Source organism: Streptomyces sp. NPDC055239, from assembly GCF_053606205.1.
In genome coordinates this window covers 553,003-610,673 of sequence record NZ_JBSGRD010000001.1, presented here as the reverse complement: position 1 = coordinate 610,673, position 57,671 = coordinate 553,003, and the positions used below count along the sequence as shown (strand labels likewise).

The following is a 57,671-nucleotide window of genomic DNA, read 5'->3' as shown; positions in this document are numbered from 1 at the left end:
AGCCGCTGACGCAGGGCTGGGAGATCAAGGAACGGCTCGACCACCAGGTGGACGCCGTGGTCGACTCGGGTGACTGCGGCACGAGCCCGACCACCGTCATCGACTTCTCCGGCGGCGAGGCCGAGATCGTGCGCCGAGGGGCGGGCGACACCTCGCGGTTCGAGTAGCCGTCAGCGTCACCCGGTCATGCCGGTGACCCGCATCGTGATGTTCAGGCGGCCCGAGGTCAGACCGGTCGCGGGGTCCGCGGTGCCCTCGTGGACCTTGGGCACGCCGTGGAAGATGTAGCGCGAGGGGCCACCGAAGACGAACAGGTCACCTGAGGCCAGTTCGATGTCGGTGTAGGGCTTGGTGCGGGTCTCGGTGTTGCCCACGCGGAACACGCAGGTGTCGCCGATGGACAGGGAGACCACCGGGGCCGACGACCGCTCGTCCTTGTCCTGGTGCATGCCCATCCTGGCCTGCCCGTCATAGAAGTTGATCAGCGCCGTGTCCGGTGTGTAGTCGGCCGCGGCCGACGCGTCGGCGTACGCCTCGGTCAGCGCCCGGCGGCCGAGATCGACCATCCAGTCCGGGAAGGCGGCCACCTGCCGGCCGTTCACGTCTCCGGCGGTGCGGGTGTACCGGTAAGGCTGCCAGTGCCAGCCGACACACACCGTCTGTACGGACATGATCCCGCCGCGCGGCAGCTCGGTGTGGCGGATCGGCACAGGACCGGTGGCCCAGCCACGGCACGCCGTGACGAGTTCGCGCTGCTCCTCCAGGCTGAGCCACTGCGGCACATGCACCGCGCCGGGGGCGATCTCCGTGGTGGGGCGGGGGATCAGGGCGCTCACGCGATCACCTCTGCGGACAGGTGGGTGGTGACCCAGCGGTGGCGTACGTCCCAGGTGGCGCCGTCGGCTGTCGCGCCGCGCAGGCCGTGGAGCACGTCGTCTCCGGCGAGGGCGGGAACGCGGGAGTCCTGGAGCGAGGCGAAGGCGTAGCTGCGGGCCGGGTCCCAGTGGGTGGAGTGGCGCAGGCGGCGGGCCAGCTGGGCGAGGCCGAGCGGCGCGGCGGCCATGACCCAGGCGTCCGGGAGCTCCGCGGTGAGGCGGTGCGCGGGGCGCAGCCAGGACGCGGCCGTCTCCGGCCAGCTCACCGTGGTGAGGATCGTGCCGCCGCGGTCCTTCCACGCGGCGGTGAAGGCTTCGGCGGCGGCTCGGGATGCGGTGTCACGGCTGTGGCCGACGGTGACGGTCTCGATTCGCGCCTTCGGCTGGGTCAACAGGCCGATCAGGGCGGCGAGTTCGGCTTCGGTGTGTGCGGCGGGGGCGGGCAGGTCGGCGTGGGCGGCGAGGTCGGCGGCGCCGATCAGGGGCGAGCGGGAGTTCTCCCGCTCCTTCAGGATGCTCATGGTGTGCCGGTGCTTTCTGGGTCTGCTTTCCATCGAGAGTACTGAGCGGGCAGGCAGACCGCACAGGGGCGGTATCCGGCCGCGGGCGACGCTTTCAGTCCGGGCCGCACAAGATGTACGTACGCGGGTTGTACGTACGCGGATAGGGGCGCCCGGCGGCTGTGAGTCTGGGTTCACGCCGCGTCGTGGAAGACCAGGCCGAGCGTGCGCCGCCGCCCGGAGCGGACGGTACTCACTCCGTGCCGCATCGGTGCGGTCGACCAGCCGCGCTTGGAGGCCACGGGCCGGTCCCGGGTCGTGAAGACGAGCCCGTGGCCCTGCGGCAGGGTCGTGGACGATCCGCGCGACTGGGCGCGGGGGCGCTGCTCGGTCATGAGGAACTCACCCCCGGTGAAGTCGGCCCCCGGGGCGTCGAGGCCGATGACGACCTGGAGCGGGAAGAGCATGTCGCCGAAGACGTCGCGGTGCAGGGCGTTCCAGTCGCCGGGCCCGTAGCGCAGGAGAATCTGCGCGGACTTGGCCTGCCCGGCCGCGTGGCACATCGCCACCCACTCCCCCAGGCTCTCGGGCCAGGGGGCGGGCTTGCCGAGCTTCTCGGCCCAGTCGCGGGCGATGGGCAGCAGACGAGGGTAGAACGCCTCACGCAACTCACTAACCACATCAGGGAGTTCGTGGGTGAAGTAGCGGTACTGGCCGGAGCCGAAGCGGTAGCGGCCCATGTCGATGGTCGCGCGGAAGCGGTCGGTCTCTTCGTACAGGGCGGCGATGTCGCGGCAGACGTCGGGGATCAGAAGTCGGCCGGTGAGGGCGTGGCCGTGCTCGTCGAGCTCGGCGGTCAGCGCGTCCCAGTTCGCGGCGGCGACACGTTCGCCGACGCGGGTGTCCGCCGGGTGCGGACACTCCGGGTGAGTGGTGTCGATCATGATCAGGATCCTTCGTGATCGCGTGGGTCAGGCGAGGTCCGGTCAGACCAGGGTGGGTTGCAGGGCGCCTTCGTGGGTGAGGAGTTGGACCTTGCGCTCCACTCCGCCCGCGTAGCCGCGCATGGAGCCGTCCGCGCCGATCACGCGGTGGCACGGGCGCACGAGGAGCAGCGGGTTCGCGCCGATCGCGGCACCCGGGGCCTGGACCCGCGCCCGGTCCACGCCGAGCCGCTCGGCGAGTGCGCCGTAGGTGGTCGTCGTGCCGTACGGAATCTCCTCCAGGGCCCTCCAGACGCGCTCCTGAAAGTCGGTTCCGCTCGGCGTGAACTCCATGTCGAAACGGGTGAGTTCACCGGCGAAGTAGGCGGCAAGCTGTCGGGCGACCTCCGAGAACCGGTCGGGATCGCGGACCCAACTACGCCGCGGAGCAGGTGCGTTCTTCTGTCCGGGCATGGACAGCGACGTCAGCGAGACGCCGTCCGGTGTGGGCTCTCCCACCAGAAGCAGCTCGCCGAGCGGGCTGGTGATGGTCGTGCAGGCGGTCATCGTGGTCTCCTCGTCCTGCCCCGGTCCTGTCTTGGTCCTGTCTTGTCCTGCTTTCCTTCCACTTCAACCATGGGGTGTCGCGATCACGCGCGCTGGCGGGATTCGGACGTCACGCTGCGCACGGCACACGGCGCGCGGCACACTGCCGTCAGCGGGCATTGTGGAAGATCACGCCGAGCGTGTTGCGGTGGCCGGATTCCACGGCGTTGGTGCCGTGCCGCATGGGATGAGGGCGGTAGCCGTTCCGGCCGCGGACGGGCCGGTGGCGGACGGGGAAGATCATGCCCTGGCCGAGCTGCGGCTTGACGACCATGGCGCGCGACTGGAAGCGCGGCCGCTGCTCCACGAAGACGTTCTCGCCGCCGGTGAAGTCCTCGCCGTTCTTGTTCAGCATGATGGCGATCTGCAGCGGGAAGACGATGTCTCCGTAGACGTCTTGATGCAGACAGGCGTAGTCGCCCTCGCCGTAGTTCAGGATCAGCGGGGTGGGGCGCCGCTGCCCGTTCTCCGCACACTCGGCGATCAGTTCGTCGAGCATGGGCGGGAAGGTGCGCTCGCCGAGCTGCTGGGCCCACTGGTTGGCCACCCATGCCATCGGCGGATAAAGCTTCTCGCGCAGTGTCCGCACGAGCGGGACGGAGGCCGGGTCGGCGAAGTACTTCAGCTCTCCGAGTGCGGGAATCGTCGGGTCGGAGGGACCGCGCGGCGGGGCGTCCGACCCGGGAGCGGGGCCGAAGAGGTCGGGGGTGACGGTGGTCTTGTGCATGATTCCGGGTCCTTCGTACGGTGGGGCGGGGCGGCCCCGGCGTACTCGATGTTCGCCGCCTGCGCATGCGCATGCTGGCGACATTCGGACCTGGCGTTCTGCCGACGGGTCATGCCGACTCCCACGAGTACGACCGCCATGCCCGCGGCCACGCGGAGACTGAAGGCCTCGTCGAGGACGATGGCGCCCAGGGCCACGGAGACCACCGGCAGCAGATAGCCGACCGTCGCCGCGTTGGTCGCGCCCTCGTCCGCGATGATCCGGTAGGTGAGGTGGAAGGTGACGCCGGTGGCGAAGATCCCCAGGATGGCGACGGCGATCAGCGCGGTGTGATCCACGTGGATCGTCTCCAGGCCGCCGACCGGCAGGGCGAGCGCCGTCAGGCCCGTGGCCGCCATGAGCTGGGCCGCGGAGAGGGAGAGGGTGGGCATGCCCTTCCCGACGAGGTGGTGCCCCATGTACGCGAAGCCGACGGCGTAGCTCGCCGCCGCGCCCACGATGGCGAGGGCACCCCAACTCGCCAGGCCTGACTGCTGCCATGGGGCGAAGATCAGCGACGTACCCGCGAAACCGATGAGGAGCCCGGCGAGGCGGACGGGGCGCAGTCCTCGTTCCGTGCCGATGGCGAGGCCGATCAGGACGGACCACAGCGGAGTCGTCGCGTTCAGGGCGCCCGCCACGCCGGAGTCGACGGTCTGCTGGCCGACGCTGAAGAGGCCGAAGGGCAGCGCGTTGCAGAAAAAGGCAGCGACGAAGATGTGCTTCCACGTCGCACGGCCCCGGGGAAGGCGGCCCCGCGTACTGAAGAGCAGGACCGTCAGGGTCGCCGCGCCGAGTGCGCAGCGCAGGAGGGTGACCTGCACGGGAGACAGGCCTTCCAGGGCCAGTTTGATCCAGAGGAAGGTCGATCCCCAGAGGAGGGCGAGTACGCCCACTCTTGCCGCTGCCCAGGTTCTTCCGGGGACGCCATTCACTGTTTCGCTCTCGCTCTCCTTGGCCGGGTCGTTGTCAGGGAACGATGCCGTCGCCGACATGAAAGAACAAGCAACAAGATTTGAACTTTCATTAAGCTCAGCTACATCCCGGCTACCCGTGCCCCGCGTCCCGCACCGTCCCTTAGGCTGAGAGGCGGGCCGTGACTGGCGCTGAGGTGGAATACCACCGGGGAGCGGCCTGACATCGTGTCGATGCCGCGCGCCTGGGCGACTCACCCTGAACTTCAGGAGTGGCACATGCCCCAGAGCCTGCCCCGGACGCAGACAGCTCGGCTGATGGACGGCACCGGCCTCGCCCGCCGCATCGTCGAATCCAGCTCCGCGACCGCCGCCGACATCCGCCGTCGCACCGGGACGTCCCCGTGCCTCGCGACCGTCCTCGTCGGTGAGGACCCCGCATCGGTCACCTACGTCCGTATGAAGCGCGCCCGCTGCGAGAAGGCGGGCATCGAGTCACGGCACGTCGCCCTGCCCGCCTCGATCGGCACCGCCGAACTGGTCGCGACGATCACCGCGCTCTCCCAGGACCCGACCGTCCACGGCATCCTCCTGCAGCACCCCGTGGGCCCCCACATCGACGAGCGCGCCGCCTTCGAGGCGATCGCTCCGGAGAAGGACGTCGACGGGGTGACCATGCACTCCTTCGCGGCGATGGGCTTCGGCCTGCCCGGCTTCGTGTCCTGCACCCCCGGCGGCATCATGCGCCTGCTCGACGAGTACGACGTCGACCTCACCGGCAAGCACGCCGTCGTCGTGGGACGCAGCGCCATCCTCGGCAAGCCCGCGGGCATGCTGCTCCTGGGCAGGGACGCCACGGTCACGTACTGCCACTCGCGCACCGCGGACCTGTCCGCGATCGTGCGGCAGGCCGATGTCCTGCTCGCCGCGGTCGGACGTCCGCGCTTCATCACCGGCGCGGACATCAAGCCCGGCGCCGTGGTGATCGACGCGGGCTACAACCCGGGGAACGTGGGCGACATCGACTTCGAGACCGCCCGCGACCGGGCGAGCCTGATCACTCCCGTACCGGGCGGCGTCGGGCCGATGACCATCGCCGTGCTCCTCGCGCAGACGGTCGAAGCGGCGACACGGCAGCTCGGCCTGGGCTGATCACGGTCGTCCCACAAGGGAGCGGCTCAGGAACGGCTCAGGACGCTGACCCCGTTCGCCGTCACGATCGCCGCGATGGCGAGGCACTCCACCCAGCCGAGGGCCTGCCCCAGGACGACCATGCCCACCAGCGCCGCGAGGACCGGGTTGACGCTCATGAAGATCCCGAAGAAGCGGGCGTCGACCCGGCGCAGGGCGAGCAGGTCGGCGAGGAACGGGACCGCGGAGGAGAGGATGCCCGCGGTGGCGGCGCAGGCGAGCGCGGCGGCCGTCGGCGGGTGGTGGGCAAGGACCACGATGCCGACCGGCAGGTAGAGGAGCCCGGAGATCCCCGCGGCTGCGGCCGAGCCCTCGACACCCGGGAGGCGGGCTCCGACCGTACGGTTGAGCAGGATGTACGAGGCCCAGCAGGCCGCGGCGAGCAGGCCGAGCGCGATACCGGCGTAATCCGTGCTGGGCTGCGGGCGGGCCAGGGCCACCACCGCGGCCCCCGCGACGACCGCGCAGCCGAGGTCCACCGCGCGGCGGGACGCGGCAAGGGCGACCGACAGCGGGCCAAGGAACTCAAGGGTCACCGCGAGGCCGAGGCCCACGCGGTCGATCGCGGTGTAGAGGGAGAGGTTCATGGTGGCGAAGACCGCCGCCAGACACAGCAGCGGCCACCACTGACGCCACGTGAAGGCGCGCACCTTGGGCCTGCCCACCGCCAGGAGCACGGCTCCCGCGACCCACTGCCGCACGGCCACGACACCGGCGGGACCGATGACGCCGAACGCCAGGGCGCCCGTGGCGGCGCCGACTTGATTGGACAGGCCGCTGCCGAACATCATCGCCATGCCCGCAAGACGGCCTCGTGAACTCTCGCCCTCACTGGCCGGACCGCCCTGACCGGCCGGAACGACAGCGGGCGCGGCTTGGCTCTGAGACGTTCGCATGCATCGCAGAATGCGTCACCCGCACGCATACGAAAAATGCATGCGCGCGCTCATCTATACGCTTTGGTTATCCATGCGCCCCGGTTGTCTCTACGCTGTGGTCATGGATCTGGAACTGCGGCATCTGCGCTGTCTGGTCGCCATCGTCGACATGGGCGGCTTCACCGATGCCGCCGCCGAGTTGGGGGTCTCCCAGGCCGCCGTCTCGCGTACTCTCGGCGGGCTCGAGGAGGTGCTCGGGGTGCGCCTCCTGCACCGCACGAGCCGGAGCGTCACGCCCACGACCGCGGGAGTGCAGGTTCTCGCCCGGGCCCGGCATCTGCTCGCGGAGGCCGACGACCTCATCCGGGAGGCGACCACCGGACACACACGCCTGCGCATCGGCCACGCCTGGTCGGCGATGGGCCGCCACACGGCGGAGTTCCAGCGCCGCTGGGCCGCCGGGCATCCCGACGTCGAGCTGTACTTGATCCGGACGAACTCCGCGACCGGCGGGCTCGCCGAGGGCCTGTGCGACCTCGCCGTCGTCCGCACCACTTTCAACGAGGCCCGCTTCGCCAGCGCCGTCGTCGGTCACGAGCGCCGCTTCTGCGCACTGGCGAGCGACGACCCGTGGGCCAGACGGCGTTCCGTTCCGCTGGCCGACATACGGGACCGTACGCTCCTCATCGACCGGCGCACCGGCACCACCACCGCCGAACTGTGGCCCGAAGAAGCCCGGCCCCCGGTGGAGTACACCCAGGACATCGACGACTGGCTCGCCGTCATCGCGTCGGGCCGCTGCGTCGGCCTCACCCCGGAGAGCACCGCCAATCAGTACCGCCGCGACGGCGTCGTGTTCCGCCCGCTGCGCGACGCCGACCCCATCGCCGTACATCTCATCTGGCGCCGCCACGACCCGCACCCCATGACACATGCCGCCGTGGCGCTCCTGACGGACCTCTACCGGAACTGAGGCGGCGGTTCACCCGTGCCGAGCTGCAGACCGGGCCGCCCCGCGGTCGCGCCCACCACATCGCCGCCGTGTCCCTTGGGCCCGGGGCCCGCAAGGATGCGCTTTCCCGCGGCTCCGTACACGTGCTTGACGTGCAGGCGGATCACCAGGCGACGCTCCCTCACCATCGCCGCGCGGAACCCCTCCCAGTCGGGGTGCTCGCCCTGGAACCCCTGGAATACCAGGGCCAGTTCGTCGGCCACCGCGTCATGCGGGTCGGTCGCGACCGGCGTCAGCTCGGCGTCGCCCTCGGCGATCATGTAGGAGAAGCCGGCGCCGTCGGTGACGAGGAAGCTCGCGCGCGGATCGCGGCGCAGATTGCGGGTCTTGGCGCGGCTGTCGGTGACCATGAGGCGGATGAGGCGGGCCTCGGGGTCGTAGGCATAGCCGACGTTGGAGAGTTGCGGGCGGCCGTCGCGTTTGAGGGTGACGAGCGTGCCGATGCGCTGTTCCTGGAGCAGGTCGAGCAGGCCGCTTTCGTCGACTTTCCCTAAGTGCTCAGTCATGCGGTGAGAATACGAGAGGCAGTGGCCGTCCAGACAGTTCGGCCGGGGTGGGCCGCACAGAGCGATGCCCTCGTCGCCCGCGGGGGATTTAGGCTGACGAAGGCACCGCGTCCGCTGGGGGCGAGTTCCTGCGAAGTCGCCCCCTATGGCAATGGGTTCACGTCCTAGGGCTATGGGTTCACGTCGTGGCGAGTGGCCATGGGTTCACGTCGTGGCGAGCGCCTCCGTGGGAGGCAGCCGCGCCGCGCGGACCGCGGGGTAGAAACCGGCGAGACCGCCGATGACCAAGGTCGCGCCGACACCGCCCGCCATCGCCCAGACCGGCACCACCGATGGCCAGCCCTGGTAGGTGGAGTAGCCGGAGGTGACGGCGATGCCGAGCAGAACCCCGCCCAGGCCGCCGAGCGCGGAAAGCAGCAGGGCCTCGCAGAGGAACTGCGTACGGATCTGGCCGCGGGTCGCGCCGAGCGAGCGGCGCAGACCTATCTCGGAGCGGCGTTCGAGGACCGAGATGACCATGGTGTTGGCGACACCGACCCCGCCGACGAGCAGGGCCACCGCGCCCAGGCCGAGGAGCAGACCGCTGAGGGTGTCGTCGGTGGCCTCCTTGGCCGCAAGGACGTCGGAGGGGCGGGAGACGTTGGCCTCGCTGGGGTTCTCCGGGTTGGCGGTGGCGCCGAGCACGGACTGGACGTCGCTCACGGCGGATTCCTCGGCGCGGGTGTAGACCGTCGTCGGGTGGCCGTCGAAGTCCAGCTCCTGCTCCGCGACGGGCCAGCCGACCAGCGCGGCCGAGTCCAGGTCGGGGACGAGCTCGTTGGGCGCGAGGAGCCCCACCACGGTGAACCACTGCCCGCCGAGCCACACCTTGGTGTCGGGTCCCGCCCTGAAGACGCCCAACTGCTCGGCGGCCTTGGGGCCGAGCACGACGGCCGGGTAGCCGCGGTTCGCGGCGTTGAGCCAGCGGCCGTCGACGATCTCCGCGCCCGCGGTCTTCGGCAGGTCGGTCCGGGACGCGTAGACGTTGAGTCCGCCGGTCTCCTCCTTCTTGATGTGGTCGTTGCGGTAGACCTTGGCGCTCGTCTTGCCGATGGCGGAGACCGAATCGACGTCCTTGATGTTGCCGATCATGTCGACGGAGGAGTCGGGCAGATGGGCCGCGTCACCGGCGAAGGACTGGCCCGGTGAGACGGTGAGCAGGTTGGTGCCGAGCGCCGCGAGACGCCGGTTGAGGTCCTCGCTGCTCGACGTGGAGATGCCCACCACGCCGACCATCGCCGCGATGCCGATGGCGATACCGAGCGCCGAGAGGAACACCCGCATGGGGCGCGAGCGCAGGCCCGAGCCGCCGACCCGCAGTACGTCGGCCGGGCCCATCCGGGCCGGCTTGGGGCGCGGCGGCGGGGCGGGGCGTGGCAGCCCGTGCGCCGTACCCCGCTCCCCCGTCGTGCTCAACTCCTTGGTGGCGCTCATCGCAGGGCCTCCTCAGGGAGCAGGTCGGGCGCGTCTTCTTCCGGGTGGGTCGCGTCTTCCTCGATGCGGCCGTCCTTGATCCGGACCTCGCGCGGCAGGGAGCCCGCGATGTCCCGGTCGTGGGTGATGACCACGACCGTGGTCCCCGCCCGGTGCAGTTCGTGCAGGAGCTCGATCACCACGGCGCCGGAACGGGAGTCGAGGGCGCCGGTCGGCTCGTCCGCGAGGAGCAGCGGCGGGTCGCCGAGTACCGCGCGCGCGATGGCGACGCGCTGCTTCTCGCCGCCGGAGAGCTGATGCGGCTCGTGGTGGAGCCGGTGGCCCAGGCCCACCCGGCGCAGCGCCCGCTCGGCGAGTCTGCGCCGCTCTCCCCGTGGCCTGCCGCTGTAGAGCAGCCCGTTCGCGACGCTGTCCAACGCCGGTACGCCGGGGGCGAGATGGAACTGCTGGAAGACGAAGCCGATCGTCCCGGCCCGCAGCGCGGAGAGCTCCCGGTCGCTGAGACGGTCGATGTCGTGCCCGTCGATGTGCACGGTGCCGGTGGTGGGACGGTCGAGGGTGCCCATGATGTTGAGCATGGTGGACTTGCCCGAGCCGGAGGGTCCGACGACGGCGAGCAGTTCCCCGCGCCGGATGACGAGATCGGCGCCCTTGAGCGCCGCGACCTCTCCGTACGTCTTGGAGACTCCGGCGAGTTCGACCACCGGGTGGGCGGCGGTGGTCACTTGGGGACCCCCACGACGGTGCCGTCGGTGATGCCGGTACCGGACACCTCGACCGTGCTGTCGGCGAACATGCCGACCTTGACCGTCCGCGTCCGCACGTCGCCGTTCGCCTCGACGACCTGCACGGCGTAGCCGCCTCCGCGCTGCGCCACCAGGGCGTTGACGGGGACGACGAGCACGTCCTTGCGAGTCTCCGCCTTCAGGGAGACCTGCACGGCTGCCGCCTGGTAGCGGCCGAGGCCCTTCTGGTTGTCGACCTTCATCTCGACCGGCAGGGTCGGCTTGTCGTCGCCGCCCGACTGGCCGCCGCCCGAGCCCCCGGATCCGCTGTCCTGGGACGGCGTGGAGGGGGTGCCGACGTCGGTCACCTCGGCCTGGACGGTGCTGTCGTCGGGAAGGGTGACCGTGGCCTTGGTGCCCTTGTCGACCATGTCCTCGTACTGCACGTCGAGGTCGACGGTGACGGTGCGCTCGGTGCCGGTCCAGGTGAGGACGGGCCCGTTGGGCGGGGCTCCGGCCGTGGCCTTCACCTCGGCGACGCGCCTGGCGCCGGGGGCGACCACCGCGTCGGACGGCTGCACGGTCCCGGTCTCCGTACGCCCCAGGTCGTCCTGCCACTTCCTCACGGCCCCGGCGGTGCCCGCGTCGTACGTGTCGTCGACGGTGAAGCCGGTGTAGCCGAGCGCGGAGAGGTTCTTCTCCAGGATCTCTACGTCCCTGCCCTCGATGCCCGTCTTCAGCGGGCGGTAGAGGGGTGTGGAGCCGTAGAGCAGCGGGACCTTCTGCTCCGCCACCTTGTAGGCGCTCTCGCCGCGCTTGATGGTGTCGCCGTCTCCCGGCACCCAGGTGATGATCCCGGCGCCCGCTTTGGTGGCGGCCGGGGCCTGTACGGCTGTCGCGTCGCCGTAGCCGAGGTTGCCGTCCACGCTCTCCGTGCGCGTCAGCGTGGTCCGTTCCACCTTGGCGGTCTTCGGCGGCCCGGAGGGGGCGTCGGCGGCCGATCCGGAGCCGTCGTCCCCGAAGACGCCGGTGGTGGCGGCGCCCGCGGCGACGACCACGGCGATCGCGGCGACGACGATCAGCGACATGCGCAGCGGGCGGCGCCTGCGGTGGGTCGTCGGCGGGGGTGTGGTCCCTTCTCCACCCTCTCCGTCGTCTCCGCCGTCCGCTTCGGGGTCGGTCTGGTCGCTGTCGGGTTCAAGGCCGTCGGGAGTCCGCTCGGACACCGCCGCGGGCTTGTGCAGCTCCAGAGCCCCGGAGCCTTTGGGAGGCTCCTCGGTCCCGGGTCGCTCCGCGTCGGGCTCCGCATCCGGCTCCCGTAATTCGGGCTCCCTCTCCCGGGTCTCGTCCGGCGCGGTCATCAGGCGCCGCCGCCGGAGCCGGTGAGGCCGCCGCCGGGCCACTTGTCCTGGCAGGCGACCCTGGCCTTCTGGAACGCGTCGCTGCCGGGGTCGATGCCGCTCGCCCCGAAGTCGAGCGACATGTTGCCGCCGTTGATCTCCGGGTCCGGCAGCTTGGGCAGGCCGTTCTCGCGCATGCACTTCGCCCAGGCCGAGACCTTGGCCGAGTCGAGGGCCTTGCCGCCGCCTCCGCCCCCGCCGAGCTGGCCGCCCTGGGGCATCTTGTCGCGGCAGGCCTCCGTCGCGCTCTGGAACTCCTGGGAGTTGGGGTCGACGTCGCCGCCCGGTGTGAGCGCGATGCCGCCGCCCGCGTCCTTCTGGGGGTCGGGGAAGCCGGACACGCCGTTCTTGCGCATGCACTGGGAGAAGGCAAGGGCCTGGTCGAAGGGGCTGGTGGGCGAGGCTTCGGGCTTCTTCGGGTCGTCTTTCGACGCGGCCGAGGAGTCACCGGAGCAGCCGCTGATGAAGACGCCGGCCACGAGGGCCGACGCCGCGAGCAGTGTCTGTGCGGTTCGCTTGTGTGTGGTGGACATGAGGCCAAGTTCTACGCGGGCACCGGTCACACGGCGGATACAAGCGGCGGTGTCCGTACAGGCACACCCGGCGCCCGGACGTCAGCGCGGACGGCGCCCCAACTCGGCTGCGGCGACCGGCACTTCACTTCGGGCGGCAAGAGACGGCCTGTCTATCTCCCCCACCCCGGCGACGCCGCGGTCGAGGAGGTCCACCAGGGTGTGTCTGCTCTTGCCGGACAGTTCCCTCCCCCGCTCGGGATCGGCGAGGTCGTACAGGGCGGCGACGACGCTCGTGAGGTCCTCCTGGAGACGGGTGAGGATGTCGGCGACCGCCGCCGCATTCGACTCGACGATGTCGCTCCACAGCCCGGAGTCGCCGCGGGCGATCCTGGTGGTGTCGCGAAGGCCCTGCCCCGCCAGCTGGGCCGCCTCCGCGGGCCCTTCGCGCAGGCGCGCCGCCATCAGGCTCGCGACCAGGTGCGGGGCGTGGGAGGTCAGCGCCACCGCGTCGTCGTGGGCGCGGGCCCGCATCACGCGCGGTACCGCGCCGCACAGCGCGATCAGGTCCAGGGCACGGCCGAAGGCGGCCCTGGAGGTGAGGCGGGTCGGGGTGAGCACCCAGGGCCTGCCCCTGAACAGTTCCGCGCGGGCCGCGAGGGGGCCCGACCGCTCGCGGCCCGCCATGGGGTGGCCGCCGATGTAGCGGGACGGCTCGGGGGCGGTGTCCAGGATCTCCCGCTCGGCGTGCGCCTTCACGCTCGCCACGTCGGTGTAGCTCGACGCGAGCCCCAGCGCCTGGAGTTCGGCGAGGACCGGGGCGATCTGGCTGGGCGGGACCGCGAGCACGGCCAGGTCCACGGGAGCCCGCGGGGACTCGGGCCGTCCGGCGCCGAGGACCGCCGCGGCGCGGACGGCCGACTCGTCGCGGTCCGAGAGATAGACGGTCACGCCGTGCAGACGGGCCGCAAGAGCCACCGAGGTGCCGATCAGGCCTGTACCGACGACGGCCAAGGTACGGATCGTCACGCGACCTCACCCGGCCGCTCCCCGAGCCGCTCGTCGATCAGCGCGGCCAGGCGGTCAAGGCCCTGTTCGATCCGCTCGTACGTCAACGTACTGATCGAAAGCCGGAGTTGGCGGAACCCGTCCGACGCGCCGTAGAAGTGGTGCATGGGTGTGAACAGCACGCCGTGGCGGCGCGCGGCATGTTCAAGGAGTGCGTCGTCGACGGTGAACGGCACGGTGAGCACGATGAAGAACCCGCCGGTCGGCGCGTTCCAGGTGACTTCGGCGCGGTCGCCGAGGCGCCGGTCGAGGCCGTCGAGCACCTGACGCAGATTGCGCTCGTAAACTGCCGTCTCCTGGCGGTTGGCTGCAACGAGGCTGCAGTCGTGGGCGAGGAGCTTGCCGCCGATCACCGCCTGCGCGATCGGTGAGGTGTTCACGGTGAGCATGCTCTTGAGCTTCGACAGCTCGTCGGCGAGCAGGCCGTCGCGGTCACGGCCGCCGCCGGTGCCGGTCACCCGTTGATCGGCGACCACGTAGCCCACGCGGGCGCCCGGCATCCCGGTCTTGGCGAACGAGCCGAGATAGACGACGCGTTGGTGGCGGTCGAGGGCCTTGAGCGTGGGTGGCCGGTCGGCGGAGCTGTTCAGCAGGCCGTACGCGTTGTCCTCCAGGAGCAGGAGGTCCTCGTCGGCGGCGATGTCCAGGAGGCGGTGCCGGTCGGCGAGCGGCAGACTGACGCCCACCGGGTTGGCGAAGTCGGGCGTCACGTAGCAGGCGCGGACCCGCTTTCCCTCGGCGCGTGCCCGGTGCAGCTGGACCAGCAGGTCGTCGAGGTCGATGCCGTGCTCCCCGGTGCGCACCGGGAGCACGGGCATGTCGGCGAGCAGCGCGGCGCCCGTCAGGCCGACATAGGTCGGGCTCGGCGCGAGCACGGCATCGCTGCCGTCGGCGCGCAGCGCGCGTAGCAGCAGGAACATCGCCTCCTGGCAGCCGACCGTGACGACCACGGAAGAGGGGTCGACGTCGATGCCCTCGTCCACGGCGAGGCCGCGCGCCACGAGGTCGCCGATGATCCCCTTCGTCGCGCCGTACTGGAAGAGCGTGCGGGCGGTCGCCGCCTCGCTCAGGCCGACACGAGTGCGGAGGTGGTCGCAGAAGATCTGGAGGTATTCGTGGATCCGGGTCACGTCGTAGAAGCCCTCGTAGGGGCGTCCCGCCGCGAACGAGATCGCGTCCGGATAGGTGTCGGCGACCTGGTTGAGGAGGTTCATGGACTCCATCGACACATCGGCGAGCGACGCGTGCAGCGTGGCCGCCTTCAACTCGGCGACGGCGATTTCCGTTTGCAGGATTTCCATGACGTCAGCGTCTCCCGACCGCTGATCCACAGCAATGGCTTGACAGGTGCGGAACCCACGAAGGCGGTCATATCATCGGGCCGCAACGAGAATTCAGCCTCGCGGCCCGACGACAAGGTCCGGAGTTTTCCGCGGCACATTCCGCGGTCCGGAATTCCGCGATCCGGCGCGACGGCACGTATCCGCATTCTTCTTCCCACGAGGACTCTGATGACGGATTTACCCGCAACGGCCCAGAACAATGAACTCACGGATCTCGCGATCGACTATGTGGAGATGTACGTCGACGGCCTGGAGGCGGCGGTGTCCGCCTGGGTCGACAAGTACGCCTTCACCGTCGTCGGCACCGGCGAATCCGCCGACCACCGCAGCATCGCCCTGCGCCAGGGGCGGATGACCCTGGTACTCACCGAGGCGACCACGGAGCGGCACCCCGCCACCACGTACGTCACCACGCACGGCAACGGCGTGGCCGACATCGCCCTGCGCACCGCCGATGTGTCGGCGGCCTTCGCCTCCGCCGTGGCGGGCGGCGCGCGTCCCGTGCGCAGGCCGACACGGCACGCGGGCGAAGGCCCCGCGGTAACAGCCGCCGTCTCGGGCTTCGGCGACGTGGTGCACACGCTCGTCGAACGGGCGCCTGGAGAAGGCCCCGGACTCCCGCCCGGATTCGTTCCGGCGCCCGGCTCGCGCGAGGCGCGCACCAGTGAGGTGGGACTCCTCGACATCGATCACATCGCGGTATGCCTGAACGCCGGCGATCTCGAATCGACGGCCCTCTTCTATCAACAGGCCCTGGGTTTCCGTGAGGTCTTCCAGGAGCACATCGTCGTGGGCGCCCAGGCAATGGACTCCAAGGTCGTGCAGAGCGCGACGACCGGAGCCGTCACACTGACGCTGATAGAGCCCGATCCCCTTGCACAGCCCGGCCAGATCGACGAATTCCTCAAGAGCCACCACGGCGCCGGTGTCCAGCATCTTGCTTTCTCCAGCAAAGACGCCGTCCGATCGGTGCGCACGCTCTCCTCGCGCGGTGTCGCATTTCTTCAGACCCCGTCGGCGTACTACGACCTGCTCTCCGAAAGGGTCGGGCTCAAGTCCCACACCCTGGCCGAACTGCGCGCGACGAATCTCCTCGTCGACGAGGACCACGACGGTCAGCTGTTCCAGATCTTCACCGCGTCGGCGCACCCGCGGGGCACGATCTTCTTCGAGGTCATCGAGCGCAAGGGCGCGCAGACCTTCGGCAGTTCCAACATCAAGGCGCTGTACGAGGCCGTGGAGCTGGAACGGACCGGACAGCGTGCGGCGCGCTGACCCCACGGCCGTGCGCGATCTCGGCGACGTCGAGAGAGCCGCGGCCACGGCTCTGCCACCCGAGGTGTGGGATTTCATCTCGGGTGGCAGCGGTCGTGAGCGGTCCCTCGCCGCGAACCGGGAGGCGTTCGACCGCATCTATGTCGCGTCGCGGGTGCTCAGGGACGTCTCGCGATGCACCACGGACGCGACGCTCCTCAAGCGTCCGGTGCGGATGCCGGTGGCGGTCGCCCCGGTCGCGTACCACCGACTCGTGCACCCGGAGGGCGAGTTGGCCACCGCACGGGCGGCGAAGGCGGCGGGCGTGCCGTTCACGGTCGCCACATTGAGCAGCGTTCCCGTCGAGGAGGTCACGGCCGTCGGCGGCGCTGTGTGGTTCCAGCTCTACTGGCTCCGCGAGCGGCGGCGCTCCCTGGACCTGGCGCGGCGGGCCGAGGACGCCGGCTGTGAGGCGCTGATGCTGACCGTGGACGTGCCCTGGATGGGCCGCCGCCTGCGGGACGTACGCAACGGCTTCGCGCTGCCGGGCCATGTACGGGCGGCGCATCTGGACGGCGGTGCGGCCTCGGCGGCGCACCGCTCCTCGGGTAACGGCTCGGCGGTGGCCGCGCACACGGCCGAGGCGTTCTCGCCCGCGGTGACCTGGTCGTGCGTGCGGGAGCTGCGGGCGGCCACCCGGCTCCCGCTGGTGGTGAAGGGGATCCTCTCGCCCGAGGACGCGGTGCGGGCGGCCGACCTCGGCGCGGACGCCGTCGTGGTGTCGAACCACGGTGGCCGCCAGCTCGACGGCGCGCTGCCCGGCGTCGACGCCCTGCCCGAGGTCGTCGACGCGGTCGGCGGCGCGTGCGAGGTCATGGTGGACGGCGGAGTCCGCAGTGGCACGGACGTGCTCAAGGCGCTGGCGTCGGGGGCCGACGGAGTTCTGGTGGGGCGCCCGCCGGTGTGGGGGCTCGCCGCCGCCGGGGAGGCCGGTGTACGGCAGGTGCTCGACCTGCTTGCCGACGAGCTCCACGACGCACTCGGGCTCGCGGGCTGCGCCGATGTCGGGGCGGCAGGGGAGCTGCGTACGGTGCGTCTTCCTCAGGGCGGCCGGACGTGAGCGGGCGTCAGCGGGCGGCGGTGTCGTGTTCGTGCAGCGTGATCGCGCCGGACGGGCACCGCGCGGCAGCCGCGCGCACGGCCCCGGCCAGTTCGGGGCCGGGGTTCGGTGCGTGGAGCAGGACCTTGCCGTCTTCGTCCGACTGGTCGAAGACGGCGGGGACCTGGGCCATGCAGAGCCCGGAGCCCGCGCATCGTTGGCGGTCGACCCGTACATCCATGTGTTCGTCCTCCGCGTTCTCTTTCACCGGGTGAGAGCTCACCAGGTGACCGGCAGCCGGTCCACGCCGTGGGCGAGCGCGTGCACACGGAACGGCACCTCGTGCTCGGGCACGGCGAGGCGCAGGTCGGGGAAGCGCCGCAGCAGCGCCGGGTAGGCGATCCGCAGTTCCATCCGGGCCAGTGCCGCGCCCAGGCAGTGGTGGATGCCGTGGCCGAAGGCGACATGGGCGCCGGGCTCGCGCGTGATGTCGAATCGGTCGGGTTCGGCGACCATTGCGGGGTCGCGGTTGGCCATCGGCAGCGAGCACAGGACGTGTTCCCCCGCGCTGATGAGTTGGCCCCCCACGACGACGTCCTCCAGGGCGGTGCGGGGTGTCGGCGCGTGCGGTACCGACAGATGGCGCAGCAGCTCCTCGACGGCTCCGTCCACCGCCCCCGGATCGTCGCGCACCGCGGCCAGCTGTTCCGGGTGGCCGAGAAGAAGCAGGGTGCCGAGCCCCAGCATCCCCGAGATGTTGTCGAGGCCCGCGAGCACCAACAGGACGCAGACGCCCCGCAGTTCCTTGTCCGTGACCTGGTCGCCGTGGTCGCGGACCAGCATGCCCAGGAAGCCTTCGTCGGGGTCCGTGCGCTGCCGGGCGACCATCGCGGCGACGTACCGCGAGAGCAGTTCCCCGGCCGCCGCCCGGCGCTGGCGTCCCCGGCCGGGGGCGAGGAAGGCGTGGCAGCGGCGCAGGAAGTCGCCGCGGTCGTCGCGGGGCACGCCGATCAGTTCGCACAGGGCGGCGCCGGGGACGGGCGACGCGAACGCCCCCACGAGTTCGGCGGGCGGCCCCGTGCGCTCCATGGCGTCGAGGTGCTCGGTGACGAGGGCGGTGATGCCCGGCTCGATCCTGCGCATCCGGCGCAGGGTGAACTCCGGTGTGAGGATCTGCCGGAGCCGGGTGTGTTCGGGCGGGTCGTAGTCCATGAGCTGCCCGATCAGCTCGTCGGGCCGCGGGCCCTCGTCCCGCCCCGCCGACGAGGGCGGCCCGAAGCGCCGCCGGGTGGAGAACCGCCGGTGGTCGCCGAGGACTTGGCGCACCTCGGCGTGGCCCGTGACGAGCCAGACGGGCACCCCGTCGGTCCCCGGGCCCACGTCGATCCGGGTGACGGGCCGTCCATCGGACAGTCTGCGCAGCTCTTCGGCCGGGCCGAAGCGTTCGCGGCGGGTGTGGACGAGGCCGGGCTCAGTCGTCGATGTCATGGCTCCATCACTCCCTCACCAGGTGACCGGCAGTGTCTCCACGCCGTACGGCGCCTGAGTCCTGAAGCGGATCTCCTGGGGCGACACGGCACAGCGCAGCTCGGGAAAGCGGCGCAGTACCGCCAGATAGGCGCTCCTGAGTTCCATCCGCACCAGCGAGGCGCCGATGCAGTAGTGGATGCCGTGGCCGAGCCCCACATGGCCGGTGGCCTCACGGGTGATGTCGAGGACGTCCGGCGGCGCGCCGGGCGGCCTGACGCGGTTGGCCGCGAACAGTGAACAGGCCACCTGGTCACCGGCCTTGATCACCTTGCCCGCGAGGGGTACGTCCTCGCGGGCGGTGCGCGGAGACGCCGTCGGGATGATCGACAGGTAGCGGATGAACTCCTCCACCGCCTGGTCGATCAAGTGCGGGCACTTTCTCAACAGGCCCAGCTGGTCCGGGTGTTCGAGCAGCGTGAGGATGCCGAGGCCCAGCATGCTGGCCATGTTCTCGACGCCGGAGCCCATGACGAACGCGGTGAGGCCGACCAGTTCTTCGTCGTCGATGTCGTCGCCGTGCTGGCGCACCAGCCTGCCGAGCAGATCGTCGCCGGGTGCGCGTCGGTTCCGGGCCACGAGTTGGTCGACGTACGCGAGATAGGCGGCCCCGGCGGTCAGCTGCAGCTGCCTGCCGCGGAAGGCGGGGCGGCTGACCTTGAGCAGCCGCGCGAGCTCCGCCCGGTCGTCGCGGGGTACGCCGAACAGCTCGCACATGACGAGGCCCGGCACGGACCAGGCGACGTGCCGCATGAAGTCGGCGGGCCGCCCGGCCTTCTCCAGGGAGTCGAGGCAGTCCGCCACGACGGATTCGACGGCGGGTTCCAGGCCGCGCATCCGGCGGACCGTGAACTCCGGTGTGAGCAGCAGCCGGAGCCGGGCATGGTCGGGCGGGTCGTACTGGATGAGGTTGCCCGCCTGGACCGGCCGGCTGCCGCCCGCGGGCGGGGCCGTACTGAACCGCTCCGCGTCGCCGAGGACCGCGCGCACCTCGTCGTGGCCCGTGACGAGCCAGCCCGTGGACGAGCTGGGTCCTTCGTCGAGTTCGACCTCGGACAGCGGTGCCCGCGCGCTGAGTTCGCTGAGCTCGGGCAGCGGGTCCAGACGGTCCCTGCGGTTGTGCATGGAGAGGTCTGACGGCCGCGCCATGCGCGGACCTCCTTCTCTGCTCGGCTGCTGCTCGGCTTCTGCCTGGCTTCTACTCGGCCGGGCTCGGGGCGGACTGGGGCTGCTGCCAGAACATGCCGTCCGGTGAGGGCACCAGGCCACCGCTGAACAGGGGGGCCTCCGCTTCGGCGTCCTCCCCGAGCAGGGCGCGCATCTGGACCTGACCGCCCTCCTGCATGACTTCGCGCACCACCGAGGACTTGAACAGCGGCACCATGCTTCCCTCCTCGCTGCCGGCCAGTTCGTCGACGGCGGCGGCGAACTCCGCGGAGTCCGACGAGAAGCGCTTGGCGAGGATCTCGGCCTCCGTCAGGACGCGCTCGCCGGAGGAGACACCACCGATGAGCTCGACGAACGACTGGAGTTCGGGCCGCTCGGTCCTCGTGACCTTCTTGGCCCGCCAGAAGTAGGAGTCCTCGTCGTGGTGCATCTCGTAGAAGGACAGGAGGAATTCGTAGAAGACGCCGTACTCGCGCCGGTAGCGGGCCTCGAACTCCTTCAACGCCGTGTCCTCGTCGACGCGTTCGGACAGGACGCTGTTGATGGAGCGTGCCGCGAGCAGCGCGCTGTACGTCGCCAGGTGCACGCCCGACGAGAACACCGGGTCGACGAAGCACGCCGCGTCGCCGATGAGGACGAGCCCGGGGCGGGAGAAGGTCGTCTGGTGGTACGAGTAGTCCTTGCGGACGCGCAGCTCTCCGTACTGCCCGGTGGTGACCCGCGTGGCGTCCGCGAGGTACTCGCCGATCAGGGGGCACTCGTCGACGAGTGCCATGAGCGCCTTCTCCCGGTCGCCCTGGATCTTCTCGGCCATCTCGCGTCGCACCACGACGCCGACGCTCGTCAGCGTGTCGCTCAGGGGGATGTACCAGAACCAGCCGCTCGGGAACGCGACCGACAGGATGTTGCCCGAGTACGGTTCCGGCAGCCGCTTGCCGCCTTCGAAGTAGCCGAACAGGGCGAGGCTGCGGAAGAACTCCGAGTACTCGCGCGTGCCTCCCACTCGCTGGTACACGCGGCTCTTGTTGCCCGACGCGTCCACGACGAACGTGGCGAGGGCCCGGCGTTCGTTGCCGTCGGCGTCGGTGTACGTGACGCCCCTGACCCGCTCGTCGTCGTCGATGACGTCGAGCACCGCGCAGCCTTCGCGCACTTCGGCGCCCACCTTGCGGGCGTGCTTGAGCAGGATGTCGTCGAACTTGGACCGCTCCACCTGGTAGGCGTACGACGTGGGGCCGCTCATGCGCGGGGAGACCGCGAAGGAGAAGGTCCAGGGATCCGGGTTGGCCCCCCAGCGGAACGTGCCGCCGCGCTTGCGCGGGAACCCCGCCTTCGCCAGTTCGTCCGCGACACCGGTCAGCCTGCACACGCCGTGCACGGTGGACGGCAGCAGCGACTCGCCGATCTGGTGGCGCGGGAATACCTCCTTCTCCAGGACAAGGACCCGCCGCCCCTGCATGGCCACCAGTGCGGCGAGCGTCGATCCGGCGGGCCCTCCGCCGACCACCACCACGTCGAATTCCTCGGATTCCGGCAAGGTCATCCCTCTTCCCCTTTTCTCCCGGGCGGGAACCGAATGGTTCAGCACCTGCCCAGGGAGCCCCATTGCTCGATCCCTATTGCTCAATTGATTCTGAAATCGCCCTTCCTGGGCGTCAAGGTTGTCCATCCGCAAGGGCGGGAACGACCTTCTTCTCCGGACCGCGCGGGGTTTCCCGCTCGCGCCTGCGCCCTATCAGAGAAAGCAGCGGCCCCGTCATGAAGGTGGTGACCAATGCCATGAGTACGAGAACGGTGAAAAGCGCTGATCCGATGATCCCCGCGTTCAGTGCGACGTTCAGGACGATCAGTTCCGTGAGCCCGCGAGTGTTCACAAGGGCGGCGACGGTCGCAGACCGGTGCGCGTCCATACCGCTGATCCGCGATGCCGCGTACGCGGGACCGAGCTTGCCCAGGGTGGCGATGGCGAGGATCAACAGCAGCAGGAGGCCGCCGTTCCCGTCCAGCGAGCCGATGTTGAAGGAGAGTCCCGTCGTCACGAAGAACAGCGGGAGCAGCAGGTCGGAGGTCTGCTCCATCGGCCGCAGCACATCGGCGTCCGGCACACCGTCCCTGCGGGGCATCGTGAGGCCCGCGAGCAGTCCGCCGAACACGGGGTGCAGACCGAGCTCCGCGGTCACCCAGGCGCTGCCCAGGGCCAGGCCGAGCGCGATCGTGAGCTGGTTGGCCATCACCACCCTGGACCGCCGCATCCACCACGCGAGCACCGGACGCACCACCAGGAACAGGGCCGCCACGAACAGGGAGATCAGAAGCAGCGTCAGCTGCCACGCATGCCCGGTGGCGTGCCCGGTGCCGGCGAGCGCGGCGGCGAGGACCAGCCACGCCACCACATCCATGAACCCGGCGGCAGTCGTGGCCACGGTGCCCTCGGGGCTGCCCGCGAGCCCTCGTTCGCGGACGATCGCCGCGAGCACGGGCAGCGCGGTGACGGAGACCGCCACTGCCATGAACAGCCAGAACGTCCTGCCGTCCGCTTGCCCCGGCTGGACCGCGTCGAACGCCCCGTGGAACACCCCCACCGCGCCCACACCGAGTCCCGCGGGGACCAGGAACGCGCACAGGGCGACCGTGGCCGAGGCTCTCCCGCCCTGGCGCAGCTGCCGCCAGTCCATCTCGTACCCCACGACGAACATGAAGATCACGATGGCGATCTGCGAGAGCACGGTCAGGAACGGCAGCACCTCCGACGGGAAGAGCCGCGAGGTCGGATCGCCGGGCAGGCGGCCGAGCAGCGTCGGGCCCAGGGCGATTCCGGCGACGATCTGGCCGATGACCACGGGCTGTCCGCAGCGGCGGGCGAGGGCTCCCAGGAGGCGAGAGGCGATGACGATGAGGGCCACATCGCCGATCGCCACGGTCACCAGTGATTCCGTGTCCACCTAGGGAACCGCCGTCTCGTTCCTGCCCATCTCCGCGACGAGGCTCTTGGGGCGCATGTCCGTCCAGTTCTCCTCGATGTACGCGAGGCATTCCTGCCGGGTGCCTTCGCCGTGCGCGGTGGTCCAGCCTTCGGGGATCTCGGCGAACGCGGGCCACAGAGAATGCTGTCCCTCGTCGTTGACGAGAACCAGGAAGGTGCCGTCTTCATTGTCGAACGGATTGGTCATCGTTCAGTCCTTTTCGGTTGCTGTCCGCTGTTCCGGATTCTTTTCCTTCGCCTTGCCTGTCGTGGCACTCGTGGCACCGAGTTTCCGCGCGACAACGCGTGTGATGCGTGACAGGGCTTCGGGCTTGAGCATGTCGTAATGGCCGACAGGCACTTCGTGCGATTCGATGTCGCCCTCGATGAAGGGCTCCCAGTTCGCGACGGAATCCGCCACGGATTGTTCCCCGGTCCGGTCGGCCGCCGCCACGAAGAGCAGCAGGTCGCCGCGGGAGACGCGGGGCGTGTGGTCCGGCGCGAACCCCGACATGTTGCGGACGACCGTCTCCAGGTTCGACAGGGCCTGTTCGCTCATGCCCGACGAGCGGTAGAGGTCGGCCACGTCGGCGCCCTGCTTCTGTTGCAGTACGCCATATCCCTCCGTCGCCTCTCCCTCCTCGCCACGGAACCGCGACTTGGCGGCGCCACTGCCGGGATAGGCGTCGAGCAGCGCGAGGAGCGCCACCTCCTCGCCCAGTTCCTCGAGACGGGCGGCGACGGCTTGGGCGATGGTTCCGCCGATGGACCAGCCCAGGAGGTGGTAGGGGCCGACGGGCTGGACGGCGCGGATCTCGTCCGCGTAGTCGGCCGCCATCTCCGCGATGCTGCCCGGCAGTTGACCGGGCTGCGGCTGCGCGATCCCGCGCGCCTGCACGCCGTACACCGGCTGATCCTGCGGGAGGTACGGCAGAAGAGCCGCGTACGTCCAGCTCAGGCCCATGCCGGTGTGCAGGCAGAACAGCGGGGGGCGGCTGCCTTCCGGCCGCAGGGGCAGTATGACGCCCAAGTCGCCGCGGTTCCTGCCCGTACCCCGCCCCGCGCCGGCGCCCCGCTTCCGCTCCTGGTCCTCGGGCTGTACGGCGATGCGGCCCGTGTTCGTCAGCTTCGCGCGTTCGCCGGTACGGAACATGCGCTCGCCCGCGGGGCCGAAGGGGCAGGCGACGAACCGTTCGCCCGTGCGCCCCGGGCTGCCCGCGTAGCCGCGCGCCAGCGTGGTGCCTGCCAGGTAGAGGTCGCCCGTGACGCCCGGCGGCACCGGACGCAGACGTTCGTCGAGCACGAAGGCGCGGGTGTCCAGGACCGGGCTGCCGGTGCGGGGCCCCGATGCGGCGGCCTCCTCGGAGCCGGGCCCGTGCTCCAGCCAGATTCCGCCCGTCTCCGGCACTCCGTAACCACTCACCAGCGGAGTCGAGGGGTGCCGCTCCCTCAGGTCCTGCAACTGGTCCATGGCCTGCGGCCCACCCGCCAGGTCCACGACCAGGGCCTCGGGGGCCGTGTCAAGGAGCTCGGGGGTGGTGACCACCAGCGTCCCGGCCTCCCCCGCCGCGAGATCCTTGCCGGGTACGCCGAGCCGCACGCTCCCTCCCGCACAGAGCGCCGCGAGCAGTGGCGTCACGAGCGCCGCGGACGGAGCCCTGGCGTCAAGCAGCGGCGCCGCGCCCAACGCCGGGGAGGCCTGCATGCGGTACGTCGTGTGGGAGGCGAGCGTGCGGTGTTCGATGACGGCGCCCACGAGGACGAGCGCCGGGTGCCCCAAGAGGGCGGGACGGGTCTTCGTCGTGGGCCTGTCGGCCTCCGAAGCGATGGACGCATCGGAGCAGACCAGGATCCCGCCGCCCGGGAGGTCCACGCCCTCCAGCGGGCGGGCGGGATCCTCGGCGAGGCAGCAGGCCGCACCGGATTTCAGCACCCCGAGCAGCGCGACGACCAAGGCGTTACTGACGGGCCGCGCCACGACGACGACGCTCTCCGGGCCCACCCCCTGCTCGGTCAGCCGGTGTGCGAGCCGCTCCGCCGCGGCGTCCAACGCCTCGTACGTCAGGGAGCCGTGGAGATCCGTGACGGCGATCGCATCGGGTGTACGTGCCGCCTGCTCGGCCAGCATCTCCACCACCGTGCGCGTGACGGGTTCCGCCGCCGTGTCGTTCGCGCTCGCCACGAGCCGCCGGGCTTCGTCGCTGTCGAGCAGTACGTCGAGCGCGCTCAGGCGCTGCTCCGGATCGGTCGTCACCTGCTCGAGCACGCGGACGAACCGCTGCGCGAGCGTCTGGGCGGTCCGCCGGTCGAACAGCTCTGCCGCGTAGCGGAGTTGTCCGTCGATGCCTCCGAGATCGCCGTCGGGCTCGTACCGTTCGGTGAGGCTGAACGACAGGTCGAGCTCGGTGGCTTGCGTACCGAGGTCCAGGCGCGTGGTGCGCAGTCCTGGCAGCTCCCAGGGATCCCACGGCTCGTCGACGCTGTCGTCGACCTCCAGGAGGACCTGGAACACCGGGTGGCGCGCGAGGGACGGCGGCAGCTCCAGGCCGTCCACCAGGCGTTCGAACGGTACGTCCCTGTGCTCACGCGCCTCCTGGTTCGCCGCGAGGACCCTGCCGAGCAGCTCGCGGAACGTGGGGTCGCCGGACGCGTCCGTACGCAGGGCGAGCGCCCCCGCGAAGGGGCCCACCAGTGTTTCGAGACCGGACTCGTCCCGGCGCGGGACCCGCGTGCCGATGGTGACGTCGGTGCCCGCGCCGAGCCGGGCGAGCAGCATCACGAGGGCCGCCTGCACCACCATGAACGTCGTCGTCGCGTCGTCCTCGGTCAGATCGGCGAGACGGCCGTGCGCCTCGGCGTCGAGGCGCAGCGGTACGGTACCGGCCCGGTGCGACGCGATGGACGGCCGTGGCCGGTCGGCGGGCAGCTCGATCTCGGCGTCGATGCCCGCCAAGGCGTCGTGCCAGTACGCGAGTTGGTCGTTGACCAGGCTCTCCGGTTCCTGCTCTCCCTGGAGCAGGGTCTGTTCCCAGAGCGCGTAGTCGGCGAACTGGACGGGCAGCGGGGCCCGTTCCGGCACCCGTCCCTCGCGGCGCGCGCCGTACGCGGTGGCCAGGTCACGGACCAGGACGTCCAGCGACGTGTCGTCGGCGGCGATCCGGTGCACCACCAGAAGCAGTACGTACTCGGTGTCCGAGAGGCGCAGGAGCGTCTGCGTCCATGGCGTCCGACTGCCGAGGTCGAACGCGTGCCCGGCGCGGGTGGCCAGCAGGTCCGGCAGCTCCGCCTCGGTCGCTCGCACCACGTCCGGCACCGGGCGGGACGCGGTGGCGTCCAGGACGCGCTGCCGCATGGCGCCGCCCCGCGCTCCGTCGAAGGTGGTGCGCAGGATCTCGTGCCGTGCGGCGACATCGCCGAGGGCCGCCCGCAGCGCCTCCTGGTCAAGATCGCCACTCAGTCGCAGCGCCACCGGGATGCGGTCGATTCCCGATTCGTCGTCGAGCCGTGACATCAGCCAGGTGCGGAACTGCCCTGCCGTGACAGGGACTTCGTCGCGGTGCTCGACCGGGACCAGTACGGGCCGCGCCTTGGTGGCGAGCAGCCTGGCCACTCCTACCGGTGTCGGCGAGCCGAAGAACTGCCGGATGCCTATCTCGGCGTCGAACTCCTCGCGGATCCGTCCCGCGAGGCGCATCGCGAGGCCCGAGTCGCCGCCCAGGTCGAAGAAGCTGTCGTCGGGCCCGACCCGCTCCAGTTCGAGCACCTCGGCGAACAGACGGCACAGCGTCTCCTCGGCGGCGGTCCGGGGCCCCCGCCCCGAGACGCGCTCGGCGAAGTCCGGGGCGGGCAGTGCCTTGCGGTCGACCTTGCCGTTGCGGGTCACGGGCAGGGCGCCCAGGGCCAGCACGGCGGCCGGGACCATGTAGTCGGGCAGGGTCTCGGCAGCGTGGGCGCGGACGAGTTGGGGGTCGATGGCCTCCGTGCCCTCGGGTACGACGTAACCCACGAGGCGGCGCTCACCGGGTCCGTCCTCGCGGGCGACGACGACCGCCTGGGCCACGTCGGGATGAGCGGCCAGGGCCGCCTCCACCTCGCCCAGCTCCACACGGAAGCCCCGGATCTTGACCTGCGCGTCCGCGCGGCCGACGAAGAGAAGGTCACCCTCCTGGGAGTGGCGCTTCTCGGACCGGCGCACCAGATCCCCGGTGCGGTACATCCGCTCTCCCGGTACGTACGGGCAGGCCACGAAGCGTTCGGCGGTCAGGCCTTGGCCGTTCCAGTAGCCCTGCGCCAAGCCGGCGCACGCCACGTAGAGCTCACCGGTCACGCCCGGCGGCACCGGCTGCAGGAACGCGTCAAGGACGAAAGCCTGCCGGTGGGGCAACGGGCTCCCGATCGGGAGTACGGGGCCCATCTCGTCGCCCGGCTCCAGCACATGCCAGGTCGCGCACAACGTCGTCTCCGTCGGCCCGTACATATGGCGGACCGACACATCCGGGCAGACCTCGCGCACACGGGCGACCGAGGCGGCCGGAACCACGTCACCGCCGGTCAGCACCTCACGCAGCCCGGTGAAGCAGTCGGGTGACTCCTCGGCGAGGACGCGGAACGAACCGGCGGTCAGATGCACCGCCGTCACGCCGCCCTTCACGTGCTCACGCACCTGCTGGGCATCCACCACACCGGGCTCGGCCATCACCACGCGGCCTCCCGCGACCAGCGGGACCCACATCTCGAAGAGCGACGCGTCGAAGGCGTGCGGGGCGTGCATGAGGACCGCGTCCGCCGGGCCCACTGCCCAGTCCCGCTCCCCCACAAGGGCCGCGACGCTGCCGTGCGGCACCGCGACTCCCTTCGGCACGCCGGTCGAACCCGACGTGTACATCACGTACGCCACGTCCTGCGCCGCCACCGGAACGACCGGCTTGTCGGTGCCGCACGCCTCGAGCGCCACCCGCACCTGCGGGTCGTCGAGGACCACGAGGCGCGTGGCAGCCCGCTCCGGCACCACGCCCCGGCTCTCCGCCGTGCACACCACCCTCGCCGGAGCCGCGTCCTGAAGGACGAACGCGACCCGCTCCTGCGGCCACCCCACATCCACGGGTACGTAGGCGGCGCCCGCCCGCCAGATCCCCAGCAGGAGCTTCACCAGGTCCGGCGACCGCTCCATCACCACTGCGACACGGTCGCCCCGCCGCACCCCCATGCCCGCCAAGTACTGGGCCCAGCGTCCGGACTCCGCCCACAACTCCCCGTACGAGCAGGCCCGTTCGCTTTGGACGGCCACAGCGCCCGGAGACGACACCACCCGCCCGGCGATCAGCTCGGGCACCACCTCGCGCGGCGGCACGACAGCCGCCCCACGCTCGACGATCGCCATCGCCCCGACGCGCCCCACCACCACGGCGGGGTCGCTCACCACCCGCTCCAGCACCCGCACCAGCGATTCGAGCGCCGCCACGGCGACGCTCCGGTCGAACAGGTCCGGCCGGTACTCCAGCTTCAGGTGCATGCGTTCGCCGGGGCCGACCACCAGCGTCAGCGGATAGTGCGCCGCCTCACGCGTGAACCCCGCAGGCCTGAGCGAGAGGCTCTCGCGGTCCGGTGAAGGGGAGGCCGCCGGGGGCTGGGGAAAGCTTTCGTACACCAGGAGCGTGTCGAAGCCCGCTCCCGGGCCCGCGGCCTTCTGGATCTGCGGGAGGCCCAGGTGCTGATGAGCCATCAGCACTGTCTGGCGTTCCTGCAGTTCACGGAACATGTCCAACAGCGGTTGCGATCCGTCGATGCGGACTCGTACCGGCAGCGTGTTGATGAGGAGTCCCACCATCGATTCCACGCCCGGCAGCTCGGGAGGCCGTCCCGCCACCGTCGCGCCGAACACCACATCCGTGCGCCCCGCGAGCCGGGCGAGGACCAGCGCCCAGGCGCCCTGCACCACGGTGTTCACCGTCAGGCCATGGGTGCGCGCCAGTTCCACCACGTCTCGTGTGACCTTCTCGGGGAGGTCACCGCTCACGTTCTCGGGGAAGACGGGGAGCCGGTCGGGGACGGCCGGTGCCACGAGGGTCGGTTCGTCCGTGCCCGCGAGTTCCACCTGCCACGCGTCCCGCGCGGCTTCCCTGTCCTGTCGGCCGAGCCACTTCAGGTACTCCCTGTAGGAGGTGGTGCGCCCCAACCTGGATGCGTCGCCCCCCGCAGCGTAGATCTCGCAGAGTTCACCGATGAGGACCGGGGCCGACCAGCCGTCCATGAGGATGTGGTGGCTGGTGATGACGAGGCGGTGGCGGTTCGCGCCCCGGCGGATCAGGAGGAGGCGCAGCAGCGGTGGCGCCGCCAGGTCGAAGGGCTCGGCCCGCTCGCTCTGCGCCAGGCGTTCCAGGGCTGCGGGCTCATCGGACTCGGCGAGGCCCGACACGTCCTCCGTACGCCAGGGCAGCACCACGTCCCGCGCGATGACCTGCACCATCTGTGCCCCGCTCACCTGCCGGAAGCAGGCGCGCAGCGCGGCGTGCCGGGCGAGGAGCGCCTGCCAGGACGCCCGCAGCCTGACCGGGTCCACGGGTCCTTCGATGTCGAGCGCGGACTGCACGGTGTACACGTCCGGACCCTGGTCGTCGAAGGCGGCGTGGAAGAGCATCCCTTCCTGCAGCGGCGACAGCGGCCACACGTCCTCGACCGGTGATCGGGTCATCTCGTCTCTCCTCGGAGCCTCGGAGCCTCAGGGCTTCAGAGCGGGTTGAATCCGGCTTCGAGATCCTCGATCTGGCTCTGCGCGAGGCCGAGGAGGGGGAAGTCGGAAGGTGTGTGTCCACCGGCCGTGGGATCGGTGGTGTGGGCGGCGAGGCCGCCGAGCATGTCCAGCCAGAGTCGGCCGACGCGTCGTGCCGAGGCACCGTGTATGACCTGGCCCGCCCAGCTGAGCGAGATGGTCAGCTCGGGCCCGTCAGCAGTGTCCACGATGGCCGCGCCCGCTTCCAGGGCGTGCATGGACGGCATGTCCGGGTCGGCCGAGCCGCCGATCGCCGTATCTCCCGCCATCTGCCAGGCCGCGACCGTACGGCTTTCGGACGGGTCACCGGCGGTGAACCTGCCCAGGTAGTTGAAGCCGATCTGCGGGCTCGGCAGGGCGGCGAGCACCGGGCCCGTATCGGGATTCAGGTGGCGCAGCAGTCCGTATCCGAGTCCGTCGCCCGGCACCGCCCGCGCCTGTTCCTTGACCGTCTTCAGTAGGGCTCCGGCCGCCGGACCGCCGTCCGTCACTTCGGCCAGAGGCACGTCGGCGACGGCGAGGCGGAGCGGGTGGGTGCTGGTGAACCAGCCCATGGTGCGCGACAGTTCGGCGCCTTCGACCGGTTCACGGCCGTGGCCCTCCACATCGAGCAGTACGTGATCCGGCAGTGCGTGATGCGGTAGTACGTGATCCGGTAGTACGTGCCCGCCCTCGCCGCGCCAGCGCGTGACGGCGCCCGCGAGCGTCGCCAGGAGCACCTCGTGCACCCCGCAGTGGAACAGCGCGGGGGTCCGACCTGCCAGCGTGGCCGCCTCTTCCCGTGGGACCTGCCAGGACGCGCGGTGTGTGGTCGCGGCGGTGTCGAGGGCCGGATCCAGCGGACGCCGGCCGATGAGCGGTTCCGTGCCGTCGAGCAAGTCCGTCCACGCGTCGAGCTCCGCCACCCGGTCCGGTGCTGCGGCCTGCGCGGACAGGAGTTCCGACCAGCGCCTGAACGATGTCCCCACGGGGTCGAGCACGGGTTCCTGTCCCGCCGCGGCGGCCTCGCAGGCGAGGGCCAGGTCGGGCACCAGGACCCGCCAGGACACTCCGTCCACGGCCAGGTGGTGGACCATGAGGACCAGTCGGCCCACTCGCTCCGGGCCCGCGTCCACCCACACGACCTGGAGCATCGCGCCCCGCGCGGGGTCGAGGCGCTCGACGGCCTCCTTCGCCGCGCGTTCCGCGATCTCGTCGAGTGATGCGCCCGCCATGTCCGCCGCTTCCTCTGCGGCCACGCGGGTGACCAGGTCCGCGGGGTCCACGGACCCTCGTTCGCCGACGACGAGACGCGGCTCGGTGCCGCAGTCGCCCTCGGCGTGGCCGTCGCGGCCATCGCGGTCGCCCTCGTCCGTCGTGACCACGCGTGCGCGCAACATGTCGTGCGTGTCGAGGACGGCGGACAGACCTGTCAGGAGTACGTCGGGTGCGAGGCCGGCCGGGGCACCGACGACGGCCCACTGCGCGAACCTCGGGCGGCGTGCGGGCTCGCCCAACTCGCGCATCACCGGGGTCCAGGGCACCTCGCCGACGCCGATGTCCTCGACGGCGTCCTGCCCGGCGTCGTCGGCCGCGTCCGCCACCGTCGCGAGGCGCTCGGGGGTCTTCTCCTCGAAGATCTGCCGAGGCGTCACCACGAGGCCCGAGCGGCGGGCGCGGGAAGCCAGTTGCATCGAGGAGATCGAGTCGCCGCCAAGGACGAAGAAGCTGTCCGTGACGCCGACCCGTTCCAGGCCGAGCACCTCGGCGAACAGGCCGCACAGCAGCGCCTCGGTCTCCGTGCGCGGCTCCCGTCCCGAGACCTTCCCTGCGAAGTCGGGGGCGGGCAGCGCACGCCGGTCCAGCTTCCCGTTCGTGGTGAGGGGCAGGCGGTCAAGCGGGACGAACGCCGACGGGACCATGAAGGCGGGAAGACGGTCCGCGGCGATGTCCCGCAGGGCGGTGAGGAGTTCATCGGTGCGCCATGCCTCCGACGGATCGGGGACGACGTAGGCGACCAACTGGTGCTGCTCACCGGCCTTCCGGTCGTCACGCGCCACGACCACCGCTTGGGCGACCCCGGCGTGCGCGGCGAGGACCGCTTCGACCTCGCCCGGTTCGATCCGGTGGCCGCGCACCTTCACCTGCGCGTCCGCGCGGCCGACGAAGAGCAGTTCCCCGGTGTCGGACCAGCGCACCATGTCACCTGTCCGGTACATGCGCTCCCCGGGCACGTACGGGCACGCCACGAACCGTTCGGCGGTCAGGCCTGGCCGCGCCCAGTATCCGCGAGCCACTCCGGCGCCCGCGACGTACAGCTCGCCCGGCGTTCCCGGCGGGACGGGCTGGAGGAAGCGGTCCAGGACGAACACCTTCACGTTGGCCATGGGGCGCCCGATCGGCACTGTCTCCCGGCCCGCCTCCCGGCCTGTTTCCTGGCCTGTTTCCCGGCCTGTTTCCTGGTCCGGTGACAGGGGCGCGCTCATGGCCGCGCACACCGTCAGCTCGGTGGGTCCGTACGCGTTCACCATCCGCCGCCCGCCGGACCACCGGTCCACGAGCGCCGGAGGGCACGCCTCTCCGGCCACCACCAACGTCCGCAGCCCCGGAGGCAGTTCATCCTCCACCGCGAGCACGCTCGGGGGCACGGTGACATGGGTGGCCCCCAGGGCGCGGAGCGCCTGCCCGAGCGGCACCTGTGGCGGCAGTGCGTCCGCCCCGGCCACCACGAGCGTTCCTCCCGAGAGCAGCGCCATGCACAGTTCGGAGACCGCCGCGTCGAAGCTCAGCGAGGCGAACTGGAGCACCCGCGCGTCAGGACCCACCGCGAACCGCTCGATCTGGGCCCGCGCGAGATTGGCGAGCCCCGCATGGGGCACGACCACGCCCTTCGGGGTACCCGTCGAACCCGAGGTGTAGATCACGTACGCCGCGTTGTCCGCACCGAGCGGCGCGGTCCGCTCCCCATGTCCGATGGTGCCCGCCGCCTTCCCGGCGACGGCCGCGGCGGTTTCCGGATCGTCGAGGACGATGAGACGGCCCGCGAACCCCGTCGGCACCGAGGCCCGCGTCTCCTGCGTGCACAGCAGCACCGCGGGGTCCGCGTCCGCGAGCACGAAAGCCACCCGCTCCTGCGGGTATCCCGGGTCCACGGGCACGAAGACCCCGCCCGCCATGGACACGGCGAGGACGCAGACCACCGTCGCCACCGATCCCGGTGCGAGGACGGCCACCCGGCGCTCCGGCCCCACACCGGCCTCGATCAGGCAGCGGGCCCAGCGTCCGGCCTCGTCCTCCAACTCTCCGTATGTCAGCGAGCGCTCGCCCGACTCCAGGGCGACGGCGTCCCGCGACCGCTCCACCTGGCGCCGGAGCAGCTCGGGCAGCGTCTCCGCGGCCACCGGCACCCGCGTGCGGTTCCACTCGCCCACGACGAGCTCGCGCCGCGCCCCGCCCAGTACGCCCACCCGTCCCACGGGCGCCGACGGATCGGCGGCCATCCCTTCGAGCACGTGTCCCAGCGACGCCACGGTCTCCTCGGCCCAGGCGCGGTGGAACACGCCGGGCCGGTAGATGAACTCGCCGTGCAGGCGCTCGCCCGGTACCGCGATCAGCGTCAGCGGGTAGTGGCCGGTGTCCTCCGGTGTGCCGCCGGGGCGGATCGACAGGGTGTCGGGCTCGGAGTCGCGAAGAGGCGGGCGCGGGTAGTTCTCGTACACGACGAGCGTGTCGAAGGCGGCGCCGGGGCCCGCGAGCCTGCGGATCTCGGAGAGGCCGATGTGCTGGTGGGACATGAGCGCGACCTGTCGCTCCTGGAGGCTGGTCAGCATCGCGGCCACCGACTGCTCCGCCGACAGATCGACCCGTACGGGCAGCGTGTTGATGAACAGGCCGACCATCGACTCCACACGCGGCAACTCGGCGGGCCGCCCCGCCGCCGTCACGCCGAACACCACGTCGGTACGTCCGACGAGCCGGGCCAGGAGCAGCGCCCAGGCACCCTGCACGACCGTGTTCACCGTCAGGCCATGGCCGCGCGCCAAGTCGACAACGCTGCGGGTGAGTTCCTCGCTGAACTCGAAGGGAATGCGTTCCGGTACGGCGGGCGCGGCGGCCGACGGGTCCTCGGGAACCGTGAGGGTCGGCTCGTCCGCACCCGCGAACTCCGTGCGCCAGGCGCTCCGCGCGGCTTCCCTGTCCTGGCGTTCCAGCCAGGCCAGGTACTCCCGGTACGAGGTCGCGGCGGGCAGGGCACGCCCGTCACCACCGGCCGCGTAGATCGTGGACATCTCGGCGATCAGGACGGGCAGCGACCAGCCGTCCGTGACGATGTGGTGGTTGATGACCACCTGGGCATGCCGGTTCTCGCCGAGCCGGATAAGGAGCAGGCGCAGCAGCGGGGCCGTCGTCACGTCCAGTCGGCGAATGCGTTCGTCCTCGACGATGCGGTCCATCTCGGTGCGAGCATCGGCGGCCGAGAGACCCGACAAGTCGACCTCACGCCAAGGCAGTTCCACGGACCGTGAGATGACCTGCACCGCCTGGCCCGACGTACGTCGGTGGAAGCTCGCCCGCAGGATCGGGTGCCGGACGAGGATCGCCTCCCACGACGCCCGCAGCCGGTCCACGTCCAGCGGCCCGTCGAGGTCGAGTACGCGCAGCCCTTCGTAGAGGTCCGGCCCCTGCTCGTCGAACCCCGCGTGGAAGAGCAGCCCTTCCTGCAACGGCGAGAGCGGCCATACGTCCATCACCTCCGTTACTGCTGCCTCGAGTTCGTCGACCTCGTGCTGCGTGAGGTCGAGGAGGGAGAAGTCGGACGGAGTGTGTCCGCCCGCTGTGAAGCCGGGGGCGGCGGGGGCGGTGGTGTGCGCGGCCAGGCCCGCGAGCAGGTCGAGCCAGATCCGGGCGAGGTGTTCCGCGTCGGCCTCGTCCACCACTCCGGTGGGCCATGTCAGCGTGACGGTCAGTTCCGGCCCTTCGGCGGTGTCCTGCACCGCGGCGCCCGCTTCCAGGGCGTGCAGGGCGGGCATGTCCGGGTCGACGGAACCGCCGATCGCCTCACCACCGGCGAGCTGCCAGGGGGCGACCGGGCCGGCCGCCGACTCAGCCGTGTTCGCCGTTTTCGCCGTTTTCGCCGTGAACCGGCCCAGGTAGTTGAAGCCGATCTGCGGGGTGGGCAGAGCCGCCAGGGTCGGTGCGGTGGCGGGGTTGAGATGGCGGAGAAGACCGAAGCCGCGTCCGTCGCCGGGTACCGCCCGCGACTGCTCCTTGACCGACTTCAGAAGGGCTCCGGCCGCCGGACCGCCGGACCGCGCTTCGTCCAGGTCGATCCCGGCCGCGTCGAGACGCACCGGGTGGGTGGTGGTGAACCAACCTACGGTGCGCGACAGTTCGGCGTCCGCGAGCTGATCCCTGCCGTGGCCCTCCACATCGAGGAGTACGTGCCCGCCCTCGCCGCACCTCCAGTGCGTGACCGCGCCCGCGAGCGTCGCCAGGAGCACCTCGTGCACCCCGCAGTGGAACAGCGCGGGGGCAGTGCCCGCCAGCGTGGCCGCGAGGTGCGACGGGACGGTCCAGGACCGGCGGCGCATGGTCGCTGCGGTGTCGATGGCCGGGTCAAGGTCCCGCTTGCCGAGCGGGGGTTGGGCGGCTCCGAGCAGTGCGGTCCAGTCCGCGAGCTCGGCGGTTCGGCTCTCGCTGGTGGACTGCTCGACCAGGACGTCCGTCCACTGCTTGAACGACGTACCCACCGGGTCGAGCTCCGGCTCACGACCGGCCGCCGACGCCTCGCACGCGGCCCGCAGGTCCGGGACGAGGATGCGCCACGACAATCCGTCGACCACCAAGTGATGGACGGCGAGGGCCAGTCGGCCGGTCCGCTTCGGGCCTGCGTCCACCCAGACGGCCTGGAGCATCACACCCGCCGACGGATCGAGGCGCTTCGTGGCCTCACGGGCCGACTCCTCCGCGAGGCCGTCCAGGGAGTCGTCCGGCACGTCCGCCGCGTCGATGCGCGTGACCAGGGCCGCGGCATCGACGGAACCGCGCTGCCCCACGGACAGTTCGAGGCCGTCCCCACCGTTCGTGGTGTCCCCGCCGCTCGTGGCGCGGGCCCGCAGCATGTCGTGCGTGTCGAGAACGGCGGCCACGCCACTCACAAGGACGTCACGGCCGAGTCCCGCCGGAGCGCCGACGATCGTCCACTGCGCGAACCTGCCCCGCAGACCCCGCTCTCCGAGCGCCCGCATCACTGGTGTCCAGGGCACGTTCCCGATGCCGGATTCCCGCGTGGCCGTCTCGGCACCCACATGCCCGGCCACGGCCGCGAGGCCCGCCGGCGTCTCGTGCTCGAAGACGTCCTGCGCCTTGAGGATCAGGTGGGCGCGGCGGGCGCGGGCGACCAGTTGCATCGACATGATCGAGTCGCCGCCGAGCTCGAAGAAGCTGTCGTCGGGCCCGACCCGCTCCAGGCCCAATAACTCGGCGACCAGCGCGCACAGGATCGCCTCGGTCTCCGTACGCGGCGCGCGGTCGGTCGCTTTCCCCGCGAAGTCGGGGGCGGGCAGAGCGTCGCGGTCGACCTTGCCGTTGCGGGTCACCGGGAGGGTGTCCAGGGTGAGTATCGCCGTGGGGACCATGTACTCGGGCAGGGTCTTGGCCACGTGGGCGCGGAGGGATTCCGGGTCGGGCGATGTGCCGTCCGGGACCACGTAGCCGACGAGACGGCGTTCCGCCTGCCGGTCCTCGCGGGCGACGACAACCGCCTGAGCGACGGAGGGGTGGGCGGCCAGGGCCGCCTCCACCTCACCCAGCTCGACTCGGTACCCCCGGATCTTGACCTGTGCGTCCGCGCGGCCGACGAAGAGGAGCTCGCCGTCCTCGGACCAGCGCACCAGGTCACCGGTGCGGTACATCCGCTCCCCCGCCGCGTACGGGCAGGCCACGAACCGCTCGGCGGTCAGGCGCCGGCCGTTCCAGTAGCCCTGGGCCAACCCGGCGCCCGCCACGTAGAGCTCACCGGTCACGCCCGGCGCCACCGGCCGCAGGAACGCGTCCAGAACGAAGGTCTGCCGGTTGCTCATCGGACGCCCGACGGGAAGTACGGAACCCATCGCGTCGCCCGGCTCCAGCACGTGCCAGGTCGCGCACAGGGTCACCTCCGTCGGCCCGTACATGTGGCGGACGGAGACATCCGGGCAGGCCTCACGTACCCGGGCCACCGAAGCGGCCGGTACGACGTCCCCGCCGGTCAGCACCTCCCGCAACCCGGTGAAACAGTCGGGTGTCTCCTCCGTCAGTGCCCGGAACTGGCCGGCCGTGGCGTGGAAGGACGTCACCCCGCGCTTCACGTGCTCGCGCAACCGCTGGGCATCCACCACACCGCGCTCGGCCATGACCACGCGGCCACCGGAGGCCAGCGGAACCCACATCTCGTAGAGCGATACGTCGAAGGCGTGCGGGGCATGCATCAGGACCGCGTCCTTCGGGCCCACCGCCCAGCCACGCTCCCCCACCAGCGACGCCACGCTGCCGTGCGGCACCGCCACGCCCTTCGGTGCACCCGTCGAGCCCGACGTGTACATCATGTACGCCACGTCCCGCGCCGTCACGGGCACGATCTGCTGCCCGGTTTCCCGCTCGGCCAGCGCTGCCCGCACCTGCGGGTCGTCGATGACCACGACGTGGGCGGCAGCTCCGTCCGGCACCACGCCCCGGCTCTCCGACGTGCAGACCACGGCCACCGGAGCCGCGTCCTCCACGACGAAGGCGACCCGCTCGACCGGCCACCCCACATCCACCGGCACATAGGCGGCGCCCGCCCGCCAGATCCCCAGGAGCAGCGTCGGCAGGTCCGGCGACCGCTCCATGACCACCGCTACACGGTCACCCCGCCGCACCCCTACGCCCGCCAAGTACTCGGCCCAGCGACCTGATTCCTCCCACAACTCCCCGTAGAGGAGCGTCTGTTCTCCCTCGACCGCCACCGTGTCCGGCGCCGACTCCACCCGTCCGGCGATCAGTTCAGGAACGGTTCCGCCGAAGGCCTGCACCTCTGTGGCGTTCCACTCCTCCACGACCGACACGCGGTCCGCGGCGTCCAGGGTGTCCACCCGCGCCACAAGGACCGAGGGGTCCGCCACCAGTTGTTCAAGGACGCGGACGACCTGACGCGCCGTCCGGAGAGAGCTCTCCCGGGCGATCAGATCGGGCCGGTAGGTCACGAGAACGCGGAGCCTGTCGGCGGGGACGACTCCGACCGCCAGCGGGTAATGCGTTCCGGCCAGGGTGCTGAGCTGGGTGATCGTGACCTCGTCGTCGGCCGGTCCGGGCAGGGTGGCCGAGTTCCGCGGGTAGTTCTCGAACATCAGCATGGTGTCGAAGGTCGCGCCGGGACCGGTGAGTTGCTGGATCTCCGACAGGCCCAGGTGCTGGTGGGCGATCAGCGCCGACTGGTGTTCCTGGAGCTCGGCGAGCATCTTCAGGACCGGCCGGCCGGCGTCGAGCCGCACGCGTACGGGCAGGGTGTTGATGAAGAGGCCGATCATCGACTCGGCGTCGGGCAGCTCCGGGGGCCGCCCGGCCACGGTGCCGCCGAACACGACGTCCGTGCGCCCGGCGAGGCGCGCGAGGACGAGCGCCCAGGCGCCCTGCACGACGGTGTTCACCGTAAGACCATGGGTGCGGGCCAGCTCGGTCAGCGCACGGGTCTTCTCCGGGGAGAGTTCCGCCGAGCTGACCTCGGGCACGACCGGCGGCCGTCCCGGGTCCACGGGTGCCACCAGTGTCGGCTCGTCCGCGCCGGTCAGCTCCGTCCGCCAGGCGCTCCGTGCGGCGTCCCTGTCCTGGCGTTCCAGCCAGGACAGGTAGTCGCGATAGGAGGCGGCGGGGGTCGGCTTCAGGTGCGTCGCATCGCTGCTCGCCGCACCGCTGCTCACCGCGCCAGCGTCTGCCGCGCCACCGCCTGCCGCGCCACGGCCCGCCGCGGCACCCCTCGCCGCGTACAGCGCGGACACCTCGTTGAGAATGACCGGCATCGACCAGCCGTCCACCAGGATGTGGTGGCTGGTGACGGCGAGGCGGTGCCGGTTCTCGCCGAAGCGGATGAGCAGCAGGCGCAGCAGAGGCGCCTTCGTCAGATCGAAGCGCTCCGCCATCTCGCGCTCGGTCAGGCGCTCGGCCTCCGCGTGCGCTTCGGCGTCCGCCAGCTGCGACACGTCGGCCTCGCGCCAGGGGAGTTCCACTCGCCGCGCGACGACCTGTACCGCCTGGCCCGACTCGGGCCGGTGGAAGCTCGCCCGCAGTGCCGCGTGCCGGGCGAGGAGTGCCTCCCAGGATGCGCGCAGCCTGTCCACGTCCAGCGGCCCGTCCAGTGCCATGAGCCGCTGGCTCTGATAGACGTCCGGCCCTTCCTCGTCGAACGTGGCGTGGAACAGCATCCCTTCCTGCAACGGCGACAACGGCCATACGTCCACCAAATCCCTTGCCTCAGCCTCCAGTTCCTTGACGTTCTGCTGTGTGAGGTCGAGGAGAGGGAAGTCGGACGGGGTGTGTCCACCGGCGCCGGGGTCGGTGGCATGGGCGGCCAGACCGCCGAGCACCTGCTCCCAGACGCGGCCGAGCTCTGCCGCATCGGCGTCGTCGAGTAGCCCGGTGGGCCAGCTCAGCGTGACGGTCAACTCCGGCCCGTCAGGCGTGTCCTGTACGGCAGCGCTCGCTTCCAGGGTGTGCAAGGCCGACGTTTCCGGGTCGATCGAGCCGCCGATGGCCTCGCTTCCGGACAGCTGCCAGGGAGCCGCCCCGCCGTTCGCCGTGCTCGCCGTGTTCACCGTGCTCGCGGTGAAGCGGCCGAGGTAGTTGAAGCCGATCTGCGGGCGCGGCAGAGCGGCAAGCACCGGTGCGGTGTCGGGATTGAGATGACGCAGCAGACCGAACCCGAGCCCGTCCCCCGGTATCGCCCGCGCCTGCTCCTTGACCGCCTTCAGCAGCACCCCGGCCGCCGGACCACCCGCCACCACCTGGCCCACGTCGACGCCGCCGACATCCAACCTGACCGGGTGCGAGCTGGTGAACCAGCCCACCGTGCGCGTCAGCTCCGCGCTGCCGAGCGGCCCGCGCCCATGACCCTCCACGTCCACCAGCACCGAGGCCGCCGACCGACGCCGCCAGCGGGCGACCGCACCGGCCAGGGACGCGAGCAGCACCTCGTGCACACCGCAGTGAAAGACCGCCGGCACCCTGCCCACCAGAGTGGCGGCGCGTTCCGCCGTCACTGTCCACGAACGGCGACGCATGGTTGCTGCGGTGTCCTGACTGGGCACCAGCTCCCTTACACCTAAAGGCAGTTCGGTCTCGCCGAGCAGCTCGGACCATTCCGTCAGTTCGGCCGTCCGCCCCTCGCCCCTCGCCTCTTCGACCAGCGCTTCGGCCCACTGCTTGAACGGTGTTCCCACCGGGTCAAGACGCGGCTCCCGCCCGGCCGCCAACGACTCGCAGGCGGACTTCAAGTCCGGCAGGAGAATCCGCCACGAGACGCCGTCCACCACCAAGTGGTGCACCACAAAGGCCAGTCGTCCGATACGCCCCGGCCCCGCATCCACCCACACCACCTGGACCATCACACCTGCGGCGGGATCAAGCCTCCCCACCGCCTCGCGTGCGGCCCTCGCCGCAACGTCATCCAGCGAATCGGCCGACGCGTCCTGAGCGTCGAAACGGACGACCAACCCCTCGGCAGCCACCGAACCCCGTTGCCCCACCGACAACTTGGGCTCGACTCCACCGTCCATCACGCGCGCCCGCAGCATGTCGTGCGCGTCGAGTACGGCACCCACACCACCCACCAGCACATCCCGGCCGAGGCCTTCCGGAGCGCCGACGATCATCCACTGCGCGAACCTCCCCCGCAGACCCCGCTCGCCCAGCTCCCGCATCACCGGCGTCCAGGGCACCTCACCCACACCCGCGTCCCGTGAGGATTCGGCGCCGTATCCCCTCTGCCCAGCCTGTCCGGTCTGTCCGGCGACAAGTGCGAGCCGCTCCGGGGTCTTCTCGTCGAAGACCTGCCGAGGCGTGAGGACCAGGTCGGCGCGGCGGGCTCGTGCGACCAGTTGCATCGACATGATCGAGTCGCCGCCCAGCTCGAAGAAGCTGTCCTCGACGCCGACCCGCTCAAGACCCAGCAGTTCGGCGAACAGGCCGCACAGAATCGACTCGGCCTCCGTGCGCGGTGCGCGCTCCGTCGCCCTCGCCGCGAAGTCGGGCGCGGGCAGAGCCTTGTGGTCGACCTTGCCGTTGCGGGTGACGGGGAGTTCGTCCAGCGGAAGTACGGCGGTCGGCACCATGTAGTCGGGCAGCGTTTTGGCCACGTGTGCGCGGATCAGGGCAGGGTCCACGCCCTCCGGGTTCCTGGGTACGACGTAGCCGACCAGACGGCGCTCGCCCGGACCGTCCTCGCGGGCGACCACCACCGCCTGCGCCACGGCGGGATGCGCGGCGAGCGCTGCCTCCACCTCGCCCAGCTCCACCCGGAAGCCGCGCACCTTGACCTGCGCGTCCGCGCGCCCGATGAAGAGCAGTTCGCCCGTGTCGGACCAGCGCACCAGGTCACCGGTGCGGTACATCCGCCCGCCCGGCTCGAACGGGCAGGCCACAAAGCGTTCCGCCGTCAGTTCCGCCCGGCCCCAGTACCCCTGTGCCAGGCCCTCGCCCGCCACGTACAGCTCCCCGGTCACGCCCGACGGCACGGGCTGGAGGAAAGCGTCCAGGACGAAGACACGCCGGTTGCCCAAGGGGCGCCCGATGGGCAGCACCGACCCCACCGCGTCACTGGGACCCCAGACCCTCCAGGTCGCGCACAGGGTCACCTCGGTCGGCCCGTACAGATGGCGTACGACCACGTCGGGGCAGGCCTCGCGCACCCGTGCCACGGACGCGACCGGGACCACGTCCCCGCCCGTCAGGACCTCGCGCAGTCCGGCGAAGCAGTCCGGCGACTCCCCTGCGAGGACACGGAACGAACCGGCGGTCAGATGTACCGATGTGACCCCGTGCGCCGCGTGCTCCCGCACCTGCTCGGCGTCCACCGCGCCCGGCCCCGCGACCATCACGCGGGCACCGGCGGCCAGCGGGACCCACACCTCGAAGAGCGATACGTCGAAGGCGTGCGGGGCGTGCATCAGGACCGCGTCGTCCGGGCCGACCGACCAGCCACGCTCCCCCACAAGCGCGACGACACTGCCGTGCGACACCGCCACGCCCTTCGGCACGCCCGTGGAACCCGATGTGTACATCACGTACGCCACGTCGTCCGCGCCCACGAGCACAGGGGAATCGCCGGCAGCGGACGCGGCCAGCGCCTCCCGCACGCGCGGGTCATCGATCACGACCAGTTCGGCGCCGCCCTCCGGCACGGCGGCCCGGGTCTTCTCCGTGCACAGCACGACGACCGGAGCCGAGTCCTCGAGGACGAAGCCCACGCGCTCCAGCGGCGAGCCCGCGTCGACCGGCACATAGGCGGCGCCCGCCCGCCACACCCCAAGGAGCAGCGGAAGGAGATCGGCCGACCGTTCCATCACGACCGCGACGCGGTCTCCGCGCCGCACGCCCCCATCCGCCAAGTACCGGGCCCAGCGACCGGACTCCATCCACAACTCCGCGTACGACAAAGTCCGTTCGCCCTCGACCGCCACCGCACCCGGCGACGACTCCACACGTCCCGCTATCAGCTCCGGCACCAGGCCGCCGGGCTCCTCGCCCGCCGTGCCGCCCCATCCCTCCACGACCAGTCCGCGCTCGGGCGCGGCGAGCACCCCGACGCGTCCCACGAGTACCGACGGATCCGCCACCAGTTGGTCGAGTACGCGCACCAGCCACGCGAACACCGACTCGGCGGTCTCACGGTCGAACAGGTCGGGGCGGTAGTCGAGCTTGCAGAGCATCCGTTCGCCGTCGGGTGCCACCACCAGCGTGAACGGGTAGTGGGCGGTCTCCTGACCGGCGGCGAGACGCACGGTGAAGGTGTCGGGCGACGGGGCCTCGGCGGGCGGGCTCGGATAGTTCTCGTACACCACGAGCGTGTCGAAGACCGCGCCGCCGGATTCGGCGAGCCCTTGCACCTCGGGCAGGCCCAGGTGCTGATACGCCATCAACGACGACTGGCGTTCCTGGAGTTCGGCCAGCATCCGTGCCACTGATTGTTCGGCGTCGAGCCGGACGCGCACGGGCAGCGTGTTGATGAACAGGCCGACCATGGACTCGACGCCCGTCAGCTCCATCGGCCGACCCGCCACGGTGGCACCGAACACCACGTCCGTGCGCCCGGCGAGCCGCGCGAGGACCAGTGCCCACGCGCCCTGCACCACCGTGTTGACGGTCAGACCGTGGCCACGGGCGAACCGTGTCAGGCCCTCCGTCAGTTCCTGGGGGATCTCGTTGATCAGGCTCTCCGGGGGCATGGGCGCACGGCTCGAGTCCGCCGGAGCCACCAGCGTCGGCCCGTCCGCCCCCGCCAGTTCCGCCTGCCACGCGGCCCGCGCCGCGTCCTTGTCCTGGCGGGACAGCCAGGCCAGATACTCCCGGTAGGACGTGACGGGCGGCAGCCCTGAGGTGTCTCCGCCCGCCGCGTAGGTGGCCGAGAGTTCGCCGAGCAGCACCGGCATGGACCAGCCGTCCATCAGGACGTGGTGGCTGGTGACCACCAGACGGTGCTGCTCCGCGCCGATCCGGATCAGCAGGAGCCGCAGCAGCGGCGCAGCGGCGAGGTCGAAGCGCTCGGCCCGCTCCAGGCCCGCGAGTCGGTCAGCCTCGGCCGACGCGTCCTCTGCCTCGAGCCCGGAGAGATCGGCCGCGCGCCACGGCAGCTCCACGTCCCGCGCGATGACCTGCACCGCCTCACCCGTCTTGCGCCTGCGGAAGCTCGCCCGCAGTGCCGCGTGCCGGGCCAGGAGCGCCTGCCATGACGCCCGCAGCCGGTCCGAGTCCAGGGGGCCGGTCAGTTCGAGCAGCCGCTGCCCCTGGTAGACGTCGGGACCCTCGCTGTCGAAGGCGGCGTGGAAGAGCAGCCCTTCCTGCAGTGGCGACAGCGGCCACACGTCCTCGACAAGGGATCGGGTCATCGCGTCTCTCCTCAGAGCGAGTTGCTTCGAGCGGGTTCAGGACCGGACAGGACGGTGGGCGGACGGCTCATGACGGCTGACGGTTACGGGATGCCGTCGGCGAAACCGGCTTCGAGTTCGTCGACCTCGTCCTGCGCGAGGTCGAGCAGCGGGAAGTCGGAGGACGTGTGTCCGCCCGCCGTGGGATCGGCGGTGTGGGCGGCAAGACCGCCGAGCAGGTCGATCCAGAGTCGGCCGAGGCGTTCCGTCGCCGCCTCGTCGAGCAGCTCGGCGGCCCAGCTCAGCGTGAGGGTCAGCCTGGGTCCCGTGGCCGTGTCGACGATCACCGCGCCCGCCTCGATGGTGTGGGTGGCGGGCATGGCCGGGTCGAGCGAGCCACCGATCGTGACGCTCGCCGTGTCCGCGGTGAAGCGGCCGAGGTAGTTGAAGCCGATCTGCGGGCGCGGCAGGGCGGCGAGCACCGGTGCGGTGTCGGGATTGAGATGACGCAGCAGACCGAACCCGAGCCCGTCCCCCGGTATCGCCCGCGCCTGCTCCTTGACCGCCTTCAGCAGCACCCCGGCCGCCGGACCACCCGCCACCACCTGACGCACATCGACGCCGCCGACATCCAACCTGACCGGGTGCGAGCTGGTGAACCAGCCCACCGTGCGCGTCAGCTCCGCACTGCCGAGCGGCCCGCGCCCATGACCCTCCACGTCCACCAGCACCGAGGCCGCCGACCGACCCCGCCATTGGACGACCGCACCGGCAAGGGACGCGAGCAGCACCTCGTGCACACCGCAGTGGAAGACCGCCGGTGTCCGGTTCGTCAGCGTCTCGGCCTGGTGAGTGGGAACGGTCCACGAACGGCGCCGCATGGTCCCCGCGATGTCGCGCTCCGGGTCCAACTGTCTCTTACCTAAGCTCAGTTCACCCTTCCCCAGCACAGCTGACCACTCCGCGAGTTCGGCGACCCGCGCCTCCCCGGCAGCCTGCTCGACCAGCAGCCGGGACCAATGCCTGAAGGACGTGCCCACCGGATCCAGCCGTGCCTCACGACCGGCCGCCACCGCTTCGCACGCGGCCTTCAGGTCCGGGACCAGAATCCGCCACGAGACCCCGTCGACCGCCAAGTGATGTACCACGAAGGCCAGTCGGCCGACCCGCCCAGGACCGGCATCCACCCACGCCACCTGAAGCATCACGCCCGCCGAGGGGTCGAGGCGCTCCGCGGCCTCCTGTGCCGCCTCGTCCGCGATGTCGTCGAGGGTCCCGGCCACGGCATAGGTCGCGTTCACGCGGGTGACCAACGCCTCCGCGTCCACCGAACCCTGCTCGCGGACGAGCAGCCGCGGACCCGCCTCACTCTCCTCCACCACCGACCGGAGTACGTCATGGGTGTCTACGACCGCACTCAACGCAGAGGCCAGCACGTGCCGTTCGAGCCTGGACGGCGCGCTGAAGACAGCCCACTGGGCGAACTTGGGACGGACGGCTGCCCGCTCGCCAAGTTCCCGCATCACAGGTGTCCACGGCACCTCGCCCACGCCCGCGTCCTGTGCGGCCGACGCCTCGTCCGCTGTACGGCCGACGGCCGCGAGCCCGGCGGGCGTCTCGTGCTCGAAGACGTCCTGCGCCTTGAAGAGCAGGTTCGCGCGGCGGGCCCGCGCGGCCAGCTGCATCGACATGATCGAGTCGCCGCCCAGCTCGAAGAAACTGTCCTCCACGCCGACCCGCTCGAGACCGAGCACCTCCGCGAAGAGACGGCACAGCGTCTCCTCCGCCTCGGTCCGAGGTGCACGGCCGACGACGCGCTCCGCGAAGTCCGGCGCGGGCAGCGCCACGCGGTCGACCTTGCCGTTGCGGGTCACCGGCAGAGCATCGAGGACGAGTACGACGCCGGGCACCATGTAGTCGGGCAGCACCTGAGCCACGTCGTCGCGTACGCGCTGGGGGTCGATCACCTGGCCGTCCGGGACGACATAGCCGACCAGACGGCGCTCACCCGGACCCTCCTCACGGGCGACGACCACAGCCTGAGCCACGGCGGAGTGGGCGGCCAGGGCCGCCTCCACCTCGCCCAGCTCCACCCGGTAGCCACGGATCTTGACCTGCGCGTCCGCACGGCCGACGAAGACGAGCGCACCGTCCCCGGACAGGCGCACCAGGTCGCCGGTCCGGTACATCCGCTGCCCAGGCGCGTACGGGCACGCCACGAAGCGCTCAGCGGTCAGACCTTGGCCGTTCCAGTAGCCCTGCGCCAGCCCGGCGCCCGCCACATACAGCTCACCGGCCATGCCCGGCGGAACCGGCTGGAGGAACGCGTCCAGAACGAAGGTCCGGCGTTGGGGCAGCGCGCTCCCGATCGGCAGTGCGGGACCCATCTCGTCACCCGGCTCCAGCACATGCCAGGTCGCGCACAACGTCGTCTCCGTCGGCCCGTACATGTGCCGGACGGAGACATCCGGGCACACCTCGCGCACACGGGCCACCGACGCGGCCGGAACCACGTCCCCGCCGGTCAGCACCTCCCGCAGTCCCACAAGGCAGTCCGGGGACTCCTCCGCAAGCACCCTGAACGAACCTGCGGTCAAGTGCACCGCCGTCACACCACCCTGCACGTGCTCACGCACCTGCTGGGCATCCACCACACCCGGCCCGGCCATGACCACGCGGCCACCGGAGGCCAGCGGAACCCACATCTCGTAGAGCGATACGTCGAAGGCGTGCGGGGCATGCATCAAGATCGCGTCCGCCGGGCCGACCGACCAGCCACGCTCCCCCACCAGCGACGCCACACTCCCGTGCGGCACCGCCACGCCCTTGGGCACACCCGTCGAGCCCGACGTGTACATCACGTACGCCACGTCCTGCGCCGCCAACGGCGCGGCGAACCGTTGACCGCCCTCGGCAGCAGCCAGCGCCTCCGCGACACGCGGGGCATCGGCCACCACCAGCCGCGCGACGAGGCTCTCCGGCACCACACGCCGGCTCTCCGTCATGCACACCACCACCGCGGGAGCCGCGTCCCGCAGCACGAAGGCCAGCCGCTCCACCGGCGAACTCACATCGACCGGCACGTAGGCGGCGCCTGCCCGCCACACCCCCAGGAGCACGGCCACCAGCTCCGGCGACCGTTCCATCACGACCGCGACGCGATCGCCCCGGGTCACGCCGAGCGAGGTCAGATGCGCCGCCCAACGCCCTGCCCGATCCCACAACTCCCCGTACGAACAGTCTCGTTCGCCCTTGACCGCGACCGCGTCCGGTGCCGTCTCCACCCGCCTCTCGATCAGCTGCGGCACCGACTCACCAGCCACCGAAGCGGCCGCCTCCGTCCCTGTCTCGGGCAGCGCGCCCTCGACACCGACGCGCCCGACCGCCACCGACGGATCCGTCACCATGCGTTCGAGGACGCCGGTGAGCAGCCCGGCCAGCGCCTCGCCCACCGTCTCGTCGACCAGGTCGGGCTGGTAGGTCACATCCACCCTGAGACGCTCGCCCGGGGCGATGCCGATCGACAGCGGGTAGTGGGTCGCCTGGCGCGACTTCACCGTCGTCAGGGAGAGCGTGTCGGGTGTGGCCGCGTCTCCGGGCGGCCGAGGGTAGTTCTCGTAGACCAGGAGGGTGTCGAAGCTCGCGCCGGGACCGGCCAGTTGCTGGATCTCGGAGAGGCTCAGGTGCTGGTGGGCGAGGAGCGCGGACTGGCGGTCCTGGAGCTCTCGGAGCAGGTCGAGCAGCGGCTGCGAACCGTCGAGCCGTACCCGTACCGGAAGTGTGTTGATGAAGAGACCGATCATGGAATCGGCGCCCGGCAGCTCCGGAGGGCGGCCCGCCACCGTCGCGCCGAACACCACGTCCCCGCGTCCGGCGAGGCGGGCGAGCACCAGTGCCCACGCGCCCTGCACGGCGGTGTTCACCGTCAGGCCGTTGGCGCGGGCCAGAGCGGTAAGCGCCGCGGTCGTCTCCGCGGTGAGGGAGGCGGACCGTTTCTTCGGGGGTGTGTCGCCGCTTGCCGGGTTCGCGGGGCCCACGACCAGCGTCGGTTCATCGGCTCCCGCGAGCTCCGCCTTCCAGGCTGCTCGTGCGGCCTCCTTGTCCTGGCGGGAGAGCCAGGCCAGGTACTCCCGGTAGGACGTCACGGGTGTGAGGCCCGAGGCGTCGCCGCCCGCCGCGTAGATCGCGGAGAGTTCGTTGAGGAGGATCGGGGCCGACCAGCCGTCCATGAGGATGTGATGGCTCGTCATCACCAGGCTGTGGCGGCGCTCTCCGAGGCGGATCAGGAGCAGACGCATCAGTGGCGCCGCCGCCGGGTCGATCCGCTGCGCGCGTTCGCGTGCGGCCAGGCGTTCCGTCTCGGCCGTCGCTTCGGGCCCGGTGAGGTCCGTGACGTCGGCCTCGCTCCACGGCAGGACGACCTCGCGGGTGATGAGCTGCACGGCCTCGCCCGTCTTGCGCCGCTGGAAGCTCGCCCGCAGCGCCGCGTGCCGGGCGAGCAGCGCCTCCCAGGAGGCACGGAAGCGGCCCGCGTCCAGGGGGCCTTCGACCGCCAGTGTGTTCTGCACGGTGTAGACGTCGGTTCCCTGGCCGTTGAAGTCGGCGTGGAACAGGAGCCCTTCTTGCAGGGGCGACAGCGGCCAGACCTCCGCGAGCGCGGAACCCTTGGCCCGGGGAGCCGACCGGGGGGCGGCGGGCGCGTGCCCCGTGGCGGGGACGGGAGTCTTCACAGCGAACGCCCTCCTTCGAGCTCTGCTGCTATCGCTTCGAACTGCTCGACCTCGTCCTGGGCGAGCTCGATGAGGGGGAAGTCGGACGGGGTGTGGCCGCCCGCCGTCGGGTCCGTGGTGTGGGCGGCGAGGCCCGCGAGAAGGTCGAGCCAGCGGCGTCCGACGCGTTCCGCCACCGCTTCGTCGACGACCGCGCTGTGCCAGCTCAGCGAGATGGTCAGCTCGGGCCCTTCGGCCGCGTCGCGGATGGTGGCACCGGCCTCAAGGGTGTGCGTGGCCGGCATGGCATCGGCGGTGGAGCTTCCTACCGCCTCTTCGCCGGCCATCTGCCAGGGCTCCACGGCGGACGTTCCCGTGACTGCGGGGAAACGCCCCATGTAGTTGAAGCCGATCTGCGGGCTCGGCAGCGCGGCGAGCACCGGGCCCGTATCGGGGTTCAGGTGCCGCAGAAGTCCGTACCCGAGTCCGTCGCCCGGCACCGCCCGCGCCTGTTCCTTGACCGCCTTCAGGAGCGAGCCGGCGTCCGGTCCACCGGCTGCCGCCCCTGTGGTCCCGATGCCGGACAGATCGATGCCGGACAGGTCCAGGCGGATGGGGTGCACGCTGGTGAACCAGCCGACGGTACGCAGCAGATCCGCGTCGCCGACCGGCTTGCGTCCATGTCCCTCGACATCGATGAGGACCGTCCAGTGAGTGCTGCCTGCGCGCTCTTGGACGACCGCGCCGGCCAGCGTGGCGAGCAGCACCTCGTGCACGCCGCAGTGGAAGAGCGCAGGTGTCGGTCCGGCGAGCGTGGCCGCCTCCTTGGACGGCACCGTCCACGACCGGTGGCGCATGCCTGAGGCCGTGTCCCGCGCCGGGTCGAGGGCCCGGTGGCCGAGGAGTGGTTCCGCCCGGCCGTCGAGGAGGGCGGTCCAGTCGTCGAGTTCCACGACGCGATTCTTTCCGGTCGCTTCCTCCACGAGGAGCCGCGACCAGCGCCTGAAGGACGTTCCCACCGGATCGAGCCCCGGTTCCTGCCCGGCGGCTGCCGCTTCGCACGCGGCGCGCAGGTCCGGGGCCAGGATCCGCCACGAGACCCCGTCGACCGCCAAGTGGTGCACCACCAGGACGAGTCGGCCGACTCGCTCCGGGCCCGCGTCCAACCACACCGCCTGGACCATCACTCCGGTGAAGGGGTCGAGCCGCAGGACCGCTTCCCGCGCGGCGCGGCCCGCGAGCGCGTCCAGATCGTCCGTGGGTACGTTCGCCGCGTCGACCCGGGCGATCAGCCGTGCGGCGTCCACGGATCCGCGCTCGCCCGCCACCAGGCGGGGCCCGGTGTCGCCGTCGGCAACGGCCCGCGCGCGCAGCATGTCGTGGGTGTCGAGTACGGCGCCCACACCTGCCGCGAGCACTTCGCCGCCGAGACCCGCCGGAGTCCCCATCACGACCCACTGGGTGAAACCGCCGCCCAGGGCCTGCTCGCCCAGGGCCCGCATCACGGGCGTCCAGGCCACATCGCCCTCCCCGATGTCCGGTCCCGACATGTGCCCGGCACCGAGCCTGACGACCCGCGCGAGGCCTTCCGGTGACCCGTGCTCGAAGACGTCCTGGGCACTGAATAAGGCCCCCGCCCGGCGGGCGCGGCTCACCAGCTGCATCGAGCTGATCGAATCCCCGCCGAGCCGGAAGAAGTTGTCGTCGGCGCCGACCCGCTCGAGGCCGAGGACCTCGGCGAACAGGACGCAGAGGATCTTCTCCGTCTCGCCTTCCGGCGCCCGGCCCACGGCGTGCTCGGCGAAGTCGGGCGCGGGCAGCGCGGGGACGTCGATCTTGCCGTTCGGGGTGACCGGCAGTGCGTCGAGACCGATCACGGCTGCGGGCACCATGTAGTCGGGCAGGGCCTTCGCCGCGTACTCGCGTATTGACGGCCCGTCCACGGTCTGTGTGCCGATCTGTGGGTCGGTCCGGGTATCGGTCCGGGTATCGGTTTTGCCTTCGGTGCCCACCACGTAGCCGACCAGGCGCCGTTCCCCTTGCCTGTCCCGCTTGAGGATCACCACGGCCCGGTCGACGGCGGGATGCCCCGCGAGGGCCGCCTCGATCTCGCCCAGCTCCACCCGGAACCCGCGCACCTTCACCTGTGCGTCGGCCCGACCGGCGTAGACGAGGTCGCCGGTGCGGGTGCGGCGCACCAGGTCTCCGGTCCGGTACATCCGCTCGCCGTGCGCGAACGGGCTGGCCACGAAGCGCCGGGCCGTCAGCTTCGTACGCCGCAGGTAGCCGCGCGCCAGGCCCGCGCCCGCCACATACAGCTCGCCCACCGTGTCCGCGGGCACGGGATGCAGGAAGGCGTCAAGGACGTGGGCGGAGGTGTTGGCTACCGGGCGTCCGATCGACGGCTCGTCCTGGGCGTCGAGAGGGCGGCTCACCGTCGAGGCGACCGTCGCCTCGGTGACTCCGTACTCGCTGTAGATCTCGCGGTTCGCCGACCACTGACGGCGCAGTTCGTCGGAGACGGGTTCGCCACCGATGACCAGGACGCGCAGTGCGGGCAGTTCCTCCGGCGGCAGCTGCGCCAGGAGGGTCGGTGTCATCGCGACGTGCGTCACCCGTTCCGCGCGCATCAGGTGGACAAGCTCCTCGCCGGTCGCGTGCCGTCGGGCGGGCGGCGCGAGAACCAGTCGGCCGCCCGCGCAGAGCACCGGCCAGATGTCCGACATGGAGACGTCGAAGCTCGGCGAGACGAGTTGGAGCACCGCGCTGTCCGCGTCGATCCGGTAGCGCTCGACGCGGTCGGCGACGAGGTTGCGCAGGCCGCGGTGGGGGACGACCGCGCCCTTGGGGGTGCCGGTCGAACCGGATGTGTAGATGATGTACGCCGCGCTGGACGCGGTCAGCGGTGTGCGCCGCTCCGTGTCCTTCACCGGGCTTTTCGGGGACTCGGCTGCCACGGCTCGGGCGGTCAACGGGTCCTCCAGTAGCACCAGTTGACCGGGGAACTCCTCCGGTACCGCGTCGCGGGTCTCCCGCACGCAGATCAGGACCGGTGGGGCCACGTCGTCGAGGAGCATGCGCAGCCGCGCCGGGGGAAGTGCCGGGTCCACGGGGACGTAGACACCGCCCGCCGCCGAGACCGCGAGGAGGGCGGTCACCAGTTCCGTCGAGCGGTCCGCCATGACGGCCACCCGTGTCTCCGGTCCCACTCCCCTGTCCGTCAAGTGGCGGGTCAGGCAGGCTGCTTGTGCGGCCAGTTCGCCGTACGTCGTCGAACGCGGGCCGTCCACCACCGCCACCGCGGCGGGTGTGGCCGCGGCCTGTTCCGCGAAGAGGTCCGGTGCCAGCGCGTCGGGCACGGGCAGCGCCGCCGTGTTCCGTTCCCGGGCCACGAGCGCGCGTTCGGCGGCCGGAAGGATGTCGAGCCGTCCCACCGGCGCCGACGGGTCCGCCACCATCTGCTCGAGGACGCGGATCAGCGAGGAGATCACGGCCTGGGCCCGTTCACGTCCCACCACGTCCGGGCGGTGCACGAGCAGCCCCCGCAGCCGGCCGTCGGGGACGACGATCAGCGCCATCGGGTAGTGGCCCCTGTCCTCGGGCTCCCCGACGGGGCGGATGTCCAGGCCTGCTTCAGCGCCCGATCCGCCGGACGTGCGGGGAAGGTTCTCGAACACCACGAGGGTGTCGAACACCGCGCCGGGTCCGGCAAGTCGGCGGATCTCACGGAGGCCCAGGTGCTGCCCGCCCATCAGCCCGACCTGCCGCTCCCGCAGATCCGCGAGCATCCCGGCGACCGACTGATCCGCCGCCAGACTCACCCGTACAGGCACGGTGTTGAGGAACAGGCCGACCGCCGACTCCACCCCCGGCAGGTCCGCGGGCCTGCCCGCCACCGGAGTGCCGAACACGACGTCCGTGCGCCCCACGAGCCGGGCGAGGATCTGAGCCCACGCCCCCTGCACGACGGTGTTGACGGTCACGCCTTGAGAGCGGGCCAACTCCGCCACACCGCGCGTGAGTTCCTCGGTGAGTTCGAACGGCACCGGCTCCGGAACGACCTGCGCCCCGGTCAGCTCCTCGGGCACCACCAGAGTCGGCTCGTCCGCCCCGGCGAACTCCGCGCGCCATGCCTCACGCGCCGCTTCCTTGTCCTGCCGGTCGAGCCAGGCCAGGTATGTCCGGTACGACGTCGTCGTGGGCAGCGTCCGGCCTTCGCCGCCCGCCGCGTACACCTCGGACAGTTCCGCGAAGACGACGTCGGTCGACCAGCCGTCCACCAGGGAATGGTGGACGGTGACGATCTGGCGATGGCGATCGCCACCGAGGCGTATCAGCAACAGCCGCAGCAGCGGCGGCGACCCGAGGTCGAACCTCTCGGCACGCTCGGCCTGGGCGAGGCGCGCCACCTCGGCCGGCACCTCGCCCTCCGGCAGCTCCGAGAGATCTGCCTCGCGCCAGGGCAACTCCGCCCCGGCCGTGACGACTTGCACCGTCCGGCCCGATTCGCGCTGATGGAAGCTCGCGCGCAGCACGGCGTGCCGGGCGAGCAGCGTCTTCCACGACGTCCGCAGACGGTCCGCGTCAAGGGGGCCTTGCAGTGCGAGCGTGCGCTGGCTCGCGTACACGTCAGGACCGCCGTCCCCGCCGTCCTCGTGGTCCCCGTCGTCGTCGAAGGTGGTGTGGAAGAGGATCCCTTCCTGCAGCGGCGACAGCGGCCATACGTCCACCATGCCGGGCACCGCGGCCCGCAGCCGGTCGGCCTCGTCCTGCGGGAGGTCGCCCATGAGCGATCCGGCGAAGGCGTCGCGGACTGCGGGTTCCTGGTGCTCCCCGGATCGCGCGATCGCCGCCAGGGCCGCCGGTGTCGCGTGCTCGAAGACGTCCTCCGCCTTGAAGAAGAGCTTCGCTCGGCGGGCGCGTGCGGCCAGTTGCATCGACATGATCGAGTCGCCGCCGAGGTCGAAGAAGCTGTCCTCGACGCCGACGCGTTCCAGTCCCAGCAGCCCCGCCATCAGCGCACACAGGATCGTCTCGGCCTCGGTGCGGGGCGCGCGTCCGGTGACCATCCCGGCGAAGTCGGGGGCGGGCAGGGCGGCGCGGTCGACCTTGCCGTTGCGGGTCACGGGGAGCGCGGTGAGGGGCAGTACGACGGTGGGGACCATGTAGTCGGGCAAGGTCCTGGCGACACCGTCCCGGACGAGTCGAGGGTCGAAGCCGTCCGGCTCCTCGCGGACGAGTCGAGGGTCGAAGCCGTCCGGCTCCTCGCGGACGAGTCGAGGGGCGAAGCCGTCCCGCTCCTCGCGGACGAGTCGAGGGGCGAAGCCGTCCCGCTTCTCCTCGGGGACGACGTAGCCGACCAGACGGCGCTCGCCCTGGCGGTCCTCGCGGGCGACGACGACCGCCTGGGCCACGGCCGGGTGGGCGGCCAGAGCCGCCTCCACCTCGCCCAGCTCCACGCGGAATCCCCGCACTTTGACCTGGTCGTCCGCGCGGCCGACGAAGAGGAGGTCACCGGCGTCGGTCTCGCGCACCAGGTCTCCGGTGCGGTACATCCGCTCGCCCGGTGCGTGCGGGCAGGCCACGAAGCGTTCGGCGGTCTGTCCCGGCCGGTTCCAGTAGCCCCGCGCCAGGCTGGATCCCGCCACGTACAGCTCCCCGACCGTACCGGCGGGCAGCGGCCGGAGAGCCGCGTCCAGGACGAAGGTCCGCCGGTGGGACAGCGGGCGCCCGATCGGGAGTGCGGAACCCGCCTCGTCGCCCGGCCTCAGCACATGCCAGGTCGCGCACAGGGTCGTCTCGGTCGGCCCGTACAGGTGCCGGACCGTCACGTCGGGGCAGGCGTCACGCACCCGGGCCACCGCACCGGGCGGGACCACGTCACCGCCTGTGAGCACCTCGCGCAACCCGGTGAAGCAGTCCGGCGACTCCTCGGCGAGCACGCGGAACGAGCCCGCGGTCACATGCACGGCGCTCACGCCGCCCCGCACCTCCTCGCGCACCCGCCGCCCGTCCACCACACCCGGCTCGGCGATCACCACACGGGCTCCGGCGGCGAGCGGCACCCACACCTCGAAGAGCGTGACGTCGAAGGCGTGCGGAGCGTGCATCAGGACCGCGTCCGCCCGGCCGACCGGCCAGCCGTCCTCGCCCACCAGCGCCGTCACGCTCGCGTGCGGCACCGCGACGCCTTTCGGCACCCCGGTGGAACCCGACGTGTACATCACGTACGCCACGTCCTGGCCGTCCACCGGCTGTCCGTTCATCGGCGCGTGGACGTCCGCGCCGTCGCAGGCCGCCACCGCCGCTCGCACCCGCGGGTCGTCGACCACCTGCACGGCGGCGCTCGGCGGCACCGCGCCCCGGGTCCGCGCGGTGCACAGCACCACCGCCGGAGCCGAGTCCTCGATGACGAAGGCGACGCGCTCCGCCGGGGATCCCGCGTCGACGGGGACGTAGGCGGCGCCCGCCCGCCATACCCCCAGGAGCAGCGCCACCAGGTCCGCGGACCGCTCCATCACCACCGCGACGCGATCGCCCCGGCCCACACCCAGCGCGGCCAGATACGCCGCCCACTGCCCGGACTCCGCCCACAACTCCCCGTACGACAGGGTCCGTTCGCCCTCGATCGCCAACGCACCGGGCGACGACTCCACCCGTGCGGCGATCAGCTCCGCCACCACCGACGACTCCACTACTTCCCCCTTCAGGCAGGCGCCGGCTGGCGCTCAGCGCTCGTCCGGTTCGCCACCGAGGCGCAGGATGTGCTCCCCGCCGACACCTGGCGGCGGGCCGCTGCCGCCGAGCACGGGTCCGCTCCCGCCGAGGACGGGTCCGCCCCCGAGGACCGGCCCCCGCAGCACCGGCTCCTTGTGGCCGTTCGGGCCCGCTCCGTTGGTGCTCGGGCGGTTGAACTGCGTGTGGTAGAGCTCGGCGTAGAGACCTCCCGCCGCGAGGAGTTCCTCGTGTGTCCCGCTCTCGCGGACCTCGCCCTCGTCGATGACGAGGATCTGGTCCGCCTCCCGGATGGTGGACAGGCGGTGGGCGATGACCAGCGATGTCCTGTCCCGTAGGGCGGTGGTCAGTGCCTGTTGGATGGCCGCCTCGGACTCGGAGTCCAGGTGCGCGGTGGCCTCGTCGAGCACGACGACGGACGGCGCCTTGAGGAGCAGCCTGGCGAGGGCGAGGCGTTGTTTCTCGCCGCCTGAGAGGCGGTGCCCACGGTCGCCGACCACGGTGTCGAGGCCGCTCGGCAGTGAGCGGACCAGGTCGCCGATCTGAGCCGCGTCACAGGCTCGGAGCAGATCGCGCTGCGTGGCGTCGGGGCGTGCGTAGGACAGGTTCACGCGGATCGTGTCGTGGTAGAAGTGCGCGTCCTGGCTGACCACGCCGACGACGTCGCGCAGCGAGTCGAGGCTGACGTCGCGCAGGTCGTGGCCGTCGATGCGGACACTTCCCGACGTCGGGTCGTAGAGGCGGGACACGAGGTGGGTGGCGGTGGTCTTGCCGCCGCCCGACGGGCCGACGAGGGCCGTGAGTTTGCCGGAGGGCACCCGGAAGGTCATCCCGTGGAGCACCTCCGCCGTCTCCTTGGCACGTTCGGCCGCGGACAGCGCGTTGGACTCCAAGGAGGCCAGGGACACCTCGCTGGCGCGCGGATACCGGAAGGACACCTGCTCGAACTCGATCTCCGGCGCGGGGCCGCTGCCTGGCGCGGAGAGAGAGACCGGGTTCGGCTTCTCCTCGATGAGGGGCTTGAGGTCGAGGACCTCGAAGATCCGGTCGAAGCTGACCATCGCGGTCAGCGCGTTGGACTGCAGGGCGGACAACTGGGTGATCGGCCCGTAGAGCCGGCCGAGCAGCGCGGCCAGGGCCACAAGCGTGCCGATGCGGAACACGTCGTCGAGCACCAGTCGGCCGCCGACGCCGTAGACGAGGGCGGTCGTCAGTGACGCGAGCAGCGCCATGAAGATGAAGGAGAGCCTGCTGTAGACCGTCCAGACGACACCGATCTGGCGTACGTCGCCCGCTCGGGCCTCGAAAGCGGCGGCTTCCTCGCGCGGGCGCCCGAAGAGCTTGGCGAGCATCGCCCCGCCCACGTTGAACCGCTCGTTGATGATGCCGCCCAGCTCGCCGTTGGCCTGCATCTGCGCCCTGGAGTAGTGCTGCAGGCGCCGTCCCACATAGATGCCGGGCACGATGAACAGGGGCAGCATGACGATGGAGATCAGGCTGATGAGCCACGACAGATAGAACATCTCGGTAAGGACGAGCAGGACCGTCAGCACGCTGGTCGCGGAGACCAGCATCGTGGTGAGGGCCTGTTGGGCCAGCATGACGTCTCCGTTGAGGCGGCTGGCGAGCAGTCCCGTCTGTGTCCGGGTGAAGAACGCCATCGGCTGCCGCTGTACGTGCTTGAAGGCCTCGACCCGCAGATCGCGGCTGACGCCCTGCCCGATGCGCCCGGAGAAGTAGCTCTGCACGAGCTGCGCCACCGCGTCGACGAGGGCGAGTCCGGCGACGACGAGGGCCACGGTCGTGATGACTCCCGCATCGTCCTTGAGTATTCCGTCGTCGATGATCGTTTTCAGGAACAAAGGGGTGGCCACGATGATGACGGAATCCACCACGGTGGTGAGGAGCAGAAAGGCGAACGCGGTTTTGTGCGGCTTCATGTAGGACATCGCCCGGCGCACTGATCCCGGCCGGAGCGATTGCTTCTGGGCCCCGGATTGCGGCCCCCCGACGGTAGGCCCACCAGGTCCTTGGGTGATCAACACTCGACGGAATCCTCCTGCATCGGAATTACGGAACAGCCCTCGCTGATATGACGTGCAATTCGCTCACCCGCAGGACGATACCTTTCTGCATTCCCACCAACCAGGCCCGCAATTGGGCACGGAAAGGCGCGGAAAAGGGCGCGGGAAAGGGAGCTTTCAGGCACAGCGATGTACGTGCTGGAGCTCGCCACGGAAGTGAAGGTGCCCCTGGTCATGGGAATGTCATTGGACTGCGGGACCGGCGTCCAAGTGGGCGATCTGCTCACTTGGACACCCAAGGCGCCCTATGCCGTCTCGGCGACCTTGCGCTGGACGCGGACCGCGACCTCCGCCCACATCTCGGCGCACTCGTTGGCCAGGTGGGCCACGATCCGGCCGCAGTGCGGCGGGGTCCTGTCGATGATCTCGTCCCATTCCTCCGCGCTGATCGAGTGGATGTTGAGCAGCCGCAGCAGAATGCGGCCGGTCTCGCTGAAGCGCAGCGCCGGATCCGCGTTGAGGCGTTTGAGGACCGCGGCACGGTCCTGGACCGCGTCACGGACGGGTACGACGGTGGGTCCTGTGCCGCTCCTCGGGGCGCTCGTGAGGCCTTCGCCACCGCCCCGTTTCCCGCGCTGCGGCAGCGGGTCCTCGCCGCGCA

General features: G+C 71.2%; 30 protein-coding genes, 1 pseudogene and 1 riboswitch (2 of these 32 only partly in view). Of the genes and pseudogenes, 5 read left to right on the top strand and 26 right to left on the bottom strand.

Going from position 1 to position 57,671, the window contains the following annotated elements; genetic code table 11:
- Positions 1–167, top strand: the 3' portion of a protein-coding gene (locus ACWFRJ_RS02500; protein ID WP_383269199.1) for an L-threonylcarbamoyladenylate synthase. It extends 454 nt beyond the left edge of the window; 167 of the gene's 621 nt are visible here — the last part of the coding sequence; its start codon lies beyond the left edge, outside the window; it ends in the stop codon at positions 165–167.
- Between the two features lie 9 nt (positions 168–176).
- On the opposite strand, the gene ACWFRJ_RS02495 is transcribed toward ACWFRJ_RS02500, so the two are convergent.
- The 6 genes from ACWFRJ_RS02495 to ACWFRJ_RS02470 all read right to left on the bottom strand — a co-directional run bounded on the left by ACWFRJ_RS02495 (position 177) and on the right by ACWFRJ_RS02470 (position 4,665).
- Complete coding sequence (locus tag ACWFRJ_RS02495; protein ID WP_453524323.1) at positions 177–836, bottom strand: alpha-ketoglutarate-dependent dioxygenase AlkB family protein; 660 nt, start codon at positions 834–836, stop codon at positions 177–179.
- Positions 833–1,396, bottom strand: a complete 564-nt coding sequence (locus ACWFRJ_RS02490; RefSeq protein ID WP_453524322.1) for a hypothetical protein — start codon at positions 1,394–1,396, stop codon at positions 833–835. Before ACWFRJ_RS02490 ends, ACWFRJ_RS02495 begins: the two co-directional genes overlap by 4 nt.
- Before the next feature lie 173 nt (positions 1,397–1,569).
- Positions 1,570–2,319, bottom strand: coding sequence for a 2OG-Fe(II) oxygenase (locus tag ACWFRJ_RS02485; RefSeq protein ID WP_453524321.1), 750 nt, complete (start codon positions 2,317–2,319; stop codon positions 1,570–1,572).
- A 42-nt stretch (positions 2,320–2,361) separates the two neighbouring features.
- Positions 2,362–2,865 carry a methylated-DNA--[protein]-cysteine S-methyltransferase gene (locus ACWFRJ_RS02480; protein ID WP_453524320.1) on the bottom strand — a complete coding sequence of 168 codons (504 nt, stop codon included), beginning with the start codon at positions 2,863–2,865 and terminating at the stop codon, positions 2,362–2,364.
- A gap of 148 nt (positions 2,866–3,013) precedes the next feature.
- Complete coding sequence (locus ACWFRJ_RS02475; protein ID WP_453524319.1) at positions 3,014–3,631, bottom strand: 2OG-Fe(II) oxygenase; 618 nt, start codon at positions 3,629–3,631, stop codon at positions 3,014–3,016.
- Positions 3,526–4,665 (bottom strand): DMT family transporter, encoded by a 1,140-nt coding sequence (locus ACWFRJ_RS02470; RefSeq protein ID WP_453524318.1) that lies wholly within the window; start codon positions 4,663–4,665, stop codon positions 3,526–3,528. Before ACWFRJ_RS02470 ends, ACWFRJ_RS02475 begins: the two co-directional genes overlap by 106 nt.
- Positions 4,666–4,756: 91 nt before the next feature.
- Positions 4,757–4,842: riboswitch (ZMP/ZTP riboswitch) on the top strand.
- Positions 4,843–4,863: 21 nt separating this feature from the next.
- On the opposite strand from ACWFRJ_RS02470, the gene ACWFRJ_RS02465 reads away from it, so the two are divergent.
- On the top strand, positions 4,864–5,736 hold the full coding sequence (locus ACWFRJ_RS02465) for a bifunctional 5,10-methylenetetrahydrofolate dehydrogenase/5,10-methenyltetrahydrofolate cyclohydrolase (RefSeq protein WP_453524317.1): 873 nt from the start codon (positions 4,864–4,866) through the stop codon (positions 5,734–5,736).
- A gap of 26 nt (positions 5,737–5,762) precedes the next feature.
- On the opposite strand, the gene ACWFRJ_RS02460 is transcribed toward ACWFRJ_RS02465, so the two are convergent.
- The gene (locus tag ACWFRJ_RS02460) at positions 5,763–6,671 is read right to left on the bottom strand and encodes an EamA family transporter (RefSeq protein WP_453524316.1); all 909 of its coding nucleotides are present in this window, start codon (positions 6,669–6,671) and stop codon (positions 5,763–5,765) included.
- Between the two features lie 103 nt (positions 6,672–6,774).
- On the opposite strand from ACWFRJ_RS02460, the gene ACWFRJ_RS02455 reads away from it, so the two are divergent.
- Entirely contained in the window at positions 6,775–7,626 is an 852-nt protein-coding gene (locus tag ACWFRJ_RS02455) for a LysR family transcriptional regulator (RefSeq protein ID WP_453524315.1), read from the top strand.
- On the opposite strand, the gene ACWFRJ_RS02450 is transcribed toward ACWFRJ_RS02455, so the two are convergent.
- The 7 genes from ACWFRJ_RS02450 to ACWFRJ_RS02420 all read right to left on the bottom strand — a co-directional run bounded on the left by ACWFRJ_RS02450 (position 7,614) and on the right by ACWFRJ_RS02420 (position 14,650).
- Positions 7,614–8,171, bottom strand: a complete 558-nt coding sequence (locus tag ACWFRJ_RS02450; protein ID WP_453524314.1) for a PPOX class F420-dependent oxidoreductase — start codon at positions 8,169–8,171, stop codon at positions 7,614–7,616. The genes ACWFRJ_RS02455 and ACWFRJ_RS02450 overlap by 13 nt on opposite strands.
- A gap of 204 nt (positions 8,172–8,375) precedes the next feature.
- Positions 8,376–9,548, bottom strand: coding sequence for an ABC transporter permease (locus tag ACWFRJ_RS02445; protein WP_453525048.1), 1,173 nt, complete (start codon positions 9,546–9,548; stop codon positions 8,376–8,378).
- 92 nt (positions 9,549–9,640) lie between these two features.
- A complete protein-coding gene (locus ACWFRJ_RS02440) occupies positions 9,641–10,369 on the bottom strand; it encodes an ABC transporter ATP-binding protein (RefSeq protein WP_453524313.1) in 729 nt (242 codons plus the stop codon).
- On the bottom strand, positions 10,366–11,730 hold the full coding sequence (locus tag ACWFRJ_RS02435; protein WP_453524312.1) for a peptidoglycan-binding protein: 1,365 nt from the start codon (positions 11,728–11,730) through the stop codon (positions 10,366–10,368). The genes ACWFRJ_RS02440 and ACWFRJ_RS02435 overlap by 4 nt, the downstream gene beginning before the upstream one ends.
- Positions 11,730–12,302: a hypothetical protein gene (locus ACWFRJ_RS02430; protein WP_453524311.1), complete on the bottom strand. Its 573-nt coding sequence runs from the start codon at positions 12,300–12,302 to the stop codon at positions 11,730–11,732. Before ACWFRJ_RS02430 ends, ACWFRJ_RS02435 begins: the two co-directional genes overlap by 1 nt.
- Before the next feature lie 81 nt (positions 12,303–12,383).
- Positions 12,384–13,310: a prephenate dehydrogenase gene (locus ACWFRJ_RS02425; RefSeq protein ID WP_453524310.1), complete on the bottom strand. Its 927-nt coding sequence runs from the start codon at positions 13,308–13,310 to the stop codon at positions 12,384–12,386.
- Complete coding sequence (locus tag ACWFRJ_RS02420) at positions 13,307–14,650, bottom strand: aminotransferase-like domain-containing protein (RefSeq protein WP_453524309.1); 1,344 nt, start codon at positions 14,648–14,650, stop codon at positions 13,307–13,309. The genes ACWFRJ_RS02425 and ACWFRJ_RS02420 overlap by 4 nt, the downstream gene beginning before the upstream one ends.
- Positions 14,651–14,860: 210 nt before the next feature.
- Between ACWFRJ_RS02420 and hppD the strand changes: the two genes are divergently transcribed.
- Both hppD and ACWFRJ_RS02410 read left to right on the top strand, forming a co-directional pair.
- The gene (hppD, locus tag ACWFRJ_RS02415; protein WP_453524308.1) at positions 14,861–15,967 is read left to right on the top strand and encodes a 4-hydroxyphenylpyruvate dioxygenase; all 1,107 of its coding nucleotides are present in this window, start codon (positions 14,861–14,863) and stop codon (positions 15,965–15,967) included.
- On the top strand, positions 15,954–17,066 hold the full coding sequence (locus ACWFRJ_RS02410) for an alpha-hydroxy acid oxidase (protein ID WP_453524307.1): 1,113 nt from the start codon (positions 15,954–15,956) through the stop codon (positions 17,064–17,066). The genes hppD and ACWFRJ_RS02410 overlap by 14 nt, the downstream gene beginning before the upstream one ends.
- Before the next feature lie 7 nt (positions 17,067–17,073).
- On the opposite strand, the gene ACWFRJ_RS02405 is transcribed toward ACWFRJ_RS02410, so the two are convergent.
- From ACWFRJ_RS02405 to ACWFRJ_RS02350, 12 genes and pseudogenes are all read right to left on the bottom strand, one after another.
- Positions 17,074–17,286, bottom strand: a complete 213-nt coding sequence (locus ACWFRJ_RS02405; RefSeq protein WP_453524306.1) for a ferredoxin — start codon at positions 17,284–17,286, stop codon at positions 17,074–17,076.
- Between the two features lie 38 nt (positions 17,287–17,324).
- Positions 17,325–18,533, bottom strand: a complete 1,209-nt coding sequence (locus ACWFRJ_RS02400; protein ID WP_453524305.1) for a cytochrome P450 — start codon at positions 18,531–18,533, stop codon at positions 17,325–17,327.
- 15 nt (positions 18,534–18,548) lie between these two features.
- Positions 18,549–19,721, bottom strand: coding sequence for a cytochrome P450 (locus ACWFRJ_RS02395; RefSeq protein WP_453524304.1), 1,173 nt, complete (start codon positions 19,719–19,721; stop codon positions 18,549–18,551).
- A 49-nt stretch (positions 19,722–19,770) separates the two neighbouring features.
- A complete protein-coding gene (locus ACWFRJ_RS02390; RefSeq protein WP_453524302.1) occupies positions 19,771–21,282 on the bottom strand; it encodes a tryptophan 7-halogenase in 1,512 nt (503 codons plus the stop codon).
- Positions 21,283–21,394: 112 nt separating this feature from the next.
- Positions 21,395–22,681 carry a cation:proton antiporter gene (locus ACWFRJ_RS02385; RefSeq protein WP_453524300.1) on the bottom strand — a complete coding sequence of 429 codons (1,287 nt, stop codon included), beginning with the start codon at positions 22,679–22,681 and terminating at the stop codon, positions 21,395–21,397.
- A complete protein-coding gene (locus tag ACWFRJ_RS02380; RefSeq protein ID WP_453524298.1) occupies positions 22,682–22,909 on the bottom strand; it encodes an MbtH family protein in 228 nt (75 codons plus the stop codon).
- 3 nt (positions 22,910–22,912) lie between these two features.
- Positions 22,913–29,392, bottom strand: a complete 6,480-nt coding sequence (locus ACWFRJ_RS02375; protein ID WP_453524296.1) for an amino acid adenylation domain-containing protein — start codon at positions 29,390–29,392, stop codon at positions 22,913–22,915.
- 35 nt (positions 29,393–29,427) lie between these two features.
- Entirely contained in the window at positions 29,428–43,563 is a 14,136-nt protein-coding gene (locus ACWFRJ_RS02370; RefSeq protein ID WP_453524294.1) for an amino acid adenylation domain-containing protein, read from the bottom strand.
- An 83-nt stretch (positions 43,564–43,646) separates the two neighbouring features.
- A complete protein-coding gene (locus ACWFRJ_RS02365) occupies positions 43,647–48,272 on the bottom strand; it encodes an amino acid adenylation domain-containing protein (protein ID WP_453524292.1) in 4,626 nt (1,541 codons plus the stop codon).
- Positions 48,269–54,946: pseudogene (locus tag ACWFRJ_RS02360) on the bottom strand (amino acid adenylation domain-containing protein); the annotation flags it as partial. The gene ACWFRJ_RS02365 and the pseudogene ACWFRJ_RS02360, both read right to left, overlap by 4 nt.
- Before the next feature lie 33 nt (positions 54,947–54,979).
- A complete protein-coding gene (locus ACWFRJ_RS02355) occupies positions 54,980–56,926 on the bottom strand; it encodes an ABC transporter ATP-binding protein (RefSeq protein WP_453524290.1) in 1,947 nt (648 codons plus the stop codon).
- A 389-nt stretch (positions 56,927–57,315) separates the two neighbouring features.
- A protein-coding gene (locus ACWFRJ_RS02350; RefSeq protein ID WP_453524288.1) for a hypothetical protein crosses the window boundary here: on the bottom strand, positions 57,316–57,671 show its 3' end. It continues 517 nt past the right edge of the window; 356 of the gene's 873 nt are visible here — the last part of the coding sequence; its start codon lies beyond the right edge, outside the window — the gene reads right to left on this strand; it ends in the stop codon at positions 57,316–57,318.

Excerpts from the sequence above, each read along its gene's own strand:
- ACWFRJ_RS02435 (WP_453524312.1), bottom strand. The coding sequence starts at position 11,730 with ATGACCGCGCCGGACGAGACCCGGGAGAGGGAGCCCGAATTACGGGAG.
- ACWFRJ_RS02430 (WP_453524311.1), bottom strand. The coding sequence starts at position 12,302 with ATGTCCACCACACACAAGCGAACCGCACAGACACTGCTCGCGGCGTCG.
- ACWFRJ_RS02445 (WP_453525048.1), bottom strand. The coding sequence starts at position 9,548 with ATGGGCCCGGCCGACGTACTGCGGGTCGGCGGCTCGGGCCTGCGCTCG.
- ACWFRJ_RS02465 (WP_453524317.1), top strand. The coding sequence starts at position 4,864 with ATGCCCCAGAGCCTGCCCCGGACGCAGACAGCTCGGCTGATGGACGGC.
- ACWFRJ_RS02380 (WP_453524298.1), bottom strand. The coding sequence starts at position 22,909 with ATGACCAATCCGTTCGACAATGAAGACGGCACCTTCCTGGTTCTCGTC.
- ACWFRJ_RS02460 (WP_453524316.1), bottom strand. The coding sequence starts at position 6,671 with ATGCGAACGTCTCAGAGCCAAGCCGCGCCCGCTGTCGTTCCGGCCGGT.
- ACWFRJ_RS02370 (WP_453524294.1), bottom strand. The coding sequence starts at position 43,563 with ATGACCCGATCCCTTGTCGAGGACGTGTGGCCGCTGTCGCCACTGCAG.
- ACWFRJ_RS02375 (WP_453524296.1), bottom strand. The coding sequence starts at position 29,392 with ATGACCCGATCACCGGTCGAGGACGTGTGGCCGCTGTCGCCGCTGCAG.
- hppD (WP_453524308.1), top strand. The coding sequence starts at position 14,861 with ATGACGGATTTACCCGCAACGGCCCAGAACAATGAACTCACGGATCTC.
- ACWFRJ_RS02470 (WP_453524318.1), bottom strand. The coding sequence starts at position 4,665 with ATGTCGGCGACGGCATCGTTCCCTGACAACGACCCGGCCAAGGAGAGC.
- ACWFRJ_RS02490 (WP_453524322.1), bottom strand. The coding sequence starts at position 1,396 with ATGAGCATCCTGAAGGAGCGGGAGAACTCCCGCTCGCCCCTGATCGGC.
- ACWFRJ_RS02475 (WP_453524319.1), bottom strand. The coding sequence starts at position 3,631 with ATGCACAAGACCACCGTCACCCCCGACCTCTTCGGCCCCGCTCCCGGG.
- ACWFRJ_RS02485 (WP_453524321.1), bottom strand. The coding sequence starts at position 2,319 with ATGATCGACACCACTCACCCGGAGTGTCCGCACCCGGCGGACACCCGC.
- ACWFRJ_RS02455 (WP_453524315.1), top strand. The coding sequence starts at position 6,775 with ATGGATCTGGAACTGCGGCATCTGCGCTGTCTGGTCGCCATCGTCGAC.
- ACWFRJ_RS02400 (WP_453524305.1), bottom strand. The coding sequence starts at position 18,533 with ATGACATCGACGACTGAGCCCGGCCTCGTCCACACCCGCCGCGAACGC.
- ACWFRJ_RS02420 (WP_453524309.1), bottom strand. The coding sequence starts at position 14,650 with ATGGAAATCCTGCAAACGGAAATCGCCGTCGCCGAGTTGAAGGCGGCC.
- ACWFRJ_RS02405 (WP_453524306.1), bottom strand. The coding sequence starts at position 17,286 with ATGGATGTACGGGTCGACCGCCAACGATGCGCGGGCTCCGGGCTCTGC.
- ACWFRJ_RS02390 (WP_453524302.1), bottom strand. The coding sequence starts at position 21,282 with ATGACCTTGCCGGAATCCGAGGAATTCGACGTGGTGGTGGTCGGCGGA.
- ACWFRJ_RS02355 (WP_453524290.1), bottom strand. The coding sequence starts at position 56,926 with ATGAAGCCGCACAAAACCGCGTTCGCCTTTCTGCTCCTCACCACCGTG.
- ACWFRJ_RS02480 (WP_453524320.1), bottom strand. The coding sequence starts at position 2,865 with ATGACCGCCTGCACGACCATCACCAGCCCGCTCGGCGAGCTGCTTCTG.
- ACWFRJ_RS02450 (WP_453524314.1), bottom strand. The coding sequence starts at position 8,171 with ATGACTGAGCACTTAGGGAAAGTCGACGAAAGCGGCCTGCTCGACCTG.
- ACWFRJ_RS02395 (WP_453524304.1), bottom strand. The coding sequence starts at position 19,721 with ATGGCGCGGCCGTCAGACCTCTCCATGCACAACCGCAGGGACCGTCTG.